61 protein-coding genes (1 of these 61 only partly in view) are annotated in these 54,969 nt (G+C 69.3%); 40 read left to right on the top strand and 21 right to left on the bottom strand.

The features are described 5' to 3' along the window. Positions 1-305: the beginning of a PAC2 family protein gene (locus tag ACFWMR_RS06185; RefSeq protein ID WP_093934042.1), read on the bottom strand. 595 nt of this gene lie to the left of the window's left edge; only the first 305 of its 900 coding nucleotides appear in the window; it begins with the start codon at positions 303-305; the stop codon falls past the left edge of the window. Positions 306-495: 190 nt separating this feature from the next. On the opposite strand from ACFWMR_RS06185, the gene ACFWMR_RS06180 reads away from it, so the two are divergent. From ACFWMR_RS06180 to hisG, 5 genes are all read left to right on the top strand, one after another. After that, complete coding sequence (locus tag ACFWMR_RS06180) at positions 496-1,176, top strand: HAD family hydrolase (protein WP_378377401.1); 681 nt, start codon at positions 496-498, stop codon at positions 1,174-1,176. Between the two features lie 55 nt (positions 1,177-1,231). Next, positions 1,232-2,695, top strand: coding sequence for a DNA-3-methyladenine glycosylase 2 family protein (locus tag ACFWMR_RS06175; RefSeq protein ID WP_378377399.1), 1,464 nt, complete (start codon positions 1,232-1,234; stop codon positions 2,693-2,695). Positions 2,696-2,710: 15 nt separating this feature from the next. Beyond that, positions 2,711-3,202 carry a methylated-DNA--[protein]-cysteine S-methyltransferase gene (locus ACFWMR_RS06170; protein WP_378377397.1) on the top strand — a complete coding sequence of 164 codons (492 nt, stop codon included), beginning with the start codon at positions 2,711-2,713 and terminating at the stop codon, positions 3,200-3,202. Between the two features lie 72 nt (positions 3,203-3,274). Next, positions 3,275-3,538: a phosphoribosyl-ATP diphosphatase gene (locus tag ACFWMR_RS06165; protein WP_020635144.1), complete on the top strand. Its 264-nt coding sequence runs from the start codon at positions 3,275-3,277 to the stop codon at positions 3,536-3,538. 32 nt (positions 3,539-3,570) lie between these two features. Continuing rightward, positions 3,571-4,416 carry an ATP phosphoribosyltransferase gene (gene hisG / locus ACFWMR_RS06160; protein ID WP_378277947.1) on the top strand — a complete coding sequence of 282 codons (846 nt, stop codon included), beginning with the start codon at positions 3,571-3,573 and terminating at the stop codon, positions 4,414-4,416. 71 nt (positions 4,417-4,487) lie between these two features. Here hisG and ACFWMR_RS06155 read toward each other — a convergent pair whose 3' ends face one another. The 3 genes from ACFWMR_RS06155 to ACFWMR_RS06145 all read right to left on the bottom strand — a co-directional run bounded on the left by ACFWMR_RS06155 (position 4,488) and on the right by ACFWMR_RS06145 (position 7,180). Further along, positions 4,488-5,423: a ParA family protein gene (locus ACFWMR_RS06155; protein ID WP_093934037.1), complete on the bottom strand. Its 936-nt coding sequence runs from the start codon at positions 5,421-5,423 to the stop codon at positions 4,488-4,490. Positions 5,424-5,490: 67 nt separating this feature from the next. After that, a complete protein-coding gene (locus tag ACFWMR_RS06150) occupies positions 5,491-6,276 on the bottom strand; it encodes a thioesterase family protein (RefSeq protein ID WP_378377395.1) in 786 nt (261 codons plus the stop codon). A 10-nt stretch (positions 6,277-6,286) separates the two neighbouring features. After that, the gene (locus tag ACFWMR_RS06145; protein ID WP_093934035.1) at positions 6,287-7,180 is read right to left on the bottom strand and encodes a RecB family exonuclease; all 894 of its coding nucleotides are present in this window, start codon (positions 7,178-7,180) and stop codon (positions 6,287-6,289) included. Positions 7,181-7,308: 128 nt separating this feature from the next. On the opposite strand from ACFWMR_RS06145, the gene ACFWMR_RS06140 reads away from it, so the two are divergent. Then, positions 7,309-8,460: a M50 family metallopeptidase gene (locus ACFWMR_RS06140; protein ID WP_378377393.1), complete on the top strand. Its 1,152-nt coding sequence runs from the start codon at positions 7,309-7,311 to the stop codon at positions 8,458-8,460. Between the two features lie 58 nt (positions 8,461-8,518). Next, complete coding sequence (locus ACFWMR_RS06135; RefSeq protein WP_007035384.1) at positions 8,519-9,343, top strand: tRNA (adenine-N1)-methyltransferase; 825 nt, start codon at positions 8,519-8,521, stop codon at positions 9,341-9,343. 273 nt (positions 9,344-9,616) lie between these two features. Here ACFWMR_RS06135 and ACFWMR_RS06130 read toward each other — a convergent pair whose 3' ends face one another. Beyond that, the gene (locus ACFWMR_RS06130; protein WP_093934033.1) at positions 9,617-10,066 is read right to left on the bottom strand and encodes a hypothetical protein; all 450 of its coding nucleotides are present in this window, start codon (positions 10,064-10,066) and stop codon (positions 9,617-9,619) included. 10 nt (positions 10,067-10,076) lie between these two features. Continuing rightward, positions 10,077-10,931 carry a hypothetical protein gene (locus ACFWMR_RS06125; protein ID WP_093934032.1) on the bottom strand — a complete coding sequence of 285 codons (855 nt, stop codon included), beginning with the start codon at positions 10,929-10,931 and terminating at the stop codon, positions 10,077-10,079. Between the two features lie 363 nt (positions 10,932-11,294). Between ACFWMR_RS06125 and arc the strand changes: the two genes are divergently transcribed. Next, positions 11,295-13,097 (top strand): proteasome ATPase, encoded by a 1,803-nt coding sequence (arc, locus tag ACFWMR_RS06120; RefSeq protein ID WP_005150834.1) that lies wholly within the window; start codon positions 11,295-11,297, stop codon positions 13,095-13,097. 59 nt (positions 13,098-13,156) lie between these two features. Here the strand turns inward: arc and ACFWMR_RS06115 are convergent, their stop codons facing one another. Further along, on the bottom strand, positions 13,157-14,068 hold the full coding sequence (locus ACFWMR_RS06115) for a DMT family transporter (protein ID WP_378377391.1): 912 nt from the start codon (positions 14,066-14,068) through the stop codon (positions 13,157-13,159). A 107-nt stretch (positions 14,069-14,175) separates the two neighbouring features. Between ACFWMR_RS06115 and ACFWMR_RS06110 the strand changes: the two genes are divergently transcribed. From ACFWMR_RS06110 to ACFWMR_RS06095, 4 genes are read left to right on the top strand one after another with little or no spacing between them, the layout of a single operon-like run. Continuing rightward, positions 14,176-14,997 (top strand): hypothetical protein, encoded by an 822-nt coding sequence (locus ACFWMR_RS06110; protein ID WP_378377389.1) that lies wholly within the window; start codon positions 14,176-14,178, stop codon positions 14,995-14,997. Then, positions 14,994-15,338 (top strand): hypothetical protein, encoded by a 345-nt coding sequence (locus ACFWMR_RS06105; protein ID WP_093934029.1) that lies wholly within the window; start codon positions 14,994-14,996, stop codon positions 15,336-15,338. Before ACFWMR_RS06110 ends, ACFWMR_RS06105 begins: the two co-directional genes overlap by 4 nt. Further along, positions 15,335-16,282 carry an aldo/keto reductase gene (locus ACFWMR_RS06100; protein WP_378377387.1) on the top strand — a complete coding sequence of 316 codons (948 nt, stop codon included), beginning with the start codon at positions 15,335-15,337 and terminating at the stop codon, positions 16,280-16,282. The genes ACFWMR_RS06105 and ACFWMR_RS06100 overlap by 4 nt, the downstream gene beginning before the upstream one ends. Before the next feature lie 57 nt (positions 16,283-16,339). Beyond that, the gene (locus ACFWMR_RS06095; RefSeq protein ID WP_378276466.1) at positions 16,340-16,945 is read left to right on the top strand and encodes a hypothetical protein; all 606 of its coding nucleotides are present in this window, start codon (positions 16,340-16,342) and stop codon (positions 16,943-16,945) included. Here the strand turns inward: ACFWMR_RS06095 and ACFWMR_RS06090 are convergent. Beyond that, positions 16,942-17,469: an NUDIX domain-containing protein gene (locus ACFWMR_RS06090; protein WP_093934026.1), complete on the bottom strand. Its 528-nt coding sequence runs from the start codon at positions 17,467-17,469 to the stop codon at positions 16,942-16,944. The genes ACFWMR_RS06095 and ACFWMR_RS06090 overlap by 4 nt on opposite strands. Before the next feature lie 43 nt (positions 17,470-17,512). Here ACFWMR_RS06090 and dop point away from each other — a divergent pair, with 43 nt between their 5' ends. The 4 genes from dop (at position 17,513) to prcA (ending at position 21,015) form a co-directional block, all read left to right on the top strand. Next, positions 17,513-19,015, top strand: a complete 1,503-nt coding sequence (dop, locus tag ACFWMR_RS06085; protein WP_093934025.1) for a depupylase/deamidase Dop — start codon at positions 17,513-17,515, stop codon at positions 19,013-19,015. Between the two features lie 97 nt (positions 19,016-19,112). Beyond that, positions 19,113-19,307, top strand: coding sequence for a ubiquitin-like protein Pup (locus ACFWMR_RS06080; RefSeq protein WP_005150863.1), 195 nt, complete (start codon positions 19,113-19,115; stop codon positions 19,305-19,307). Positions 19,308-19,380: 73 nt separating this feature from the next. Beyond that, positions 19,381-20,217: a proteasome subunit beta gene (gene prcB, locus ACFWMR_RS06075; protein ID WP_093934024.1), complete on the top strand. Its 837-nt coding sequence runs from the start codon at positions 19,381-19,383 to the stop codon at positions 20,215-20,217. 51 nt (positions 20,218-20,268) lie between these two features. After that, a complete protein-coding gene (prcA, locus tag ACFWMR_RS06070) occupies positions 20,269-21,015 on the top strand; it encodes a proteasome subunit alpha (protein ID WP_378377385.1) in 747 nt (248 codons plus the stop codon). Positions 21,016-21,175: 160 nt separating this feature from the next. Here prcA and ACFWMR_RS06065 read toward each other — a convergent pair whose 3' ends face one another. Next, complete coding sequence (locus tag ACFWMR_RS06065) at positions 21,176-22,654, bottom strand: bifunctional phosphatase PAP2/diacylglycerol kinase family protein (RefSeq protein WP_093936092.1); 1,479 nt, start codon at positions 22,652-22,654, stop codon at positions 21,176-21,178. Between the two features lie 147 nt (positions 22,655-22,801). Between ACFWMR_RS06065 and pafA the strand changes: the two genes are divergently transcribed. The 4 genes from pafA (at position 22,802) to ACFWMR_RS06045 (ending at position 26,600) form a co-directional block, all read left to right on the top strand. Continuing rightward, a complete protein-coding gene (pafA, locus tag ACFWMR_RS06060; protein ID WP_005150872.1) occupies positions 22,802-24,160 on the top strand; it encodes a Pup--protein ligase in 1,359 nt (452 codons plus the stop codon). A gap of 80 nt (positions 24,161-24,240) precedes the next feature. Next, entirely contained in the window at positions 24,241-25,284 is a 1,044-nt protein-coding gene (locus tag ACFWMR_RS06055; RefSeq protein ID WP_378377383.1) for a WD40/YVTN/BNR-like repeat-containing protein, read from the top strand. Positions 25,285-25,326: 42 nt separating this feature from the next. Further along, positions 25,327-25,668 (top strand): ArsR/SmtB family transcription factor, encoded by a 342-nt coding sequence (locus ACFWMR_RS06050; protein WP_093936090.1) that lies wholly within the window; start codon positions 25,327-25,329, stop codon positions 25,666-25,668. 71 nt (positions 25,669-25,739) lie between these two features. Beyond that, positions 25,740-26,600, top strand: coding sequence for a TIGR03620 family F420-dependent LLM class oxidoreductase (locus ACFWMR_RS06045; RefSeq protein WP_378377381.1), 861 nt, complete (start codon positions 25,740-25,742; stop codon positions 26,598-26,600). A 4-nt stretch (positions 26,601-26,604) separates the two neighbouring features. Here the strand turns inward: ACFWMR_RS06045 and ACFWMR_RS06040 are convergent, their stop codons facing one another. The 3 genes from ACFWMR_RS06040 to ACFWMR_RS06030 are packed head-to-tail and all read right to left on the bottom strand — an operon-like array spanning position 26,605 to position 28,728. After that, positions 26,605-27,303: an SDR family oxidoreductase gene (locus ACFWMR_RS06040; protein ID WP_378377379.1), complete on the bottom strand. Its 699-nt coding sequence runs from the start codon at positions 27,301-27,303 to the stop codon at positions 26,605-26,607. After that, positions 27,300-27,752 (bottom strand): SRPBCC family protein, encoded by a 453-nt coding sequence (locus tag ACFWMR_RS06035; protein WP_378377377.1) that lies wholly within the window; start codon positions 27,750-27,752, stop codon positions 27,300-27,302. Before ACFWMR_RS06035 ends, ACFWMR_RS06040 begins: the two co-directional genes overlap by 4 nt. 37 nt (positions 27,753-27,789) lie before the next feature. Next, positions 27,790-28,728: an NADP-dependent oxidoreductase gene (locus tag ACFWMR_RS06030; protein WP_378377375.1), complete on the bottom strand. Its 939-nt coding sequence runs from the start codon at positions 28,726-28,728 to the stop codon at positions 27,790-27,792. Between the two features lie 104 nt (positions 28,729-28,832). Between ACFWMR_RS06030 and ACFWMR_RS06025 the strand changes: the two genes are divergently transcribed. The 7 genes from ACFWMR_RS06025 to ACFWMR_RS05995 all read left to right on the top strand — a co-directional run bounded on the left by ACFWMR_RS06025 (position 28,833) and on the right by ACFWMR_RS05995 (position 33,801). Beyond that, positions 28,833-29,264 (top strand): winged helix-turn-helix transcriptional regulator, encoded by a 432-nt coding sequence (locus ACFWMR_RS06025; protein ID WP_093936085.1) that lies wholly within the window; start codon positions 28,833-28,835, stop codon positions 29,262-29,264. Positions 29,265-29,273: 9 nt separating this feature from the next. Then, positions 29,274-30,254: a helix-turn-helix transcriptional regulator gene (locus ACFWMR_RS06020; RefSeq protein WP_093936084.1), complete on the top strand. Its 981-nt coding sequence runs from the start codon at positions 29,274-29,276 to the stop codon at positions 30,252-30,254. Further along, positions 30,251-31,228 (top strand): helix-turn-helix transcriptional regulator, encoded by a 978-nt coding sequence (locus ACFWMR_RS06015; RefSeq protein ID WP_378377372.1) that lies wholly within the window; start codon positions 30,251-30,253, stop codon positions 31,226-31,228. Before ACFWMR_RS06020 ends, ACFWMR_RS06015 begins: the two co-directional genes overlap by 4 nt. Before the next feature lie 9 nt (positions 31,229-31,237). Next, entirely contained in the window at positions 31,238-31,447 is a 210-nt protein-coding gene (locus tag ACFWMR_RS06010; protein ID WP_093936082.1) for a bacteriophage holin, read from the top strand. 37 nt (positions 31,448-31,484) lie between these two features. Further along, positions 31,485-31,838 (top strand): Sec-independent protein translocase subunit TatA, encoded by a 354-nt coding sequence (gene tatA, locus ACFWMR_RS06005; RefSeq protein ID WP_093936081.1) that lies wholly within the window; start codon positions 31,485-31,487, stop codon positions 31,836-31,838. A 108-nt stretch (positions 31,839-31,946) separates the two neighbouring features. After that, positions 31,947-32,918: a twin-arginine translocase subunit TatC gene (gene tatC, locus ACFWMR_RS06000; protein WP_093936080.1), complete on the top strand. Its 972-nt coding sequence runs from the start codon at positions 31,947-31,949 to the stop codon at positions 32,916-32,918. 7 nt (positions 32,919-32,925) lie between these two features. Then, complete coding sequence (locus tag ACFWMR_RS05995) at positions 32,926-33,801, top strand: diacylglycerol/lipid kinase family protein (RefSeq protein ID WP_378377370.1); 876 nt, start codon at positions 32,926-32,928, stop codon at positions 33,799-33,801. On the opposite strand, the gene ACFWMR_RS05990 is transcribed toward ACFWMR_RS05995, so the two are convergent. Further along, entirely contained in the window at positions 33,785-34,324 is a 540-nt protein-coding gene (locus tag ACFWMR_RS05990; protein WP_378275154.1) for a hypothetical protein, read from the bottom strand. The genes ACFWMR_RS05995 and ACFWMR_RS05990 overlap by 17 nt on opposite strands. Positions 34,325-34,484: 160 nt before the next feature. Between ACFWMR_RS05990 and ACFWMR_RS05985 the strand changes: the two genes are divergently transcribed. From ACFWMR_RS05985 to ACFWMR_RS05965, 5 genes are all read left to right on the top strand, one after another. Then, positions 34,485-37,262, top strand: a complete 2,778-nt coding sequence (locus ACFWMR_RS05985) for a DEAD/DEAH box helicase (protein ID WP_093936077.1) — start codon at positions 34,485-34,487, stop codon at positions 37,260-37,262. A gap of 274 nt (positions 37,263-37,536) precedes the next feature. Continuing rightward, the gene (locus ACFWMR_RS05980; protein ID WP_378377368.1) at positions 37,537-38,295 is read left to right on the top strand and encodes a DUF4333 domain-containing protein; all 759 of its coding nucleotides are present in this window, start codon (positions 37,537-37,539) and stop codon (positions 38,293-38,295) included. A 41-nt stretch (positions 38,296-38,336) separates the two neighbouring features. Next, positions 38,337-39,536 (top strand): GNAT family N-acetyltransferase, encoded by a 1,200-nt coding sequence (locus ACFWMR_RS05975; RefSeq protein WP_378377366.1) that lies wholly within the window; start codon positions 38,337-38,339, stop codon positions 39,534-39,536. A 37-nt stretch (positions 39,537-39,573) separates the two neighbouring features. Next, on the top strand, positions 39,574-39,969 hold the full coding sequence (locus tag ACFWMR_RS05970; RefSeq protein WP_093936074.1) for a DUF4333 domain-containing protein: 396 nt from the start codon (positions 39,574-39,576) through the stop codon (positions 39,967-39,969). 44 nt (positions 39,970-40,013) lie between these two features. Continuing rightward, positions 40,014-41,234 carry a GNAT family N-acetyltransferase gene (locus ACFWMR_RS05965; protein WP_378377363.1) on the top strand — a complete coding sequence of 407 codons (1,221 nt, stop codon included), beginning with the start codon at positions 40,014-40,016 and terminating at the stop codon, positions 41,232-41,234. Between the two features lie 109 nt (positions 41,235-41,343). Here ACFWMR_RS05965 and ACFWMR_RS05960 read toward each other — a convergent pair whose 3' ends face one another. The 3 genes from ACFWMR_RS05960 to ACFWMR_RS05950 form a co-directional block, all read right to left on the bottom strand. Beyond that, positions 41,344-42,321 (bottom strand): pirin family protein, encoded by a 978-nt coding sequence (locus ACFWMR_RS05960; RefSeq protein ID WP_378377361.1) that lies wholly within the window; start codon positions 42,319-42,321, stop codon positions 41,344-41,346. Next, a complete protein-coding gene (locus ACFWMR_RS05955; protein WP_093936071.1) occupies positions 42,318-43,262 on the bottom strand; it encodes a 5'-3' exonuclease in 945 nt (314 codons plus the stop codon). The genes ACFWMR_RS05960 and ACFWMR_RS05955 overlap by 4 nt, the downstream gene beginning before the upstream one ends. 77 nt (positions 43,263-43,339) lie before the next feature. Beyond that, on the bottom strand, positions 43,340-43,876 hold the full coding sequence (locus ACFWMR_RS05950) for an NADPH-dependent FMN reductase (RefSeq protein WP_378275148.1): 537 nt from the start codon (positions 43,874-43,876) through the stop codon (positions 43,340-43,342). A gap of 104 nt (positions 43,877-43,980) precedes the next feature. Between ACFWMR_RS05950 and ACFWMR_RS05945 the strand changes: the two genes are divergently transcribed. Genes ACFWMR_RS05945 through ACFWMR_RS05920 form a run of 6 tightly spaced genes read left to right on the top strand, consistent with a single transcriptional unit; the run spans position 43,981 to position 47,967 of the window. Next, the gene (locus ACFWMR_RS05945) at positions 43,981-44,559 is read left to right on the top strand and encodes an ArsR/SmtB family transcription factor (RefSeq protein ID WP_378377359.1); all 579 of its coding nucleotides are present in this window, start codon (positions 43,981-43,983) and stop codon (positions 44,557-44,559) included. Continuing rightward, a complete protein-coding gene (locus ACFWMR_RS05940; RefSeq protein WP_378377357.1) occupies positions 44,556-45,806 on the top strand; it encodes an MFS transporter in 1,251 nt (416 codons plus the stop codon). Before ACFWMR_RS05945 ends, ACFWMR_RS05940 begins: the two co-directional genes overlap by 4 nt. Positions 45,807-45,816: 10 nt before the next feature. Continuing rightward, positions 45,817-46,959, top strand: coding sequence for a M24 family metallopeptidase (locus tag ACFWMR_RS05935; protein ID WP_093936067.1), 1,143 nt, complete (start codon positions 45,817-45,819; stop codon positions 46,957-46,959). Continuing rightward, the gene (locus ACFWMR_RS05930; protein ID WP_093936066.1) at positions 46,956-47,408 is read left to right on the top strand and encodes an Lrp/AsnC family transcriptional regulator; all 453 of its coding nucleotides are present in this window, start codon (positions 46,956-46,958) and stop codon (positions 47,406-47,408) included. The genes ACFWMR_RS05935 and ACFWMR_RS05930 overlap by 4 nt, the downstream gene beginning before the upstream one ends. Positions 47,409-47,453: 45 nt before the next feature. After that, a complete protein-coding gene (locus ACFWMR_RS05925) occupies positions 47,454-47,681 on the top strand; it encodes a hypothetical protein (protein ID WP_076166772.1) in 228 nt (75 codons plus the stop codon). After that, entirely contained in the window at positions 47,668-47,967 is a 300-nt protein-coding gene (locus ACFWMR_RS05920; RefSeq protein WP_005150941.1) for a hypothetical protein, read from the top strand. The genes ACFWMR_RS05925 and ACFWMR_RS05920 overlap by 14 nt, the downstream gene beginning before the upstream one ends. Positions 47,968-47,981: 14 nt before the next feature. On the opposite strand, the gene ACFWMR_RS05915 is transcribed toward ACFWMR_RS05920, so the two are convergent. After that, the gene (locus tag ACFWMR_RS05915) at positions 47,982-49,055 is read right to left on the bottom strand and encodes a GDSL-type esterase/lipase family protein (protein ID WP_093936095.1); all 1,074 of its coding nucleotides are present in this window, start codon (positions 49,053-49,055) and stop codon (positions 47,982-47,984) included. A 70-nt stretch (positions 49,056-49,125) separates the two neighbouring features. Beyond that, positions 49,126-50,028 (bottom strand): LysR family transcriptional regulator, encoded by a 903-nt coding sequence (locus ACFWMR_RS05910; RefSeq protein ID WP_378377356.1) that lies wholly within the window; start codon positions 50,026-50,028, stop codon positions 49,126-49,128. A gap of 96 nt (positions 50,029-50,124) precedes the next feature. Here ACFWMR_RS05910 and ACFWMR_RS05905 point away from each other — a divergent pair, with 96 nt between their 5' ends. Then, a complete protein-coding gene (locus tag ACFWMR_RS05905) occupies positions 50,125-50,964 on the top strand; it encodes an oxidoreductase (protein ID WP_378377354.1) in 840 nt (279 codons plus the stop codon). Positions 50,965-50,969: 5 nt separating this feature from the next. Here ACFWMR_RS05905 and ACFWMR_RS05900 read toward each other — a convergent pair whose 3' ends face one another. After that, the gene (locus tag ACFWMR_RS05900; RefSeq protein ID WP_378377352.1) at positions 50,970-52,562 is read right to left on the bottom strand and encodes an FAD-dependent oxidoreductase; all 1,593 of its coding nucleotides are present in this window, start codon (positions 52,560-52,562) and stop codon (positions 50,970-50,972) included. Between the two features lie 66 nt (positions 52,563-52,628). On the opposite strand from ACFWMR_RS05900, the gene ACFWMR_RS05895 reads away from it, so the two are divergent. Continuing rightward, positions 52,629-53,237, top strand: coding sequence for a TetR/AcrR family transcriptional regulator (locus ACFWMR_RS05895; RefSeq protein ID WP_378377350.1), 609 nt, complete (start codon positions 52,629-52,631; stop codon positions 53,235-53,237). Between the two features lie 7 nt (positions 53,238-53,244). On the opposite strand, the gene ACFWMR_RS05890 is transcribed toward ACFWMR_RS05895, so the two are convergent. Both ACFWMR_RS05890 and ACFWMR_RS05885 read right to left on the bottom strand, forming a co-directional pair. Further along, on the bottom strand, positions 53,245-53,871 hold the full coding sequence (locus tag ACFWMR_RS05890) for a maleylpyruvate isomerase family mycothiol-dependent enzyme (protein ID WP_378377348.1): 627 nt from the start codon (positions 53,869-53,871) through the stop codon (positions 53,245-53,247). A 16-nt stretch (positions 53,872-53,887) separates the two neighbouring features. After that, positions 53,888-54,418 (bottom strand): hypothetical protein, encoded by a 531-nt coding sequence (locus ACFWMR_RS05885; RefSeq protein WP_378377346.1) that lies wholly within the window; start codon positions 54,416-54,418, stop codon positions 53,888-53,890. Positions 54,419-54,969: the final 551 nt, after the last annotated feature.

Raw genomic sequence — 54,969 nt, 5'->3', positions numbered from 1 at the left:
AGCACGATGTCGCGGCTGAGGCCCTCGGGGCGGCACACCGAGAGCCGCGTGGTCGGCCAGTCGACCCTTCGGGTGACGCCGTCGACCATGCGTACGGTCGGTCTGCTCACCTGGAAGTCGTAGTACTCGTCCGGACTCAGCTCGCTCAGCGGTGTCGCATCCCAGTTGAGCTGAAGATGCTCGACCGCCCGGCTGGCCGCGTCACCTGCGTCGTTCCATCCTTCGAAGGCGACGATCAAGATCGGCTTGGTGTCATCCGGGTGGTCGCGGCCGGGCCGCTGGGTCTCGTCGACGGGCTCACTCACCGGACCAGCCTACGACCAGGCGGGTGTTCACCGTTGAGCATGTCCGATCGTCTTCGCTGAGGGCGAACCACGCAGACGCGCCGTAACGCGACATTCAGGGCAAGACGCCTCGACGTCGGCGTGATCCCCTCTCGGCTACCGTGGGGTACGGAACGCCGAATCGCGCAAGACCTGATCTCGAGGGGGAGCCGTGACCGAACCGTCCACACTGGACGGACTCGCCGCCGTGCTGTGGGATATGGACGGCACGCTGGTCGACTCGGAGAAGTTGTGGGACGTCGCCCTCTACGAGGCCGTCGAAACCCTCGGCGGCACGCTGACCGAGGAGCAGCGCCTGAGTCTCGTCGGATCCAATATGGACGACACGGCCGCGTTCCTGCTGGAAGTGTGCGGCAAACCCGTCACCCCCGAGTCGATCGCGGAGATGGGGGAGTGGATCCGCAAGCGGACGGCCAACCTCTTCGACGGCCCGCTCCCGTGGCGTCCCGGCGCGCAGGAGCTGCTTGAACTGTTGCGCGCCAAGGGTGTCCCGATGGCACTGGTCACCTCCACCGAACGGTCGCTGACCGAACTCGCGCTCAACACCATCGGCCGCGAGTACTTCGCCGCCACCGTCTGCGGCGACGAGGTCGATGGTCTGAACAAGCCGGACGCCAGGCCGTACCGGCTGGCGACGGAGTTGCTGGGGGTCCAGGCTTCCCGGTGCGTCGCGATCGAGGATTCCCCGCCGGGCGCGGCTTCCGCGGCGGCGGCGGGCTGCACGGTCGTGGTGATCCCGAACGACGTCGACGTCGAACCGGGAGAGCGGCGCGTGTTCCGTTCGTCGCTGGTCGGGCTCGACGTGCCCACGCTGACCGCGTTGCTGCCCTGACAGCCATGTCGCATTTCCGCTAGACCTGGGTGTCGGAGTCGGTGATGCTTGCCGGGTGCATGAGGATTTCGAGCGCTGCGTCAGGGCGGTCCAGGCGAAGGACGCCCGGTTCGACGGCTGGTTCTTCACCGCCGTCCTGACGACGCGGATCTACTGCCGGGCGAGCTGCCCCGTCGTCCCGCCCAAACCGGAGAACATGTCGTTCTACCCGAGCGCGGCGGCCGCTCAGGAGGCTGGCTTCCGTGCCTGCAAGCGGTGCCGTCCGGACGCGAGTCCCGGTTCGCCGCAGTGGAACGAGCGCGCGGACGTCGTGGCCAGGGCGATGCGGCTGATCGCCGACGGCGTCGTCGACACCGACGGCGTGAGCGGGCTGGCCGCCCGGCTTGGCTACAGCGTCCGGCAGGTGGAGCGGCACGTGCGCGCCGAACTCGGCGCGGGCCCGCTCAGTCTCGCCCGCGCGCAGCGCGCGCAGACGGCCCGGCTGCTGATCGAGACCACCGGCCTGTCGATGATCGACGTCGCCCTCGCCGCGGGGTTCGGCAGCGTCCGGACCTTCAACGACACCGTGCGCGAGGTCTTCGCGTTGTCCCCGACCGAACTGCGTGCCCGCGTCCGCACCGCGCCGGCGACAGCGCCCGGGACGCTGAACCTGCGCTTGCCATATCGCAAGCCGCTGTTCCCGGACAACCTCTTCGGCCATCTGGTCGCGACCGGCGTCCCGGGCGTCGAGGAGTGGCACGACGGCGCGTACCGCCGGACGCTGCGGTTGCCGCACGGCCCGGCCGTCGTCGCGCTCAAACCCGAAGACGGCCACATCGGCTGCCGGCTCACCCTCTCGGACCTACGGGACCTCTCCACCGCGATCAGCCGCTGTCGGCGCCTGCTCGACCTCGACGCCGACCCGGTCGCGGTCGACGACGCCCTGGCCGCGGACCGCCTGCTCGGGCCGCTCGTGACCGCCGCACCGGGCAGGCGGGTGCCGAGGACGGTCGACGGCGAGGAGTTCGCCGTCCGCGCCGTCCTGGGACAGCAGGTGTCCACCGCCGCCGCCCGGACCCACGCCGCCCGCCTGGTCCTCGCGCACGGCGAGCCCGTCGACGACCCGGAGGGCGGTCTCACCCACGTCTTCCCGGACGCCGCCGCGCTCGCGGAGATCGACCCGGAAAGCCTCGCGATGCCGCAGAGCCGCAAACGGACCCTGCTGGGTCTCGTCGCCGAACTGAACGACGGCGAACTGGACCTCGGCGCGGGCAGTGACTGGCAGCGGGCCCGGGAGCGGCTGCACGCGTTACCCGGTTTCGGCCCGTGGACCGTCGAGAGCATCGCGATGCGCTCGCTCGGCGACCCGGACGCCTTCCTGCCGACCGACCTCGGCGTCAAAGTCGCGGCGAAAGGGCTCGGGCTCACCCCGGCGGCCTTCGCCGCGCATGCCGAGCGCTGGCGCCCGTGGCGCGCCTACGCCGTCCAGCACCTTTGGGCGACCGGTGATCACCCGATCAACCGGCTGCCCGCCGCCTGAGTCCCGAGGAGCGCCATGCGCACGCACACCGTCATCGACAGCCCGTACGACCGGCTGACCCTGGTCGCGGACGGCGAAAGCCTCTGCGGTCTGTACATGGTCCAGCAGCGGCACCGGCCGGTCGAGGAGACCTTCGGTCACCCGGATCCGGGCGCGCCGATCTTCGTGGAGACCGAGAAGCAGCTGAAGGAGTACTTCGCCGGTCAGCGGCAGGACTTCGATCTCTCGCTGAGCTTCGGCGGCACCGACTTCCAGCGGATGGTCTGGGCAGGCCTGCTCGGGATCCCGTATGGCGAGACGGTCTCCTACGGCGAACTCGCCGACCGGCTCGGCAGGCCCACCGCGTCGCGCGCCGTCGGGCTCGCGAACGGGAAGAACCCGATCAGCATCATCGTGCCGTGCCATCGGGTGATCGGCTCCAACGGTGATCTGACCGGTTACGGCGGTGGTGTCGAACGGAAGCGGCACCTGCTCGACTTCGAGCGGGGCGGGGTGGCGCTGTTCTGAGGTGTGACGCGAGCGGCAACACACCGGCCCGGGGCAGCGGGACGCGAGCGCGGATGGAAGGATCTCCAGACTGTGAAGACCTTCGATGAGCTGTTCGCCGAGCTTGCCGAGCGCGCCCGTACGCGCCCCGACGGTTCCGGCACCGTCGCCGCGCTGGACGCGGGAGTGCACGCACAGGGCAAGAAGGTGCTCGAAGAGGCGGGCGAGGTGTGGATCGCCGCCGAGCACGAATCCGACGACAGGCTCGCGGAGGAGATTTCACAGCTGCTGTACCGGTTGCAGGTGCTCATGATCGGCCGTGGCCTGTCGAAAGAGGACGTGTACCGGTACCTGTGACGCGTCCGCGTCCGGAGAACCAAGGAGAAGCAATGCTGCGTGTCGCCGTGCCGAACAAGGGAGCCCTCGCCGCCGCCGCGTCGGAGATGCTCGGAGAGGCCGGCTACCGCAAGCGACATGAGGCCCGCGATCTGACCGTGCTGGACACGGTCAACGAGGTCGAGTTCTTCTTCTTGCGCCCCAAGGACATCGCGATCTACGTCGGGTCCGGTGAGCTGGACCTCGGCATCACCGGCCGCGACCTCGCGCTCGACTCAGGCGCGCCGGTGGAGGAGATCCTCGGCCTCGGCTTCGGCGGGTCCACCTTCCGGTACGCCGCGCCCGCGGGCCGGGACTGGAAGATCGAGGATCTGCAGGGCAAGCGGCTCGCGACCTCGTATCCGCGGCTCGTGCGGGAGAACCTCAAGCAGCACGGGGTGGAGGCCGAGGTCATCCGCCTCGACGGCGCCGTCGAGATCTCGATCCAGCTCGGCGTGGCCGACGCCATCGCCGACGTCGTCGAGTCCGGACGGTCGCTGCGCCAGCACAACCTCGTGGCCTTCGGGGATCCGATCTGTGTCTCGGAGGCCGTGCTGCTCCAGCGCGCGGGCACCGAGCACACCCGGCCCAAGGACCAGCTGAAGGCGCGGCTTCAGGGCGTCGTGTTCGCCCAGCACTACATGATGCTGGACTACGACTGCCCGCGTTCGCTGCTCGAAGCGGCCATCGCGATCACGCCGGGTCTCGAGTCACCGACCGTCGCGCCGCTGGCGGACGACGACTGGGTGGCCGTGCGGGCGATGGTGCCGCGCAAGGAGGTCAACCGGATCATGGACGAGCTCGCCGAGACCGGCGCCAAGGCTGTCCTGGCCTCGGACATCCGGGCCTGCCGCCTCTGACCCCGCTCCAGACGCCATGAAAGGTCCTTTCCTTGCGAAATTTGCAAGGAAAGGACCTTTCATGGCGTTGGCTACCGGGGCCGGTTCGGTTTCTTGGGCATGAGGTCGTAGAGCCGCTTCCGGGCGCCGTTGTCGTTGGCGCTGCGGGTCACCGAGACCTCGGTGATGAAGTCCTCGAAGACGAACTCCTCGTCCGCCGGCACGATCGCCGGGGCCGGATGGTTCCTCGCGTACCCGTCCAGCGTTTCCGCGATCTCCCGGAACGACAGTGCTTGCAGCGTCTCCGGGGCGTACGTCGTCACCGGCACACCGTGCGCGGCCGCCTCGTTCATCACCACGCCGAGCGGGACGTGCGACAACATCGGGATCCCGAACGAGTACAGCTCCTGCAACGCCGCCGCCGCGTAATGCGAGACCGGGCGGCGGTACAGCCCCGGAACGAGACCGTAGTAGGCGATCGGCGGACGGCCGACGGTCTGTTCGACGTAGCGCACCTGGTCCGAAAGCAGGCGCAGCGCCCGGATGCTCGTCCGGTCCGGCTGCACCGGCACGAGGATCCCGTGCGAAGCGGCCAGCGCGTTGTTGGTCAGCACGTCGAGTGCGGGCGGGCAGTCGATGATGATGTGGTCGTAGTTGGCGAACTGGATCACTCTGGCCAGCTGCCAGCCGGGGACACGGAACTGGTCCAGCCGCCGGATCAGGTCGAACATTCCCGGCGACGTCGGGATGACGTCGAACGCGCCACCCCGCCCGAGGTTGCTGCGCGGATGCCGCACGGCCAGTTCCTCGATCGGCCCCTTCCACACCTTGGTCAGGGCTTTTGCCAGGCTGGGCATATCGGGGGCCACTTCGTCCAGCCCGAGTAGTTCGGTCGTCGCGTGGCCCTGTGGGTCGAGGTCGATCAGCAGCACCCGGCGACCGCGTTCGGCCAGTGCGGCCGCCGCGCCCACGCTGAGTGAGGTCTTGCCGACCCCGCCTTTCTGGTTGACCACCGAGGTGATCTGCATGCCGAAGCGCTCCCTGCGTCTGTTGTTCCGGGAAGGCTATTGGAAACACGCCGAGAAAGCGCGTGTTTCAGCCCGCCTGTCGCGGTCGCACCAGGAGAGCCTGCGCTCCGGTGGCGATCGAGCCGGAGCCGTCGTGCAGTGTGGTGGTCGCCGTTCCGATGCCGTTCGGGCCGACCAGGGTGGTCGCGTCGACGCCGATCCAGTCGCCCAGCGGCGGGCGGCGGAGGTGCACGGTCAGCTCGGAGTTGATGAACCACCACTCGCGCGGGTCGAGAAAGTTCGAAATCCCGTTGCCGGAGTCCGCCAGGACGAACAGCCGCTGCAACGGGCTCGGCTTCTCCCCGTCCACGAGGGCGACGCGCTGACGGCCCCAGACCGTCGCCGGCCCGGGTTCGTCCAGCGCGCCCTTGACCCGCCGCCACTCGACGGCGTCGAGGTACCCGCCGTGCCAGCCTTCGGGCCAGCTCGACGTCGGGAGGCCGTCCGGCGGCGGCAGCGCGGGCCCTTCCGCCGTCGCCACCGCGGTGGTGTCCGACGTCGCGATGCGCCAGGCCGAGGCGCGGCCGACGACCCGCTCCCCGTGGGAGAGTTCGGCTTCCAGCCACTCGACCGACCGGCCCGGTCGTTCCACCCAGGCCCGCACCGAAAGTTCCTTCAGCGGGGCGGGCCCGAGGATCTCGATCGTCACCCGCGCCAGCTGGCTCGCGTGCGGCGCTTCGACCCCTTCGAGCGCGCGGACCAGCAACGCCGAGGGCGGCCCGAAGTGCTGCGCGTCCGGGGTCCACGGGCCTGCGGTGTGCTGGGTCGGGAGGAAGAGGCCCTCGCCAGTCGGTTCGTAGAAGGCTTCCGTCACGAAAGGCACCCTAGTCCGCGCGATCCAATACGGACTCCTCACCGGGATCCGGCTCCGGCCAGCCGGGGTACGGCGGGGGAGTGCCGCCGTACTGCGGGCAGAGCGCCTGGTGGTCGCACCACGCGCAGAGTTTGCTCGGGTTGGGCCGGAAATCGCCGGTCTTGCCCGCTTTGAGGATCGCCTGCCAGATCGCCTCCAGCGTGCGCTCGAAGCGGATCAGCTCGCCCTCGTCGGGCGTGTACGCGAGGGACTGTCCGTCGGTGAGGTACATCAGTTTCAGCTGGCGCGGTACGACACCGCGAAGCCGCCAGAGGACCACGGCGTAGAACTTCATCTGGAACATCGCCTTGGCCTCGCCGATTTCGCGCGGCGCGGCGCCGGTCTTGTAGTCGACGACGCGGATCTCGCCCGTCGGCGCCACGTCCAGCCTGTCGACGTAGCCGCGCAGGAGCACCCCGGAGCCCAGTTCGATCTCGACGTGCAGCTCGCACGCCTCGGGCTCCAGCCGACGCGGGTCCTCGAGACCGAAGTAGGTGTCGACGAGCTGCTCGGCCGAGGAGAGCCACGAGGTGACGGCCTCGGGGTCCTCCTGATCGAACAGCTCGATCCACTCCGGACGTTCCGCGGACAGGTCCTCCCACGCCGGCGCGAGCAGCTCCTTGGCCTGCGGCGGCGTGCGATCGGCTTGCGGAAGGGAGAACAGGCGCTCCAGCACGGAATGCACCAGCGTGCCGCGCAGCTGGGCCTTCGTCGGGGTCTCGGGCAGTCTGTCCACCGCACGGAAGCGGTAGAGCAGCGGGCACTGCTTGAAGTCGCTGGCACGCGACGGGGACAGGGCCGGCCGACGGCGCGGGGTTTCGGCGCCGGGCGGCGGATCGGCGGTGACCGTGTCGGTGTCGGGCATGCGAGGAGGGTATCGCCGGGCACCGACAGTTTCGGGACCGCAACGCACCGGAGCGGCATGACCGACACCACCCGGACGGGCGGGGCGGGTTACCGGTACCCCACACCTGGGCATCTACGCTCTGACACATGGCGGTGACGGGTGAGCACGGCCCGCCTCGACGAGGCGTGGCACCGGAGGGTGGTCTCCTGCTGTTCCGCGTCTCCGGGATCCCCGTGCTGCTCGCCCCTTCGTGGTGGATCGGCTCCCTGATCATCGTGGTGCTCTACACGCCACTGGTCGGACGGCTCCTGCCCGGGGCGACGACGCTGACCTCGTGGCTGCTGGCGGCCGCGTTCGCGGTCCTTCTCGGACTTTCGGTACTCGCGCACGAACTCGGGCACTGCCTGGTCGCGCTCCGGCTCGGGATCCCGGTCCGGAGGTTGCGCCTCTTCCTGCTCGGTGGGCTTTCGGAGGTCGCGAGGACGCCCCGCCAGCCGCGTCAGGAAGGCCTCGTCGCCGCCGCGGGACCGGTCGTTTCGTTGCTGCTCGGCGGTTTCTGCGGGCTGCTCATGTTCGCCGTCCCGGCGGAGAGCGCGGCATGGCTGCTCATCGCCGAATGCGCCGTCGCGAACTTCGCGGTCGGCCTCTTCAATCTCCTGCCCGGACTCCCGCTCGACGGCGGCCGCCTGGTCCGAGCCGGGGTCTGGGCCGCCACGGGTCACCGGGAGAAGGGCACCCGCGCGGCGGTCGTCGGTGGCGGCGCCGTCGCGGCGGGGCTGCTCGTCTGGGCGTTGTGGGGTCTGGCGGCGGGCAGCGAGGACCGCTGGCTGCGGCTCGGTGTCTGTGTCGTGACGGCGTGGTTCGTGATCCTCGGCGCGCGAAGCGAACTCGCCGCCGAAACACGCCGAGGCTGGCCCGAAGGTTTGCTTCTGAGCGAGCTCGTCCGGCCCGTTCTCCAGCTCCCCGCGGAAAGCCCCGTCTCGGACGCGCTGGCGGCTTCGGCGGGCCGTGGGGTGGTCCTGGTGCGTGCCGACGGTGTCGCGGCCGGACTGCTCGACGAGACGGCCGCCGCGCACCTGGCCGGAACTTCGCCGCACGCTCCAGCGGAGATGGCCGCGGAGCCGATCCGCGCCGACACCGTGCTGCTTTCCTCGGAGTCGGGGGAGGAGATCGCCGAGCGCGTCCGGGAAACCGCCGCTTGGCAGTTCCTCGTCGTGGACGACGAAGGCAGGCCCGCGGGGGTGCTCCGGCGCGAGGACCTGCGCGCCGCGATGACCCGGAGCCGACCCCCGGCGTAGCGCGGCACGGCCACCTGCGAGGATCGGTTGTCGATCAGTACGCGGGTATGGAGGTTCAGTGTCGGTCCGAGGGCCGTTTCGTGTAGGTGACCGGGTTCAGCTGACCGACTCCAAGGGGCGGCACTACACCATGGTGCTCGCCGAGGGACAGCAATATCACACCCATCGCGGCGCGTTGGCGCACGACGACGTCATCGGGGCGCAGGAGGGTTCGGTCGTCACGTCGGCAGGCGGCAGCCACTATCTGGCGCTGCGCCCGCTGCTGCCGGACTACGTGCTGTCGATGCCGCGCGGCGCGCAGGTGATCTACCCGAAGGACGCCGCGCAGATCGTGATGTGGGGCGACATCTTCCCGGGCGCGCGGGTGCTCGAAGCGGGGGCCGGTTCCGGCGCGCTGACCTGTTCGCTGCTGCGGGCGGTCGGTTCGGAAGGGACCGTGCAGTCCTACGAGATCCGAGACGACCACGCGGAGCACGCCGAACGGAACGTGGAGAAGTTCTTCGGCCACAAACCGGACAACTGGTCGCTGACGGTCGCGGACCTGTCGACGCACACCGGAGAGGTCGACCGCGTCGTCCTCGACATGCTGGCACCCTGGGATCAGCTGGAGACGGTCGCCGCGCATCTGGTGCCCGGCGGCGTGCTCACTGTCTATGTGGCGACGGTCACACAGCTTTCGCGGATCACCGAAGCCTTGCGGGACCAGCAGTGCTGGACCGAGCCGGAGTCGTGGGAAACGCTGATGCGGCCCTGGCACGTCGTGAGCCTCGCGGTGCGGCCGGATCACCGGATGGTCGCGCACACCGCTTTCCTGCTGACGGCGCGCCGTCTGGCGGACGGGACCGTGTCGCCGCGGGTGCACCGCCGCTCCGGCAAGGGCTGACCCGGCCACGTGGCCATTGCCAAGTCCGTGAAGGCCTCCTTGCCTACCCTCAAGGTAGTGAAGGAGGCCTTCACTACCTTGGCCGGACAAGGACGCCACCTGCCGACCTCGGAAGTGCCCCGTGGGTCCCAAGGCCTGAGGCGAAGGGGACTTTCCGCTCGTGCGATGCGGGGAAAGTCCCCTTCATCTCGCTGACCGCCGCCGTGTGCCGACAGGGCACCGAGGCGCCTGTACCGAACGGTCTCCCCAAGGGCGCTCAGCGCTCGACGGAAATCACGGCACACACCACTTGCCGTCGCGCTTCTTGAGCGGGAAGGGCGTGTCCTTCTGACCGCCCGCGCCCTCGACGTGCACGGTCACGGTCGCGGAGTCGCCGCCGACCGTCGGCGGATCCGGGATGGTGGCGGACACCTTGCCCGCCGCCTCCCACTTCCGCTTGAGCGCGGCCAGGTCGGCCGACGACTGCTGGACGCAGGTGAGCTTGCCGAACGCCGTAGCGTCGTGATTGACGATGGCCGCGGCGATCGCCTTGCCGACGACCTCGACCGCCGCCACGTCCGGGTCCACCGGGACCGGACGGGACGAACTCGGCCATGACGTGGGCGTCACCGAGTCCGGCGCGGCCGGTTCGGAGCCGGACGGGGCCACCAGGAGCAGCCCCACCACGACACCGACCACGACCGCGCCGCATCCGGCGAGAACGGCGATCAGCCTGCTGGACACCGGTTCCGGGTCAGCTCTTGCCGCCGGTGAAGCACCAGAGGTCGGACTCCTTCTTGAAGTTCAAGTTGCCGGAGTCGGTCTTGCTGCCCTGGGTGACCTTCGCGGGCTGCTTGGCGGAGTCCCCGGTGACCTGCATTTCGCCGGTCGCCTCCATCTTGATGTCCTTGGCGATGGGGACTTCGTCCTTCGTGTTCACGCTGCGGCAAGCCGACTGCGCGACGGTCTTCCCGTCGCCGGCGTTGTAGGCGGCGATGACCACCTGCGCCACTTCCTGCGGCGTCGCCTTGCCGAGCGGGGCGGGCCCCGAGCCCTTGGGGGTCGACGAGGTGCTCGGCGAGCTGGACTTGCTCCGGGTCGAGGAAGTGGACGGCTTCGACGACGAAGAAGCGGAGCCCGTCGGAGCGGCGCTGCTCGAGCTGGCGGGCGGTGCCGCGGTCGGGTTGTCGTCGCCCGAGTTCAGCGCGATGACCAGCGCGGTGACACCGCCACCGACCAGCACGACCGCGCCGATCGCGATCCCGACGATCAGGCCGGTCTTCTTTTTCTTGGGCGGCTCGCCTCCGTAACCGCCGCCTTCCGGCGGGTAGGCGTTGTAACCGCCCTGCTGCTGCCCGTACGGATCCGCCTGGCCGAACTGCTGCGTGGCACCGGGGTATCCCTGCTGGGGCTGGGGGCCGCTCTGCGGGTAGCCACCCTGCTGCTGGCCGTACGGGTCTTGTCCGTACTGACCGGGCTGCTGCTGGCCGTACTGGCCGCCACCGGGGTATCCCTGCTGCGGCTGGGGGCCGCTCTGCGGGTACCCGCCCTGCTGCTGGCCGTACGGATCCTGTCCGTAGCCGCCGGGCTGTTGCGGCGGGTAAGTCATGGCTGTTGCCCCCTAGCTGTTCTGCGAAAATGCTCAACACGACCTGCCGGTCCGCCTCCCCGGCGAACGTCGGCCCGATGCTAGCCACCGAGCCGGATCGCCGCTCGATTAGGGCCGAACTGATACCGGAATCCCGTTTGCACCCGGACGGAGCCGGGTATTCCGCCGCAGGTCAGGACAGGTGGACGGAATGTGACCAGCAGAGTGCCGGACCCGGCACCGGGATGGCCCCTTGCGCGGCGCGAAGGTACGTGCTGTCAGGTCGTCCGGAACGCGACGCGCCGATCTTGTGATGCGGAAAGGCCTTTTATTGTCGGTGATCGCCGGTACCGTGGAATGAAAAGCACTCCGAGGAGGTGCCCAATGCATCATGACCTTCCCGGAGGTCGGCGCGAGGAGGCCGACCCTTCAGAAACGACCGGAGCTGGAACCACGTCCGACGAGCAGGCACGTCAAATTCGCTTCCTCGAGGAGGAAGTCGCCCTGCTGCGCCGGAAGCTCACCGATTCGCCACGTCAGAACCGAGTCCTGGAGCAGCGACTCGCCGAGGCGTCGGAACGAGTGAGCCAACTCACGGAACGCAACACGAAACTGGTCGAGACGCTCCGCGAGGCGCGTGGCCAGTTGCTCGCGTTGCGAGAGGAGGTCGACAGGCTGGCTCAGCCTCCGAGCGGTTACGGCGTGTTCGTCACCGCGTACGAGGACAACACGGTGGACGTGTTCACCGCGGGCCGCAAGATGCGGGTTTCGGTCTCACCCGCGGTCGAGGTCTCGTCACTGCAGCGCGGACAGGCGTTGCGGCTCAACGAGGCGCTCACCGTCGTCGAAGGCGGTGACTTCGAGCGGATCGGCGAGGTCTGCGCACTGCGCGAGGTGCTGGCACCGGACGTCGAGGGCGGCAGCCCCCGTGCGCTGGTGGTCGGGCACGCGGACGAGGAGCGGGTCGTCCTGCTCTCCGATCCGCTGGCCGAACAGCCCCTCAAGCCGGGCGATTCCCTGCTGGTGGACTCGAAGGCCGGTTACGCCTACGAGCGCGTGCCGAAGGCGGAGGTCGAGGATCTCGTGCTGGAGGAGGTGCCCGACGTCCGCTACGAGGACATCGGTGGCCTCACCCGGCAGATCGAGCAGATCCGCGACGCCGTCGAGCTTCCGTTCCTGCACGCGGATCTCTACCAGGAGTACCAGCTGCGCCCGCCCAAGGGCGTGCTGCTCTACGGGCCTCCTGGCTGCGGTAAGACCCTCATCGCGAAGGCGGTGGCCAACTCGCTCGCCAAGAAGGTCGCGGAAGCACGCGGCGACGCGGCGGACGGGAAGTCCTACTTCCTGAACATCAAGGGTCCGGAGCTGCTGAACAAGTTCGTCGGGGAGACCGAGCGGCATATCCGCCTGATCTTCCAGCGGGCTCGGGAAAAGGCCTCCGAAGGCACCCCGGTGATCGTGTTCTTCGACGAGATGGACTCGATCTTCCGCACCCGCGGTTCGGGCGTGTCCTCCGACGTGGAGACCACGATCGTCCCGCAGCTGCTTTCGGAGATCGACGGTGTCGAGGGCCTGGAGAACGTCATCGTCATCGGCGCCTCCAACCGCGAGGACATGATCGACCCGGCGATCCTGCGGCCGGGCCGGCTCGACGTCAAGATCAAGATCGAGCGTCCGGACGCCGAAGGCGCGAAGGACATCTTCTCCAAGTACCTGTCCGACGGTCTGCCGATCCATTCGGACGACCTCGCCGAGTTCGGCGGCGATGTGCGGGCGACGTTCGACGCGATGATCCAGCACACGGTCGAGCGGATGTACGAGGAGACGGACGAGAACAGGTTCCTCGAGGTCACCTACGCCAACGGTGACAAGGAAGTCCTGTACTTCCGTGACTTCAACTCGGGCGCGATGATCCAGAACATCGTGGACCGGGCGAAGAAGTCGGCCATCAAGTCCGTGCTGGAGACCAAGCAGCCCGGCCTGCGCGTGCAGCACCTGCTGGACGCGATCGTCGACGAGTTCGCGGAGAACGAGGACCTGCCCAACACCACCAACCCGGACGACTGGGCCCGGATCTCCGGCAAGAAGGGCGAGCGGATCGTCTACATCCGCACGCTCGTCACCGGCAAGAACCAGGATTCGGGGCGGGCGATAGACACCGCCACGAACACCGGTCAGTACCTGTAACGCGGTCCGAAGGGGCCCTTCACCACATCCCATGTGGTGAAGGGCCCCTTCGTCACGTCTTATGCGGGTACGGCGTCCTTCAGCTTCTTGCGCGGGCTCAGCCGCCCGTGCGCGGCCAGGATCCCGAAGACCACGAGCAGCGCGCCGACAGGCTGGTTCCACGCCAGCGGTTCGTCGAGGACCAGCACGCCGAGCAGCACGCCGACCACGGGTGTGAGGTAGGTCACCGCCGACGCGTTCGACGCGCCCCACGCCGCGATAATCGACGCGTTCCAGGCGTACGCGAGCCCAGTGCCCAGCGCTCCGAGCGCGATCATGCTGAGGACGATCGATGTGTCGAGGTGGACCGGCGTCGTCGCGATGAACGGCGCGAGCACCAGCATCACGACGGCGCCGCAGCAGACCTGCCCGAGCGCGATGGTCGGCGGGTCGAGGTCGCGCCAGGAGATGAACCGTCGCACGTACACGAACGAGATCCCGTAGCAGGTCGTCGCCCCGAGGCAGGCCAGCTGCGCGGTCAGCTCGTGGGAGACGTCGATCCCTTGCCAGACCCCGACGATGGTCAGCACGCCGAGGAATCCGAGGATCAGGCCGGTCGTGCGGGCCTTCGTGAACCGCTCGGACGGCAGGGCGGCCGCGGCGATGAGCATCGTGATGAGCGGGGTCGTCGCGTTGAAGATGCTGGCGAGCCCGGAGGAGATGTACTGCTCTGCCCAGGAGAAGAGCAGGAACGGGATGACGCACAGCAGAACGGAAACGACCGCGAGATGGCCCCAGACGGCCGGGTCGCGGGGAAGTGGCTTGCGACGCCAGGCAGCGATGGCGATCAGCGCCACGGCGCCGAGGACGACCCGGGAAAGCGCGACCTGGGCCGGTGACAAACCGGTGAGGCCGATTTTGATGAACAGAAAACTCGCGCCCCATACGACCGCGAGTGCCGCGAATCGGATCGCGATACCGAAACGTCCCAATTGTCCTTCTCCTGAGTTCTCAACTTCAGGCCCAGTGAATCTGGAATCCACCTTGCGCTCCAGCGGTTTTCGGACGATGTGTCCGACGCCTCCAGTAGGTTCCGTGCATGGGGACAGGAATCGAGCGGCGCACGGCGGCTGTGCCGGTGGCGCCGCTGTCCGCGCTGGGCCGGATGGGAAGCGCTCAGTGGGAGGTCGAACTGGACCGTGGCGGGGCGCTCGCGGTCACGGGTGCGACCGGCGCATGGGCCGACGAACTCGCCGTGTCGTCCGATCCGGCGGCCTGGCTGCTCGGACAGGGCGGACTGCGGAGCCTGACGGAAGGCATGATCTTCGCCGCCGGGGCCGTCCCCGGGGTCGGGGACAAGCCCGAGCTCCTGCCCGCGCGAGGACCCGAGATCCCGGACGGGCCGGTGCATCCCGCGCTTCCCGCTCGCCTCAAGCCCGCTCCGGGCCGGGAGTTGCGGATGTCGGGACACGAAAGGGCCAGTGAGCGCTGGGTACTGCGTGTCCTGGCGGAAGGGACGCTCGCGAACGGAGCCGGGGACTTCGACCCCCTCGATCCCGGAGTCCTGAAGGACACCGACGATCCCGCTGCCGTCTGGCGCGCGTGCTTCCACGACGAAGATCCCGACATGTGGATCGAAACCGTTGAAATCGTCCGCTCGACCATCGCCGCCATCCCGCGCCCACTCGTGGCCGCGTGCGGCTGGCTCGGTTCGGTGGAGATCTCGGTCAAGGGCGAAGTCGTCGCGTCGGGGCGGCATGGTGGAACGCTGCTCGGACTGCTCGAAGACGCCGGCTTGAAGCGGGACCCGTACGGCGCGATGCGGCGGCTGGCGGGACGGTTGCCGGAAATCGGTGAACCCACGCCCGGCGTGGTGATCACGGTCGGCGACCGTATAACGCCCTATACTTCGAGGCTGTGAGCGAATCCTCCGGGCGCCCGCGCGCGCCGATCACCGAAGCCGATGTCCTGGCGTGGCTGGAAACGACGGCCGCCGCCGTCCGGGCGGGGGAGGTGAGCGCTCCCGAGCTCATCGAGTTGCTGGGCGAGTTGCGGCGCGCCTCCGCGGCCTGCGCCGACGCGTCCGACTGGGCGCTGCTCGCAGCCAGGGAGGAGGGTGCCAGCCTCCGTCAGATCGCGCCGATGTTCGGCAAGGGTTACGTTCGTGCCCCGGCGGCCCGGCTGGAGAAGCTCCACCGGCAGGCGCAGAACTCGAGTCAGTGGCTCGCGATCCTCCGCCACAAGAACGAAGGAGCCCGGTGACGGACACGGAGATCGGCGAGCGGATCGCCGTCGGACTGGCGGCGCTCGGCAGGCCCGCGTACATCAACCTCGGCCGGGTCGACGCGCTTCCGCCCGGACGCGAGTTCGAGGCGATGCGTGAGGCCACCTATGACGTGCTGGACGACGCGTACCGCGCGGGCGTCCGGTGGATCGACGTCGCCCGTTCGTATGGTTCTTCGGAGGAGTTCCTCGCCGGCTGGCTCGCCGATCGCGCCCACCGCGACGTGACGGTGTCGAGTAAATGGGGCTACCGCTACGTCGGCGAGTGGAAACTCGACGCGGAGGTCCACGAGGTCAAGGAACACACGGCGGCGCGCTTCGCCGAGCAGTGGGCGGAAACCGTTGGTCTGCTGGGGAAAGCCGTATCGCTCTACCAGGTCCACTCGCTCACTGTGGACAGTCCGCTGTTCACCGACGAGCGGCTGATCGGGGCGCTGGCCGAACTCGCCGCCGACGGTGTCCCCGTCGGCTTCTCCACGTCCGGTCCGGCACAGGCCGACGCCGTCCGCCGCGCGTTCGAGCTGGAAGTGGCCGGAACGCCGGTCTTCAGCGCCGTTCAGTCGACGTGGAACCTGCTGGAACCCTCCGTCGGCCCGGCGCTCGCGGAGGCGCGTGCCGCCGGGAAACAGGTACTGGTCAAGGAAACCGTCGCGAACGGGCGGCTGGTGGTCGAGCCACCGCCGGTGCTCGCGCGGATCGCGCGGGAGCACGAGGCCGGCCCGGACGCGGTGGCGATCGCGGCCGTCCTGGCCCAGGACTGGCGGCCGGTCGTGGTCATCGGCCCGTCGAGCACGGCCCAGCTCGCGGAGAATCTCGTTGCCGCCAAGGCGAAGCCGACCGCCGACGAACTCTCGGAACTGGCCGCGCTCGCCGAAGAACCGGTCGCCTACTGGCGGCACAGGTCCTGCCTCGGCTGGCACTGAGGGGCTGGACTAGTCTCGCGGCAAACATCAGGCGGGACATCCGGGGGAGGCTCGAGGGTGCGTCATCGGCAGGTGCTCGCGGTGGCGACGGTCGCGCTGTTCGGTCTGTCGGGCTGTGCCGACCGGCCCAACGACCTCGACACCTACTACGACGACCCGACACCGACGCCCACGGTCGAACCCGTGCAGCCGTCGGTGAAGCCGCAGGCCGCCCCGGTCCCGCCGCCGTCGACCCGGGCTCCGGTCCCCGCCGCCGTTTCCGCCGCGCTGCTGACCGACGAGGACGTCGCCGAGGAAGAGGTCGTCCCGGGCGAGAGCAAGGTGTCCGGCTGTCTGACCGGTCTGACGCGCGGAGCGAGCCGTTCGACGGCGTGGTCGTATCCGAGCGGTTCGACGCTGGAGCATCAGGTCACGGAGTACCCTGATCGCGACGCCTCGGACGTCGTCGCCCAGGCGGACTGCGAAGGCAAGAAGCTCACGCTGACGAAGCAGGCAGGCATCGAAGTCCAGCGCGCCTGGTGTGAAGGCACCACGTGCACGGTGTTGCTCGCCAAGGGGAAACTCGTCTCCGCCCTCAGCGTGACCGCCGGAACCGAGGCACGGGCGACGGACGCGGCGAAGCGGCTGCTGCCGATCGTCGCGCAGCGCCTCCGTTCGGCCTAGGCGCTGTCCTGTAAGTCTTCCCGCCGGAACCACTCCAGCGCGCCGAGACGTCCGTCCGGGATGAACCGGCTTTCCGGATCGTCGAGCCACGAACGCAACTCGGGCAACGTCAGCCACCGTCCTTCGACCACTTCGGACGGCTGATGGACGAAAGGGCCGTCCCATCGCGTTTCGTAGGCGAAGTTGTGGCAGCGGATCAGATCGTCGTCGGTGACGTGGACGAACAGCGGCCGCAGTTCCACCCCGTGAACACCCAGTTCTTCAGCCAGTTCGCGGCGGGCGCACTCCTCCGGTGTCTCGCCCGCGGCGACGATCCCGCCCGCCCAGCAGTCCCATGTGGAGGGATAGACGTCCTTGGTGGCGGTACGGAGATGCACGTAGACGCGGTTTCCGTCACCCGAACGGACCAACACCACGCCCGCCGCGTGCCAGAGGCCTTCGGCGCGGACCCGGGAGCGAGTGGCCTCTCCCGCCACGGTTCCGTCGAGGTCATAGAGCGCAACGAGTTCGTCACTGCCTGACATGGGGGGCATCGTCGCACGCCTCCGACCCCGTAGGGTGGTGGGTATGCGGCGGATCATGGGAACCGAAGTCGAGTACGGCATCGCGGTGCCGGGCGACGCGACGGCGAACCCGGTACTTACCTCGACCCAGGTCGTGCTGGCCTACGCGGCCGCGGCGGACATCCCGCGAGCGAGGCGGGCACGGTGGGACTACGAGGTGGAATCGCCCTTGCGCGACGCCCGTGGGTTCGACCTGACCGGCCCGAGCGGCCCGGGCCACGACCCGGACGTCGAGGACCTCGGCGCGGCGAACGTGATCTTGACCAACGGGGCGCGGCTGTACGTCGACCACGCTCACCCGGAGTACTCGGCGCCCGAGGTGACGAACGCGCGCGACGCGGTCATCTGGGACAAGGCGGGGGAGCGGGTGATGGAGGAGGCGGCGCGCAAGGCCGCCACCGTTCCCGGCCAGCCGCCGTTGCAGCTGTACAAGAACAATGTCGACGGCAAGGGCGCGAGCTACGGCACGCACGAGAACTACCTGATGCAGCGGTCGACGCCGTTCACCGCGGTGATCGCGGGGCTGACGCCGTTCTTCGCCTCCCGCCAGGTGGTCACCGGTTCGGGCCGCGTCGGCGTCGGGCAGCAGAGCGAGGAAGCGGGCTTCCAGCTCTCGCAGCGCTCCGACTACATCGAGGTCGAGGTCGGCCTGGAGACGACACTCAAGCGCGGCATCATCAACACGCGCGACGAGCCGCACGCCGACGCGGACAAGTACCGGCGGCTGCACGTCATCATCGGTGACGCCAACCTCGCGGAGTACTCGACGTATCTCAAGGTCGGGACGACGGCGCTGGTGCTGGACCTGATCGAGGCGGGCATCCGGTTCGACGACCTGAAGCTGGACGAGCCGGTGCGCGCGGTGCACCAGATCAGCCACGATCCCACGCTGAAGGCGAAGGTGTCGCTGGCCAACGGGCGGAAGTACACCGGGCTGGACCTCCAGTTCGCCTATCACGAGATCGCGTCGGCGAACCTGGAGCGCACCGGCGCGGACGAGGCCTCCAAGGAGGTCCTGCGGGTCTGGGGCGAGATCCTGGACGCGCTGGCACGGGACCCCCAGGAATGCGCGGACAGGCTGGACTGGCCGGCGAAGCTGCGGTTGCTCGAGGGCTACCGCGCTCGGGACCAGCTGGCCTGGGGCGCGCCGCGGTTGCGGCTGGTCGACCTGCAGTACTCGGATGTCCGGCTGGACAAGGGCCTGTACAACAGGCTCGTCACCAGGGGCTCGATGAAGCGCCTGGTGTCCGAGGAGGAGGTGCTGGAGGCGGTCACCACCCCGCCTTCCGACACCAGGGCCTACTTCCGGGGCCGCACGCTGGAGAAGTACGCCAACTCCATCGCCGCGGCGTCCTGGGATTCGGTCATCTTCGACGTCGGCAGGGAATCGCTGGTGCGGATTCCGACGTTGGAGCCGTTGCGGGGCACGAAGGCCCACGTGGGGAAGTTGCTGGACGACTCCGCGACCGCCGAGGAGCTGGTGGAGGCGCTCACCGGTTCGGACTAGCGGTATTTCCTTTCATCGGGGTTAAGCGATCACGGATCCCACGGAATGTCGGGACCGCTGGGTAGGCTAGGAAACATCGGCCACACCGGGAGGCGAGATGGCTCAGGAAAAGATCGAAAAGCACGGCGGAGGCGACTCGGACGAAGAGTTCGAGGGCGGCGGTCCGGCGGGCCAGGAGCGGCGCGAGAAGCTCGGTGAGGACGTCGACACGATCCTCGACGAGATCGACGACGTACTCGAAGAGAACGCCGAGGACTTCGTGCGCGCGTACGTGCAAAAGGGCGGCGAGTAACCGTCTTCCGGCGGCCCTCCGTGGCCGTCTGTGCGGAGCCGGCGGATCACACAGATTGGAACTTTGAGCACGTATGGAACACACCTCGGGTAAGTCGGCGCTGCCCGCCGCGTACTTCTCGTCGGCGACCTCGTCGTTCTCGGACTTCCTTCGGGCGCAGGCGCCCGAACTGCTCCCGGAGCGGCGGGTCGCCGCGGGCGCGGGCGGGCTGGACGCGCCGCACGGGACGACGATCGTCGCGGTCAAGTTCGCGGGCGGGGTGCTGATCGCCGGTGACCGGCGGGCGACGTCGGGCAACCTGATCGCCTCGCGGGACATGGAGAAGGTTCACGTCACCGACGAGTACTCGGCGGTGGGCATCGCGGGCTCGGCCGGGCTGGCGATCGAGATGGTGCGGCTGTACGCGGTCGAACTGGCGCACTACGAGAAGATCGAGGGTGTTTCGCTCTCGCTCGACGGCAAGACGAACAAACTCGCCGGACTGGTGAAGTCCAACCTCGAGATGGCGATGGCCGGCCTCGCCGTGCTGCCGCTGTTCGTCGGGTACGACCTCGACGCGGAGGACGCGAAGCACGCGGGCCGGATCGTCTCGTACGACGCGACGGGCGGGCGCTACGAGGAGAGCGCCGGCTACCACGCCATCGGCTCGGGTTCGCTGTTCGCGAAGGGCTCGCTGAAGAAGCTGCACGACCCGGACGCGGACGCCGAAGCCGCGATCCGGGTGGCGGTGGAGGCGTTGTACGACGCGGCGGACGATGACACCGCGACCGGCGGACCGGATCTGGTGCGCCGGATCTTCCCGACGATCGTGACGGTCACCGCGGAGCAGGGTGCGGTGGCGTTGCCGCTCGAGCAGACGACCGCGGTGGCCGAAGCGGTCGTCGCCGCCCGAGCCGAGCGCGGGCGCTAGTCCTCCTCCCTGTCCCTTTCCGATGAGAGCCAGAAAGAGCGGAGCACCACAGTGACGATGCCGTTGTACGCCTCTCCCGAGCAGTTGATGCGGGAGCGTTCCGAGATCGCGCGCAAGGGCATCGCGCGTGGCCGGAGCGTGGTCGTGCTCAAGTACCGCGGTGGCGTGCTGTTCGTGGCCGAGAACCCTTCGGCGACGTTGCACAAGGTGTCTGAGATCTACGACCGGATCGGTTTCGCGGCCGTCGGCCGCTACAGCGAGTTCGAAAACCTCCGTGTCGCCGGCATCCGGCACGCGGACCTGAAGGGCTACCAGTACGACCGGCGGGACGTCAGCGCGCGTGCGCTGGCGAACGCGTACGCCGCGACGCTCGGCAGCATCTTCACCGAGCAGCTGAAGCCGTTCGAGGTCGAGGTCTGCGTCGCCGAGGTCGGCGCGACCGCGGCCGAGGATCAGCTGTACCGGTTGACCTACGACGGTTCGATCTTCGACGAGCCGAAGTTCGTCGTGATGGGCGGTCAGGCCGACACGCTCACCACGAAGCTGAAGGAGAGCTTCGAGGCGGACATGGACCTGGGCGTCGCGCTCGGGGTCGCGGTGAAGGCGTTGCGCGACAACACCCCGGCGCCCGCCAACGGCGACTCGGACCCGGTGAAGCTCGAGGTCGCCGTCCTGGAGCGCGAGCGCCGTGGCCGCAAGTTCCGTCGGGTCGCCGGCGCGGCGCTCGACGCGCTGCTGCCCGCCGAGCCGGAAGAGCCGAAGGAAGACGACGCCGAAGGTGAGTCCAAGAAGGACTGAGTCTCGTCAGTACGTGAAGGCCCCCTTCCTTACGCCAGGCGCAAGGAAGGGGGCCTTCACGTACTCAGCCACTGAGCGTCCCCAATGTGGCATTGGGGGCACTGAGCGTCCCCAATGCCACATTGGGGACGTCACGGAGCAGGGACGGCTGAGCCGTGTCCTAGAGCCGGTAGATGGTGAGCGCGCTGGGCCGTGACCGGAACAGGAAGTCGTTCCCGAGCGGTCCGACCTCACCGTCGGTGGCGACGCGACGGTTGCCGTTGAGCAGCCGGACGTGCAGCTCCGGGACGTCGAGTTCCTGGTAGACGTGACTGGCGTTGAGGCTGTTCGTGATCGTCGCGAGGATGAACCGCGCTCGTGAGTAGGGCATGTCGGCCCGCAGGTAGCGGACGTCGAGCAGACCGGTGTCGAGCGCCGGTCGGTGCGAGGGCGCGAACCCCTTGGGCGAGTAGGTGCCGTTGCCGACGAACAGCAGCCAGATGCTGGTGTGCTTGCCGTTGAGGGTCACTTCCAGCGGTTTCGCGCGCCGGAGGGTACGGGCGAGCGCGATCGCCGCGGACGGCCACTTCGGATGCCGCTTTTGCAGCTTTTCCCTTATCCGCACCATTTCCGGGTAGCCGCCGAGGCTGGCGGTGTTGACGAAGTAGCGGTGGTCATCGTCGTCGTTGATCTCGACCTCGCCGAGGTCGACGCCGACGGCGTTGCCCGCTTCGGTGGCGGCGTCCGCGTCGGGCATCGAGCGCATGCCGACGTCGCGGGCGAAGTGATTGAGGGTGCCGGCCGGGATGAGCGCGAGCGGCAGGTCGTGGTCGGCCGCGACGGCGGCCACCGCGGCGACCGTCCCGTCCCCGCCGGCCACACCGAGCGCGCGCACCGTGTTGTCCCGGGCGGCGATCTCGTCGCAGAGCTGTTCGCGCAGGTCCCGCTTCGCGTCCGGGTACAGGATGGTGGCCTTGGGCCAGGCGAAGCGGGCTTCCTCGGTCGGGTCCTGGCCGTCGATCCCCGAATGCGGGTTGACCAGGACGAGCATGTCCTCGCCGTCGCGCATCTCGGGTGCGTCGGCGGTGTGCGCGGTGCGGGCGGGGACGTCGGGGTTCAGCGGCCACCAGTGGCGCGTCAGCAAGCCCGCGCCGACACCGATGCCGATCCCGACGCCGACGTCACTGGGCCAGTGGACGCCGGTGTGGACCCGCGAGTAGGCGACGGCGGCGGCCAGCGGCACGAGGGCCGCGCCCGCCTTGGGTGATTCCATCGCGACGGCCGTGACGAAGGCGGCCGCCGACGCCGAGTGCCCGGACGGGAACGACGACGAGGTCGGACGCCGGACAAGGCGCCGGTGCAGCGGAACCTCCTCGGCCGCGGGACGGCGGCGGGGGAACAGTGGCTTGCCGATCAGGTTCGCCGCGGCGCTCGCCCCGGCGATCGCGGCCACGCCGCGGAGCGCGCCTCGGCGTGTCGGGCCCTTCTTCGCCGCGAGCGCGATCGCGACACACCACCAGAGCTTGGATTTGTCGGCACTTTTGGAGAGCGACGTGATCACGTCGTCGGCCCTGGTCCTCGGCAGCGCCGCGCTCCGTGCCATCAACCGTCTGTCGGTCCGCCCGACCTTGCGGAAAGGGCGCTTGAGCTGCTTTAACACGGGTTCCCCACTTCCGGGCCGGGACGTCATGTGCGTGATACCCGATCGGGACTTCCCGCACACCTTTCACCGAATGCAACGTACCGACCGCGTGTCGACGCCCGAACGGCGCACCTTCAGTGGGTCCTCACCGCCTACTCTGGTGGGATGCAGCGGCGGATCTTTGGCATCGAGACCGAGTTCGGGGTGACGTGCACCTTTCACGGGCAACGCAGGCTCTCCCCGGACGAAGTGGCGCGTTACCTGTTTCGGCGTGTCGTGTCCTGGGGGCGTTCCTCGAACGTCTTCCTGTCGAACGGCTCGCGGCTCTACCTTGACGTGGGCTCTCACCCGGAGTACGCGACGGCCGAGTGCGACGACCTCGTCCAGCTCGTCACGCATGACAAGGCTGGGGAACGGATCCTCGAGGACCTCCTGGTCGACGCGGAGCGGCGGCTGGCGGACGAGGGCATCGGCGGCGACATCTTCCTGTTCAAGAACAACACCGACTCGGCGGGCAACTCCTACGGCTGCCACGAGAACTACCTCGTGACCCGTGCCGGGGAGTTCTCCCGGATCGCCGACGTGCTACTGCCGTTCCTGGTCACCCGGCAGCTGATCTGCGGCGCGGGCAAGGTGCTGCAGACGCCGCGTGGCGCGGTGTACTGCCTGTCCCAACGAGCGGAACACATCTGGGAAGGCGTCTCCAGCGCCACCACGCGCTCGCGGCCGATCATCAACACCCGCGACGAGCCGCACGCCGATGCTGAGCGTTACCGGCGGCTGCACGTGATCGTCGGTGACTCGAACATGGCCGAACCGACCACGATGCTCAAGGTCGGGTCGGCGAACCTGGTGCTGGAGATGATCGAGGCGGGCGTCCAGTTCCGCGACTTCACGCTGGACAACCCGATAAGGGCCATCCGCGAGATCAGCCACGACCTCACCGGCCGTCGCCAGGTGCGGCTCGCCGGCGGCCGCGAGGCGTCCGCGCTGGACATCCAGCGCGAGTACCACGCCCGGGCCGTCCAGCACGTCAAGGAGACCGGTTCGTCGCCGCAGTCCGAGCGCGTCGTCGAGCTCTGGGGCCGGGCGCTGGAGGCGGTGGAGCAGCAGGACTTCAGCAAGATCGACACCGAGATCGACTGGGCGATCAAGCACCGACTGGTCGAGCGCTACCGCGCCAAGCACGACCTCGACCTGTCGAGCCCGCGGATCGCCCAGCTCGACCTGGCCTATCACGACATCCGGCGTGGCCGCGGCATCTTCGACCTGCTGCAGCGCAAGGGCCTCGTGCGCCGGGTGACCGACGACGGTGAGATCGAACTGGCCAAGGACACCCCGCCGCAGACCACGCGGGCGAAGCTGCGCGGTGACTTCATCGCCGCCGCGCAGGCCGCCGGACGTGACTTCACCGTGGACTGGGTGCACCTCAAGCTGAACGACCAGGCGCAGCGGACCGTGCTGTGCAAGGACCCGTTCCGTTCGGTGGACGAACGGGTCGAAAGGCTCATCTCCTCGCTCTGAATTACTCCGTGAAGGCCATCTTGGAAGGCACTGAGCCCTCTAAGGTGGCCTTCACGGATCTTCGAGGGAGAGGTACGCCGATGCGCCGTGCGTTGCTGGTCGTGCTGGGAGCGGTTGTCCCGCTGGCGTTCACCGGCGTCGCGCACGCCGCACCGGACTGTCCTGAACCCGCGTGGACCGAGACCCCGACGGGCACGGACGCGCAGTTGCGCGGGCTCTCCGCGGTGGATTCCCGCACGGCGTGGGTCAGCGGCAGCAAGGGCACCATCCTGCGCACCACCGACCGGGGGCGCACCTGGAAGCCGGTCGCCCCGGCAGGCACCGAGGCGCTCGACTTCCGGGACATCGAGGCGTTCGACGCCGATCACGCGGTCGCCCTGTCGATCGGTCCCGGCGACGCGTCCCGGATCTACCGCACCGACAACGGTGGCAAAAGCTGGCGACTGTCCTTCCAGAACAGTGACCCGGCCGCGTTCTACGACTGTGTCGCGTTCTTCGACCACCGGCGCGGTCTCGCGATGAGCGATCCGGTGGACGGCAAGTTCCGGTTGCAGTCCACTTCGGACGGCGGCCGTACCTGGACGGCCGTGCCCGCCGAGGGCATGGTCCCCGCGCTCGAAGGTGAGTTCGGATTCGCCGCCAGTGGCCAGTGCATCACCACGGCGGGGCCGCGCGACGCCTGGATCGCCACCGGCGGCGGGTCCCGCGCGCGTGTCCTGCACTCCGGCGACGGCGGGAAGACGTGGGAAGCCGCCGACACTCCGCTGCCCAGCGGCGCGTCCGCCGGGGTCTTCTCGGTGACGTTCCGGGATCCGCGGCACGGCGTGGCCATCGGCGGCGATTACGCGGCGCCGAACGCTCCCGGACCGGCTGTCGCGCTGAGCGCGGACAAGGGGCGCACCTGGCGGACGCCGACGGAGGCCCCGGTCGGCTACCGGTCGGGCCTGGCGTGGCTGGGGAACACGGTCATCGCCGTCGGCCCCGGCGGGAGTGACCTGAGCCCGGACGGCGGACGGCACTGGAAGTCGTTCGACACCGGGTCACTGGACTCGGTCGACTGCGCTCACGGCGCGTGCTGGGCGAGCGGGGCGAAGGGCAGGGCGGCCCGCCTCTCCGGCGTGTAGGCGCTGTCCGGTAAATCCGACAGCGCCTAAGCTCGAAGGACCATGACCGCACACGCAGAACCCGTTCCGGAGACCACCGAGCACCTGGTCGAGGTGCTGAAGGCACTTGCCAACCCGATCCGGCTCCAGGTGCTCGGCTGGCTGCGCGAACCGGACCGGCATTTCCCGCCGGAGAAGGCGATCGCCGACCAGAACGAGGTCGGCGTCTGCGTCAGCCATCTCCAGGAGAAGCTGGGGCTCGCGCAGTCCACGGTGTCCGCGTACATGGCCTTGCTGCAGCGCGCCGGGCTCGTCCAGTCCACCCGGGTGGGGAAGTGGACGCACTATCGGCGTGACGAACAGCGGATCGCGCAGCTCGTCGACCTGCTGGGACGCTCCATCTGAGCTCGGCCGGGAATAACATATCGAGAATCTGCGATACTTCGATATGTAAGACTCGACCTGAGGAGAGACAGATGGAACTGGGGCGTTTCGGGATCTGGACGTTCGACTTCGAGGACCAGCCCGCGAGCATGCTGCGGGATTCGGTGCGGGAGCTGGAAGAACTCGGCTGGCCCGCGATCTGGATCCCGGAGCGGGACGGCCGTGAAGCGCTGACTCACGCCGGATTCCTGCTCGCGTCCACCGAGCGGATCGCCGTGGTCAACGGGATCGCGCGGATCGGATCGCGTGGCGCGCGCTGGACCCGCGGCGCGGCGCTGTTGCTGGCCGACGCCTATCCGGACCGGCATGTCCTCGGACTCGGCTTCGGCGGTGCTCAGGCCGGAGTCAAGCCGCTGGACGCGATGAACGACTACCTCGACGAACTCGACGCGGTCACCAGCGCGAACCCGCTGCCCGCCGCGCCGATGCGGCGGCTGCTGGCCGCGTACGGACCGAAGATGCTCGAACTGGCCCGAGACCGCTCCGAGGGCGCGCATACCTATCACGTGACGGTGTCGCACACCGCCCAGGCGAGGGAAGTGCTGGGGGAGAAGGCCTTCCTCGGTGTCGAGCACGCCGTGCTGTTCGAGACCGACCCGGGCAAGGCGCGAGAGATCGCGCGCGAACACCTGCACGGATATCTGACTTCGAAGTACAACGTCGCCAAGTACCTCCGTCTCGGCTACACCGAAGCCGACATCGACGGTGGCCGCGGAAGCGACCGGCTCGTCGACGATCTCGTGTTCTGGGGCGATCTCGACACCGTCACCGCGAAACTGCACGGGCATCTCGACGCCGGCGCCGACCACGTCGGAGTCCAGGTCATCGGAGTCGAGCCCGGCGACACGGCCATGCCGCACTGGCGGCGGCTGGCCGAGTCGCTGCTGCCCTGACCCGCTAGCGGATCTGGCCGGTCGGGCGGACCACGATCTCGTTGACGTCGACCGAGGGCGGCTGCTCCAGCGCGTAGAGCACCGCCCTCGCGATGTCGTCGGGTTCGAGTTTCGGCTTCGACTCCGAACCCTCGGGGATCATCGAGGTTTCGACGAGACCCGGCTGCACGACGGTGACCCGGACGCCGGTGCCGACGGCCTCCTCGCGGATGGATCCGGCCAGTCCGGTCACCGCCCATTTCGTCGCCGAGTAGAGGTTCCCCGGCCGGTGGTAACGCCCGGCGACAGAACCGGTGAGCACGAGGTGCCCCTTCGATTCCGCCAGTGACGGCAGGGTCGCCCGCGCGGTGAGGGCGGTGCCGTAGACGTTCGTCAGTACCATGTCCCGCCACTGCTCGGGGTCCGCGCCGCCGTCGCCGAAGAACGACACGACGACGCTTTGCCCCGCGTTGGCGAACACCGCGTCCAAGCCGCCGAAGGTCTTCTTCGTCGTCTCGACGGCGGCGGACAGCGACTCCCAGTCGGTGACGTCCACCGCGAGCGCGAGGGCGCGATCCTCGCCGAACTCGGCGACGAGGGGGAGCAGTGCCTCGCGGTCGCGGGAGAGCAACGCCAGCCGGAACCCGGCGGCCGCGGCCCGGCGTGCGGTGGCTTCGCCGAGGCCGCGGGAGGTGCCGGTGATCAGCAGTACTCGATCGTTCATGCCTCCAAAGTAGGCGGCGTGTAGCCGTCCCACTCGGGCACCGGTTCGCCGACCAGGGAGGCGCTGAGCCGGTCGAGGTAGAAGTGCCAGCCCTTGAGGATGTCCGAGGTGTCCCAGTCGGTCTTGGGCATCAGGTGCACGAAGTCGAGCACCGTGCCTTCGCCCCGCGGGGTCAGGGTCAGTTCCACTCGCCAGGTCGGTTCCTCTTTGTTCTGCAGGTCCATGACCAGGCGTTTCGGCGGATCGCATTCGCGGATGACGGCATGGCTCGGTTCGGAGCCTTCCTCGGCGGTCATCGAAAGCGCGATCGTGTTGCCGACTCCGGCTTCCCCGGTCCACGGGCCGATCCAGCGTGCCGTGCGGTCGGATTCGGTGAGTGCCGACCAGACGTCTTCGATGGGGTCCGGGTACTCGCGCCGGAGTTCGAGCCGGGTCACGTCGTTGTCCATGAGGTGAAGATAACCGTAGGCTTAATTAAGCGTCAACTTATTCGTTGGTCAAGACCAGTCGCCCGCGCAGTCCGCCCGCCGCCAGACGTTCGTGTGCTTTCACCGCCTCGCTCAGTGGCAAGGTGTCCGCGATCCGGAGCGCGAGCACGCCGTCGTCGACGAGGGTCGCCAGCCCGGCCAGCGCGGTGCCGTCCGCGCGGATCCAGACGTGCTCGACCCTGATGCCGCGCAGGGGAATCGGGGCCGCTCCGGCCGCGAACACCACGAACCGGCCGCGGTTCGCGACGGCGTCCAAGGCTTCGAGTCCGAGCAACGCCGTGTCGAGCGCCGCGTCCGCCCCGCCGGGGACCGCCGCCCGCACACGATCGCCCAGAAAGTCGCCGCGGGGCAGGAAAACCTCCGCGCCGAAACCCCGGACCAAGGCTTCGTCGGCGGAACCGGCGACAGCCACCACGCGAAAACCGTGTGCCTTGGCCAACGCGACCGCGTAGCCGCCGACGGCGCCCGCCGCACCGGTCACCAGGACGGTCGCTCCCGGCGGGAGGTCGAGCAGATCGATCGCCTGCGCCGCGGTGAGACCGTTCAGCGGCAGGGTCGCGGCCTCGGCGAGGGACGCCGTCCGTGGCGCGGCGGCGATCGCGGACGCGTCGAGGACGACGAACTCGGCGTAGGTGCCGAGCGCGGCCGATGGCCTGTCCCGCAAGCCGATGACGGCGTCGCCCACGGTGAAACCCGTGACGCCGTCACCCACCGCGTCCACGGTCCCGGCCACGTCCCAGCCGATCCCGAGCACGTCCCTTGGCGGGATGATCCCCGCCTCGGTCAGGAAACCCGACCTGGTCGCGACGTCGACCGGGTTGACCGCGGCCGCCGCCACCCGCACCCGGACCCGGCCGATACCCGGCACGGGCGTCGGGTGCTCCGCGAACTCCAGGACCTCCGGGCCGCCGAACCGGCGGACCACCACTGCGCGCATCGTTCTCCTCCAAGGTGTCGTTCTCCGGCGAACGTATGGGGAGTTACTCTCCATCGGGAAGTACGCACCTCGAGGTGCCCAACCCACGCGGAGGTACGCGCATCGTGGTCACGCGCACGGCACAGGAACGGCGGGACGAGGAGAAGCGGGCTTACGACGCCTATCTCGCGGCCTGCCCGGCAAGGAAGCTGCTCGACGAGGTGTCGGGCAAGTGGGTCAGCCTCGTCCTCGTCGCCCTCGGCGACGGGCCCCAGCGCTACAGCGACCTCTCGCGCCGGATCGCCGGCGTCAGCCAGAAGATGCTCACGCAGACCCTGCGGACCTTGGAACGGGACGGCCTGCTGACCCGCACCGTCACCGCGTGCGTACCGGTCCGCGTCGACTACGAACTGACCGATCTCGGCCGGAGCCTCCGGCAACTGGTGGCCGGGATCAAGGACTGGGCCGAGGCCAGGTTCGAGGAGGTCGAGTCCGCCAGGGATCGTTACGACGCGCGATCGGCGGCTCTCACCATCGGGTCCGACGGCGCGGGCTAGGGTAACCGGGTGTCCACCGCACGCGCCGAACGATTGGTCAACCTGGTCCTGGCCCTCCTGTCCACGCGGCAGTACCTCACCGCCGAGCGGATCCGGGGCATCGTGCCCGGGTACGCCGACGCGGCCAGCGACGAGGCCTACTTCCGCATGTTCGAGCGCGACAAGACCGAACTGCGCGAACTCGGGATCCCGCTGGAGACCGGTCGCAACTCCGCCTTCGACGCAATCGACGGCTACCGCATCGCGCGCCGCGACTACGAACTCGGCGAAATCGACCTCGCGCCGGACGAGGCGACCGCGGTCGGTCTGGCCGTCCGGCTCTGGGATTCGCCGGAGCTGACGGGAGAAGCCCAAGGCGCGCTGGTGAAGCTCCGCGCCGCCGGGGTCGAGGTCGACGACCACGCCCCGACCGTCGTCGAACCGCGCGTCCGCGCCGAACCGGCGTTCGGCCCGCTGCTGGCCGCCGTCCAAGCCGGCCAGGCGGTGCGCTTCGAGTACCGCCGCAGTGGCTCGGCCGAGCGCAAGATCCGCACCCTCGAACCTTGGGGCGTGGTGTCGTGGCGAGGCCGCTGGTACGTCGTCGGGCATGACAGGGACCGTGGCGCGTCACGGTGTTTCCGCCTCTCGCGGGTGACAGGGAAGGTCGACGCCTTCGGCGCTCTCGGCGTCGTCGAGCGCCCGGACGGGATCAACCTGCTGAAGATGGTCTCCGCCAGCAGCAGTGAGGACCCGTCCGCGCCGACCACCGCCAGCGTCTGGGTCGCCGACGGCCGGGCCGCCGGGGTCCGTCGCCGGGGCCGCGTGGTCGGCCGCAGTGACGCCGGGGGAGAAGAAGGCGACCTCGTGGAGATCGAGCTGTACTACCCCGAATCCGCCGCCGACTGGCTCACCGCGCACGGCCCTGACGTCCTCGTCCTGGAACCCGAAGTCCTCGCGAAGTCGGTCCTCAGCCGTCTCGAAGCCGTCGCGCACGCGGGCGGTGCCCGATGAGCGCCACCGGACGGATGCCGCGCCTGCTCGCGCTCGTTCCGTACCTGCTCGCCCGGCCCGGTATCAAGATCACCGACGCCGCCCACGACTTCGACGTCACGCCCAAGCAGCTGCGCAAGGACCTCGAACTGCTGTGGATGTGCGGACTGCCCGGCTACGGTCCCGGTGACCTGATCGACCTCTCCTTCGAGGGCGACACGATCGTCGTCACGCACGACGCCGGCATGAACCGCCCGCTGCGGCTCACCGGCGGAGAGGCGACGGCCATGCTCGTCGCGCTCCGGGCCTTGGCCGAGACACCCGGCGTGGTCGACGCCGACGCGGTCCGTCGCGCCATCGCGAAGATCGAGGCCGCCGCGGGACAGGCCCAGCCGTCGGGGATCGTCGTCGACAGGGGAGTGCGGGAGGGCAAGAAGACCGCCAGTACCCGCGAAGCCGTCCGGGCCGCTCTCACCGCGAGGCGCGCGTTGCGGATCCGGTACTACACCGCCTCGAAGGACGAGATCACCGAGCGCACCGTCGACCCCATGCGCCTGCTCATCGTCCAGGCTGTCGGCTACCTCGAAGCGTGGTGCCGCCGCGCCGAGGACGTCCGGCTGTTCCGGCTCGACCGCATCGACGAGCTCACCGCGCTCGACGAACCCGCGATGCCGCCCGCGCACGCCCGGCCCACTGACATTTCCGATGGTGTTTTCCGGCCGCGTCCCGATCAGCAGGAAGCCGTTCTCGCCCTCGACCCGGACGCACGCTGGGTAGCCGAGTACTACCCCTGCGAGGAGCTCGACGAGCTCGACGGCGGGCGGCTGCGGATCCGGATGCGCTACGCCGACGAATCGTGGATGGTCCGGCTCATCCTCGGTCTGGGCGGGGACGCGCAGGTGGAGAGCCCCGCCACACTCGGTGAGGCGGTTCGTCGACGAGCCGCCGACGCGCTGGCCCGGGCTCGTCACCTAACGTCAACCTACGAGCAGTAGGGTGACGCCGTGTCGTACCTGCCGAGCATCGTGCTGGCCGTCGCCGGGCTGATCCTGCTCTTCGTTCTGCTAATCAAATTACGCAGAGTCTTGCGCGTGCTCACCCATACGATGAGCATGGTGGCTACGAACACCCGAAAACGGACAGGGCTCCTTCGTGCCCGGTCGGCCGCGCTCCGCGTGGCGATCGCGCAACGACGTGGGCTCGAAGACCGGTAACATCTCACCCAGAGACTCGAGAAGGAGGCCGCAAACGATGAACGCGCTGCAGCCGTGGCACATCATCATCCTGGTGCTCGTCGTTGTTCTGCTGTTCGGCGCCAAGAGGCTTCCGGACGCCGCGCGGTCCATCGGCAAGTCCATGAAGATCTTCAAGGCCGAGACCAAGGACATGGCCGGCGGAGACAAGGACAAGGCCGCCGAGACCGAAGAGGTCGAGACCAAGCAGCTGCCGCAGGCCACCACGCCCGCGCCCGCCGCGCCGGCCGCGTCCGCGCAGGACAAGCAGGTCGCCGACCTCCAGCGCCAGCTCGACGAGCTCAAGAAGCAGCAGGCCGCCACGCCTGCCACGCCCGCTCCGGCCGAGCAGGCGCAGAAGAACGCCAGCTGAGCGGTCTCGGCAAGCAGCTTCTAGCCAGCCCAGCGGAGCCTGTCCGCGGATGAGCGCGCCGTAGCCACGGCGCGCTCATGGTGGACTCTGACGAGAACGGACTGTTCAGTGGCGGATTCCGCCTCAGGTGAGGAACGCCGCGGGTCGAAGCGGCGCAAGCGCAGCCGTCGGACCAATCCCGACGGCACGATGACGCTCATCGAGCACATCTACGAGTTCCGGCGCCGCCTGGGCTTCGCGCTGCTCGCCCTCGTCGCGGGCGGGATCATCGGCTTCATCTGGTTCCAGACCAGGGTGGGTCCGATCCCGTCGCTCGGCGACATCATGACCGGCCCGTACTGCGGCATTCCGTACCAGCGCAGGCTCGGCGGCACTCCGGACGGTCACTGTCAGCTGCTCCAGACGGTCCCGTTCGAAGCCTTCATGATCCAGCTGAAGGTCGGCCTCGCCGCGGGCGCGGTGCTGTTCGCTCCACTGTGGCTGTACCAGTTCTGGGCGTTCATCGCGCCCGGCCTTTACTCGAAGGAGCGCAAGTACGCGCTCACCTTCGTCTTCTTCGCGTCGCTGCTCTTCGCCGCCGGTGCGGTTCTCGCGTACCTGCTCATCCCGCACGCTCTCGAGCTGCTGATGAACTTCGGTGGGGACCAGTTCATCACCGCCCTCACCGGTGACAAGTACATCTCGTTCATCCTGTCGCTGCTGCTGATCTTCGGCGTCAGTTTCGAGCTCCCGCTGCTCGTGGTGATGCTGAACCGCGTCGGCGTCCTGAAGTACCAGACGCTGAAGAAGTGGCGCCGCGGCCTGATCATGGTGGTGTTCGTCTTCGCCGCCTTCGCGACGCCCGGTTCGGATCCGTTCTCGATGCTCGGCCTGTCCGCCGCGCTGATCGTGTTGCTGGAGCTGTCCATCCAGATCGCTCGCTTCCACGACCGCAAGCTGGACAAGGACCGTGGCACCGAGGGCTGGGATCAGCTCGCCGACGACGAGGCCGCGCCGTTCGACTACACGCCGACCACGATCGACGACGAACCCTCGACCACCGCCGGTGGCAAGCGGACCAACACCGACGACGTCACCTGATCCCGGGATGCACGCGGCACTGGCCGTCCACCCCGCCTCGGGTGACGGGGCGGCGGCACGGCTGATGGAGTCGGTCGCGGCGCGGCTGCGGCCCGTCGTGGACCGGCTCGACGTCCTCGTGGCCGACACGGTCGAGGAATCACGCGCGCTGATGACCGATTCGCGCGCGGCGGGCCTGGACGTCCTCGTCGTCCTCGGCGGTGACGGCGCGGCCCACCAAGGCGTCCAGTTCTGCGCCGAATCCGGTGTCGCGCTCGGGCTCGTCCCCGCGGGCACCGGGAATGACTTCGCCAGGGCGCTCGGGATCCCCGGGAATCCGCACGCGGCCGTCGATCTCGCCGCGAGGCGGATCGCGGAGGGCCGGCGGCGGCGGATCGACCTGGGCAGGGCCGGTGGCGAATGGTTCGCCACCGTGCTGTGCTCGGGCTTCGACGCCCTGGTCACCGAACGCGCCAACCGGCTGACCTGGCCCCGGGGCCCACGCCGCTACGACTTCGCGATCCTGGCCGAACTCGCCGCGTTCCGGCCCCGCCCGGTCGTTCTCCGCACCGACGTCGAGACGCTCGAACTCGACGCCACCATGATCGCCGTCGGCAACACCCCTTTCTATGGCGGCGGCATGCGGATCTGCCCCGGAGCCGATCCGGAAGACGGCCGATTCGAGGTCACTGTCGTGGGCGACGCGAACCGGCTCGACCTGCTGCGCATGCTGCCGGGTGTCCGCTCAGGACGGCACGTAGGGCATCCGGCTGTCCGGACCCTGAAGGCCAGCCGGCTTCACCTGGCGGGCAGCGATCTGCCGGTCTACGCCGATGGCGAGCCGCTGGGCGGACTGCCGATCGACATCACCTGCGTCCCCGGCGCGCTCACCGTCCTCGACTGATCCCGGCGTAGTCGCCCGCGCGCCACACCTGTCCGCGGAACGTCGCGGCCGACATCAGCTCGCCGCGCGGGAAGAACACCCCGCCGCAACGATGGCAGAACCACGCCTGCCGCCAGTACGCCAGCGCGTCGGGGATGCCCCTCCGGATCCGCGCGTTGCGCCTGAGCCGGAGCACGAACAGGACCGCGAAGAGCGCGACCAGCGCGAACGCGCCGAACGGGAAGATCCAGGCTCCGATGGCCTGTCCGGCGCGGCCGCCCGCGGTCGGCGCGGGGTCTTCGGCGAGCACGTCGGTGGCGAACGAGACGAACACGAACGCCGGGATCAGCAGGAACAGTGCGAGCGCCAGGAAACACCCGCCGCCGCGGAGCACCGGGTACGGGTTGAGCGCCGCGGCGGTCGCGGTGACCGACACGCCGGTGTGCGTGGTCGCGGTGTAGACCACGCCGTCTCCGGCGGGGACGGCCGTCATGCCCCCTCGCACCCGGTACGTGGTCTGCCCGCCCTGGAACACGGCCGGCACGCTTTGCACCTGGTCGACCTGCGCGCACCGTGGGCAAGCGATCTCCATGGCGTCCCCTCTCGATCCCGGATCCGTCCCTTGGATGACAGAGGCGTGCCGGACGTTCCCGAGATCGTCACACCGAGTGCGAACTGTCGGTGGGGTATGGAACCCTGACGAAGTGGTCAATAGCCCTTCCCAGACCCCGGCCGAGGCCTACGCGGCCTCCCAGCGCCGCGCTCGGTATCCCCAGCTGACCCGCTTCGCGGCGGAGTCGTCGTTCGAATTCGACGACTTCCAGGTCCGCGGCTGCGAGGCCCTCGAAGACGGGCACGGCGTGCTCGTCTGCGCGCCCACCGGCGCCGGGAAGACCGTGGTCGGCGAGTTCGCGGTGCACCTCGCCCTCGCCGAGGGCCGCAAATGCTTCTACACGACACCCATCAAGGCGTTGTCGAACCAGAAGTACGCGGATCTGGTCGGCCGGTACGGCGCCGACGCCGTCGGCCTGCTGACCGGTGACACCTCGATCAACGGCAACGCGCAGGTCGTGGTGATGACCACCGAGGTCCTGCGCAACATGCTCTACGCCGGGTCGTCGACCATCGGCGAGCTCGCGTACGTGGTGATGGACGAGGTCCACTACCTCGCGGACAGGTTCCGCGGCGCGGTCTGGGAAGAGGTCATCCTCCACCTGCCCGAGCACGTCCGGGTCGTCGGCCTGTCGGCCACGGTGAGCAACGCCGAGGAGTTCGGCGAATGGCTCGTCGAGGTCCGCGGCGACACCACCGTCGTCGTCGACGAGCATCGCCCCGTGCCGCTGTGGCAGCACATGCTGGTCGGGAACCGCCTGATGGACCTGTTCGCGGGCCAGGAGGAACACGCCCCCGGCACCGAGCTGCGGATCAACCCCAGCCTGCTGCGCCGTACCGAGGAGGTCGGCCGCGGGTTCGCCCCGGCCGGGATGCGCGGGCCGAGGGGGCGTCGCGGGGCACCGTCCCGGATGCCGCGGTTCCGGCCGCCGTCCCGCACCGACACGGTGGAGCGTCTGGACAACGCCGGGCTGCTCCCCGCCATCGTGTTCATCTTCTCCCGCGCCGGTTGCGATGCCGCGGTCGGTCAGTGCGTGCGGTCCGGTCTGCGGCTCAACGGTCCCGAAGAGGTCGAGAAGGTCCGCCGCATCGTCGCCGAGCGCACCAAGGACCTGCCCGAAGGCGACCTCGGCGTCCTCGGCTACTGGGAGTGGCGCGAGGCGCTCGAACGCGGCATCGCCGGGCACCACGCCGGGCTGCTCCCGGCGTTCAAGGAGACCGTCGAGGAACTGTTCGTCCAGGGCCTGGTGAAGGTCGTCTTCGCCACGGAGACGCTCGCGCTCGGCATCAACATGCCCGCGCGCACCGTCGTGCTGGAACGGCTGGTGAAGTACAACGGCGAGGCGCACGTCGACCTGACGCCGGGGGAGTACACCCAGCTCACCGGGCGCGCGGGCCGGCGAGGGATCGACGTCGAAGGCCACGCCGTCGTCGCCTGGCAGCCGGGCATCGACCCGAAGCAGGTCGGCGGCCTCGCCTCGACCCGGACGTATCCGCTGCGGTCGTCCTTCCGGCCCGGTTACAACATGGCGGTGAACCTGGTCGCCCAGGTCGGCGCCGAAGCCGCTCGTGACCTGCTGGAACAGTCGTTCGCGCAGTTCCAGGCCGACCGGTCGGTGGTCGGGACGGCGCGGCGGATCGAGCGGAACAAGGAAGCCCTGCGGGGCTACACCTCCGCCATCACCGGCGACTTCGAGGAGATGCTGGAGTACGTCGAGCTGCGGGCGAAGATCTCCGCCAGGGAGAAGGCGCTTTCGCGGCAGAACACCTCCGCTCGCCGGGCCGGTACGGCCGAGTCGCTGGAGAAGCTCCGCAAGGGCGACGTCATCGCCGTGCCCGCCGGCCGTCGCGCTGGGCTCGCGGTCGTCGTCGACCCGGGGCTCGACCCGATCCGCGAACCGCGGCCCGTCGTGGTCACCGAGGACCGCTGGTCCGGACCGCTCTCGGTGTCCGACTTCCCTTCGCCGGTGGAGGCGCTGGGGAACATCAAGCTGCCGAAACACATCGAGCTGCGTTCACCGAAGACCCGTCGCGACATCGCGTCGAGTCTTCGCAACGCGGGGATCTCCCTGCCCGGCAGGCAGAAGCGCCGCGCCGGGGCCAATGAGGACGGTGAGCTGGCCGCGCTGCGACGGGCGCTGCGGTCGCATCCGTGCCACGGTCTGGCCGAACGCGAGGCGAATCTGCGCTGGGTCGAGCGGTATCAGCGGCTCTCGGCGGAGACAGAGCAGCTGGAACGCAAGGTCGCCGCGACGACGCACTCGCTCGCCCGCGCCTTCGACCGGATCCTGCGGCTGCTCGGCGAGCGCGGCTACCTCGGCCCGGAATCCAAGGGTGACGGCGAGGACCGCGTCACCGAACACGGCAAGCGGCTGACCCGCCTCTACAGCGAGTCCGACCTGCTCGCCGCCGAATGCATCCGGCACGGCGTCTGGAAGGGCCTGGCGCCCGCCGAACTCGCGGCCGTCGTCTCGACGCTGGTCTTCGAGGCCCGCCGCGACACCGCGGGAGAGCCTCGTCTGCCCGCGGGGAAGGTGCTCGACGCCTGGCAGGCGACCGGGCGCCTGTGGATGGAGCTCACCGAAGACGAGCGGCGGCACAAGCTGGACCGCACCCGTGAGCCCGATGCCGGGTTCGCCTGGCCCGTCTACCGCTGGGCGCGCGGCGAGTCGCTGGAGAAGGTCCTCACCGCCGCCGAGGCGAACGGACAGGAGCTTTCCGCCGGTGACTTCGTGCGCTGGTCGCGGCAGGTCATCGACCTGCTGGACCAGATCCGCGACGTCCTCGGGAAGGCGGATCCGGTCGGCGCGGCGGCCTCGGACGCGGTCAAGGCCCTGCGCCGGGGAGTCGTGGCGGCGGGCGGCGCCTGATCCGCGTTCGTTCCACTCAAGCGCTATGAAAGGTCCTTTCCTTGCAAATTTTGCAAGGAAAGGACCTTTCATAGCGCGAGGTCCTCGGGCCGATGCCACGAGGTATTGGGCTGACTGGCGGACCGGATGCCGCCACCGGTGTGAGCACGGTCGCGGCTAGTTGCTCCGACACCACCCGGGAACAGTGGGCAGGGGCCCGGACCTGTGGTTGGATCGCCCACGACGGCCAAGGTCGGTGGGCCGGTGACGATCGCGGAACAGGCGGAGGCGAACGATGAGCACGCCGTATGGCGGCAACGACCCGCAGCAGCAGCCCCAGTGGGGGCAGCAGCCGGGCTACGGGCAACAGCCGGGCGGCGCTCAACCGCCGAGCGGCCCGCAGCAGCAACCGCAATGGGGGCAGCAGCCGCAGCAAGACCCGTCGCAGACGCAGCAGCAACAGCCCCAATGGGGCCAGCAGCCCGCACCTTACGACCCGTCGCAGCAGCAGCCGGGATATCCGCAGCAGCCTGGCTATGACCCCTCCCAGACGCAGCAACAGCAGCCTCAGTGGGGCCAGCAGCCGCAGTACGGGCAGCAGCCGGGTTATCCGCAGAGCGGCCCCCAGCAGCAGCCGCAGTACGGGCAGCCGCAGCAGCAGCCGGGCCAGTACGACTACGGCCAGGGCCAGTTCCCCGGCACCCAGGGCGAGACGCAGGACAAGCCGAAGTCCAAGAAGGGCCTGTTCATCGGGATCGGCGCGCTCGTGGTGATCATCGCCGCGGTCGGCATCCTCGGATTCGTCACGCCGGGCTGGTTCAACACCCAGGTGTTCAACAACACCCAGATGCAGACCGACGTGCAGAAGCTGCTCACCGAGACCTACGGGATCAAGGAGATCAGCGCGGTCACCTGCCCCTCGGGCCAGGAGGTCAAGGACGGGGTGAAGTTCACCTGCACCGCGACGATCGAGGGCAAGCCGCAGGAGGTGCCGATCACCGTGAAGGGTGACTCCGGCAACTACGAGGTCTCGCCGCCCGCCGTCACCAAGTAAACGGCGGGCGCCGGGGGCGGTCGATCCTGCATGATCGTCCCATGAGCGACTTCTCAGTGCGGCTGCTGCGGTCCGACGAGGAACGGGCCGCGACCGATGTGTTCAGGCGTGCCTTGCACGCCAAGGAGATGACCGACGAGGAATGGTCGGCCATCGCCGCGTCGATGCAGCCGGATCGCGGGTTCGCCGCGTTCGACCCGGAGCTGATCGGCACCGCCCGGTCCTTCGATTCGGAAATGACGCTGCCCGGCGGCGCGACCACGCCGCTGGCCGCGGTCAGCCTGGTCGGTGTCCGCGCCGATCGCACCCGTCGCGGCGTGCTGACCGGCCTGATGCGCGCCCAGTTCGAGGATTTCGCCGCTCGCGGCGTGCCGGCGGCGATGCTGCACGCCTCCGAGGGCGCCATCTACGGCAGGTTCGGTTACGGCGTCGGTGCGCGGGCCAAGTCGATCGAGGTCGACAGGCACCGTGCCCGGTTCCGTCCCGAGGTGCCGGTGGGCGGGCAGATCTCCGTGCTGGGCCTGGAAAGCACCATCGAGCAGTGGCCGTCGCTCTTCGACGCGCTTCCGCGCACCAGGCCCGGCATGATCGCGCGGAGCCCGCATCTGTGGCCGGGTTACGAGCGGGAGGTGCGCCGGGCCACCACTCCGGTCTCGACAGCCGTGCATCGAGGCCCGGACGGCGTCGACGGCTATGTGACCTACACCGTCGAGAGGGCCAGATTCGATGCCCCGTCGCTCCTGAAGGTCCAGTCCTTCCACTACTCGGGCTCCGAGGCGTTCGCGGGACTGTGGCGGTATCTGCTTTCGGTGGACCTTGTCGACCGCATCACCGCCGAGAAACGGCCGCTCGACGAACCGGTGGAGTTGCTGTTCACCGACCCTCGGCACGTGACCGTGGAGAAGCTCCAGGACGAGGGCTGGCTCCGGCTGGTCGACGTCGCCACGATGCTCGACGCTCGCACCTACCGGGGCGAACCTGTCGTCATCGAAGTCACCGATCCCTTCCTGGAGCACAACTCCGGCCGCTACCGGCTTTCCGCGGACGGCGCGGCACGCACCACCGACCCGGCGGATCTCGAAATGAACGTCGACACCTTGTCGATGATGTATCTCGGCGCCTGGCGCGCGTCGGAGCTCGCGGTCGCCGGCCGCGTCCGGGCCACCGGCGAGACCGCGTTGGAGCGAGCGGACCTGCTGTTCGGCACGCGAGTGAACCCCTGGTGCGGTACCTTCTTCTGACGTTGGATGATCACATTCGGTGTGGGGGTGGAGAAGCTTGAGCAGGCGAGCCGTCGCGACGGTCGTTCTGTGCTGTGCCGCTTTCGCGGGGCTGGCGGCGTGTTCGGACGCCCCGGCACCCGCGCCGGCGACGAAGACCGTCACGGCCACACCGACGACGAGCGCCTCGTCGAGTTCGTCGGCCAGCGGCGGTTCGCCCTCCAGCGCGCCCGGCAGAGTCTTCGACCCCCGGACCATGCAAGCGGACGTGCGGAAGATCCTCACCGAGACCTACCAGCTCGGCGAAGTCGGCGACGTGCTCTGCCCGGCGAACCAGACGGTCAAGGACGGCAGCACGTTCACCTGCACCGTCCAGGTCGGCGGGGAGGGCAAGACCGTCACGATCACCGTCACCGGTGAAGACGGCCGGTACGAGGTCGGCGCGCCGGCCTGAAAACCGGTTGGGTTCGCCGGGGCCGGACGGCAGGATCTCCTGGCATGAGCGAATTCCACGTACGCGCCGTGTCCGAAGGCGAGCAACGGGCTTGCCTCGACCTCCTGTCGGAGGCCTTGCACGGCAAGCCTGCCTCGGACGAGGCCTGGGCCAAGATGGCGCCGACGTGGCCCGCGGCCGGGAAGTTCGCCGCGTTCGACGACCACGACACCCCGGTGGGGATCGCCAGTTCCTTCGACACCGAGCTCACCGTCCCAGGTGGACAGAAGCTTGTCACCGCGGCTGTCGACGGCGTCGCCGTCCGCGCGGACTGGACCCGCCGCGGCATTCTCACCGCGATGATGGCCGTTCAGCTGGAAGACTTCGCCGCGCGCGGCGTCCCGCTGGCCGCGCTGCACGCGTCGGAAGGCGTGATCTACGGCCGCTTCGGTTACGGCGCGGCCACCTTCTGCAAGGGCGTTTCCGTCGAACGCCCTCGCGCCCAGGTTCGTGACGGCATCGGCAGGGACGGCGTGGTCAGGCTCGTCACCCCTGCCGAGGCCGTCGAGCGCGTCCCCGCGCTGTACGACCGTTTCGAGGGAACGCGGCCGGGATTCCTCGCCCGACCGGCACAGTGGTGGCCGGGCTTCTTCGACCGGCTGGTCACGGGGAACGACGGCTATCGCGTCGCCGTCCACAGTGGACCGGACGGCGATGACGGTTACGTCGTCTACCAGACCATCGACGCGCGCGACCGGCAGGCGCCGGAACGGGGAGCGATCCTGGACATCCGCGAACTCGATGCCGCGACACCGCGGGCCTGGGCGGGACTGTGGCGGTTCCTGCTGTCGGTCGACCTGGTCTCCGCCGTCACCGGCCGAGCCCGCCCGGTGGACGAGCCGATCGCCGAACTGCTCACCGACCCGCGTGCGGTGAACACCGTCGAAGTCATGGACGACCTGTGGCTGCGGCTCGTCGACGTGCTCGCCGCGCTGCGGGCGCGCACCTACGGCACCGCCGAACCCGTGGTGCTGGAGGTGCTCGACAAGCAGCTACCCGACAACCGCGGCCGTTACGTCGTCGGCTCCGGCGGTGTGGAACGCACGACCGCCGGGGCGGATCTGCGACTGGACGTCGCCACCTTGTCGTCGCTGTACCTCGGCCACGGACTCTTCGCCGACTTGGCGTTGTCAGGCCGGGTCGAGGTGTTGGACGAGTCGGCGGTCGATCGTGCCGACACGCTGTTCCACACCGCGCGTGCCCCGTGGTGCGGGACGTTCTTCTAGGCCGTGAAGGCCTCCTTCGCTACCTTCAAGGTAGGCAAGGAGGCCTTCACGGACCGGCGTTCGGCGGTGGCTGGTAAACGTCGAGAAGGCGAGCGATCAGGACAGGGGACTACGACGGATTGCGACGCGGTTTGATCCGCACCTGCGGCAACGTCGGTGCGGGCAACCACGTCGTGCTGCCCCGATAGCCCTCCACGGAGCCGAATCGGTCCGCCTGGGCTTGCCACGCCTCCCGATACTCGGCGATCTCTTCGTGGCTGCGGCCCACGAAGTTCCACCACATGACGAGTTCTTCGGTGAACGGCGTCCCACCGAGCAGGAGCACCCGGGCCGGTTCGGCGCCGCCGTTCGTCAGCTCCAGCCGTCCGGCGCCGGGCGCGAGGTACGCGAGTTCCCCGGTGCCCAGCGCGGTTCCGGCGACGGTGACGGAGCCGACGTCCTGGAGGACACCGTGTTCGAAGGTGGGGTCGACGTCGAGGGCCAAGGTCGCCCCGGGCTCGACGGTGAGCTCGGCCCCCAGCAAGGGAGTGAACGCGGGGACCGGTGATGTGGTCCCCGCGAGGCTGCCGAGGAACACCCGCGCCGTGGCTCCGGACAACCGGAGCAAAGGCGGCGCGTAGTGCCGGAAGTCCCGTGCGGTGTCGCGGTGTTCGTCCGGCAGCGCGATCCAGAGCTGGACGCCGTGCAGCGTCGCGGTGTCCGGTGTGGACACTGTGGATACTTCGGAGTGCGCGATGCCGTGCCCGGCGGTCATCAGGTTGAGTTCGCCGGGCCGGACCACGGCGTGGGTGCCGATGCTGTCGCGGTGCTCGATTTCGCCGCTGAACAGCCAGCTCGCGGTCTGCAACCCGGTGTGCGGATGCGGGGCGACGTCCATCCCGCCCGACTCCGACACGTCCTGCGGTCCGTAGTGGTCGGCGAAACACCACGCGCCGATCAAGGACCGCTGCCGCTGCGGAAGTGTCCGGCGGACCCGGATCGCGCGCGGCCCGCCGAGCGGGACGTCGCGCGGGGTCAGCACGGTGACACCGTCGCCGGGCCGGTCCCGGCACAGCAGCTCGGCCGGGTCCGCCTCGGTGTTGCTCACGACTTGGGGAGCGCGGCCAGCAGGCGCTCCACGGAACGGCCGAGATTCCAGCGCTCCGCCAGTTCCGCGACCTTGTCCGGGTCGGCGGGTTCGGACGGGACGGTGTCCGGGCGGGACTGCTCGACCGGAGCGTCGGCCGCCACCCGCACGACGGTCGGCGCGACCGCGAGGTAGTCGGCGGCGTCGGTCAGCCGCAGGCGGGTCTTGAGCGGCACCCGCGAATCGCCCGCGTTGGACGCCTCGATCAGCTCTTGAAGCGAGCCGAACTGCGTGATCAGCTTCGCCGCGGTCTTCTCGCCGATCCCGGCGACGCCGGGCAGCCCGTCCGACGGGTCTCCGCGCAGCGCGGCCATGTCGGCATAGCCGGGACCTGCGTTCCCGGCCGGGATCCCGTACTTTTCGGCGAGCTCGTCCGGGCCGAGGATCTCGGCCTTGTTCCAGCCCTTGCCGACGTAGATGACCACCGTCGGCGTCGGCTCGTGGCGGACGAGCTGGAACAGGTCGCGGTCACCGGTGATGACCTCGACCGGTGACTTCTCTTCGCGGATCGCGAGCGCGCCGATGACGTCGTCGGCCTCGTACCCGGCCGCTTCGGCCGTCGCGAGCCCGAAGGCCTCCAGCAGTTCGAGGATGATCGGCACCTGCGGGGTCAGGGTGTCCGGCACCTCTTCGACGTCGCCACCCTCGGGGACCTCTTCGGCCACCCGGTGCGCCTTGTAGCTGGGCAACAGGTCGGTGCGGAACTTCGGCCGCCAGTCCGCGTCCAGGCAAGCCACGAGCCGGGAAGGCCGGCGGTCGACGAGGATCCGCGCGACGGTGTCGGTGAACCCGCGTACGGCGTTGACCGGCGTCCCGTCCGGGGCGGTCATCGACTCGGGCAGTGCGTAGAACGAGCGGAAGTAGAGGCTCGCGGAATCGAGGAGAGCGAGTGGTCCGGTCACGCGGACAGCCTGCCATGTCCCGGCCCGAATGTCCGTGAAGGACCCGACCCCCAGCCGGGTCCTCCACGAACATCGGGTCAGGCGGCGTAGGGCCGCACCCGTCGTGCGTCGCGCAGGGCGTTGGCCCACCAGGCCAACTGGTTCAGCAGAGTGGTGGCCGCGACGGTCGCGCCTTCGGTGTCGTCGTGCTCGCCGCCGGGGCCGAAGTGGTTCCAGGCGTAGGGGAAACTCACGGTTTCGCGGATCGTCGCGGCGTGGAGTTCGGCGAAGACCGGGCGCAGGTGCTCGACCGCGCGCAGGCCGCCGGAGATCCCGCCGTAGGAAACGAAAGCGACCGGCTTGCCGTGCCACTCGGGGCCGGTGGCGTCGAGCGCGGTCTTGAGCGGGCCGGGGTAGCTGTGGTTGTACTCGGGGACGATCACGACGACGGCGTCCGCGGCGGAGACGCCGGGGGAGAGGCTGTCGGGGGCTTCGGCGAGGTCGATGACGGACAGGGTGACGTCTTCGCGCTGTTTCGCACGTTCGAGGAACCAGTTCGCGACGACGGGGGCGAAGCGGCCCTCGCGGACGCTGCTGATCACGACGGCAAGCTGGTAAGGCGTGTCGGTTGTCATGGCACAGACCGTAGAACCTGAACTTAAGTAGAGGTCAAACTCCAGAATCGTTTCTTTGACTCGGATCGATTGCAGAGAACTCTTTGCAATGTAGGATCGGTGCCATGGGGAAGAGCGAGAGGTATCTCGCGCGGATCGACGGACGCCTTTTGCGGGCCTTGTCGCATCCACTGCGGGTCAGGATCCTTGAACTGCTGCGGGAGGACGGCCCGGCGACGGCGTCCGGACTGGGGAAGCGGCTGGGGGAGAGCTCCGGGACCACCAGCTGGCATCTGCGCCAGCTGGCCGAGTACGGCCTGGTCATCGAAGACTCCGAGCGCGGCAACCGGCGGGACCGGTGGTGGAAGGCCGTGCACGACGGGGACCAGCTCCAGGGCCAGGACTTCATCCGGGATCCCGATCTCGCGGGGCCGTTCAGGACGTACGCCCACACGATGGTCGAGCAGCGCTACGCGGCCGAGGCGCAGTTCGTCGCCGAGATGAGCGAGTGGTCGGACGAGTGGATCGACAAAGTCTCGTTCCACGACTCGCCCCTGTCGCTGACACCGGATGAGGCCGCCGCGCTGAGTGACGAGATCCTCGAAGTGATCAAGCGCTATCGCCGTCCGGTCGAGGAAGGCGATACCTCCGTCCGGGTGCACTGGGCGGCCTTCCCGAGGAAATCGCGGCCGGAGACGCCATGAGCCGGATGCCACTGGGGGCTCTGGTCGTGGCTTCGGGGATCTCCTCGGCCGGGGTGATGATGACTCTGCTCGCGATTCCCTGGTTCGTCCTGCAGAGCACCGGCAGCGGGACGAAGACCGGCCTCGTGACGGCGGCCGAAGTGCTCGGCCTGATGGTCGCCGCCTTGCTGGGCGGGCCGATCGTGGACCGCGTCGGTACCCGCCGGGCCAGCGTCGGCGCGGACCTGCTGACCACCGTCACGGTCCTGCTGATCCCGCTCGCGATGAACACGACGGGGCTCAGCCTGCCCGGACTGATCGCGCTGTCGTTCGTGATGGGCGTGTCCCGCGGTCCAGCCGACACCGCGAAGCAGGTATTGCTCCCGGGAGTCGCCGAACTCGGCGGGGTTCGCGTGAGCCGGGCGGCCAGTGCCGTCGAAGCGGCGATGAGGACGGGCCGGATGGTCGGCGGACCCGCCGCGGGCGCGCTCATCGCGCTGATCGGACCGATGCAGGTGCTCTACGTCGACGCCGGCGCGTTGCTGCTGTCCGCCGTGCTGGTGTTCACGCTGATCCCGTCCGCGGCCGGTCCGCCGAGGCCGTCGTCTGGCGGCTACCTCAAGGAACTGCGCGAAGGGCTCGGGTACATCAAGCGCGACAGTCTGCTGCGCGCGATGGTGGGCATGCTGATGCTCACCAACAGCCTCGACTTCGGCCTGCTCGGTGTCCTGTACCCGGCGTACGGCGATCAGGTCCTGCACAGCACGGCGCTCATCGGCGCGATGATCACCGCGGTCGCGGCGGGCGCGCTGCTCGGTTCGGCGATCTACGGCTGGGTGGGCCATCGGTTCTCCCGGAGGACGGCGCTCCTCGTCGCCGTCGGCATCGAGGGCGCGCCGCGTTTCGCCTTGCTCGCGCTGGAACCGGCGCCCGCCGTCCTGCTCGCCGGACTCGTGGTCGCCGGGATCGGGGCGGGCGCGCTCAACCCGATCGTGCTCCCGGCGGTCTACGAACGCGTCCCGGAAGCGGTCCGCGGCCGGGTGCTCAGCCTCCTCGTGGGCGGGGTGCTCGCGGCGATGCCGCTCGGCTCGATGGCGGCGGGGCTGCTGCTGGACGGCGTGGGCCTTGTCGGCGCGCTCGCCGTGTTCGGCGGTCTGTATCTGATCGCGGGCGTCTTCCCGGCGATCTTCCGGGTCTGGGGCGGGCTCGACGATCCCGCCCCGATCGGGGGTGACCGGCTGGTGAACGAAGGGGCACGGACCGACTAGGCTCGCCATCATGTCGCGCCGTTCCCTTCACAACCCAGCCCCCGACGCCGCCGGCCTCCGCGCCCGCCTCGACAGGGCCCGCGCCGCCGCGGCCGCCGCCGGCACCGACGCCCTGCTGATCGCTCCCGGCTCGGACCTGCGCTACCTCATCGGCCAGGCCGGGGGTTCCTTCGAACGGCTGACCACGCTGGTGATCCCGGCCGACGGTGTCCCGGCGCTGGTGCTGCCGAAGCTGGAGGCCCCCGGCTACGCCGACGTCCCGGCCGACGAACTCGGCATCGAGATCGTCACCTGGGTCGACGGGGACAACGCCTACGAACTGGTCGCCGACAGGCTGGGCAAGCCGGGCCGGGTCGCGGTCAGCGACTTCACTCCGGCCCTGCACGTCCTCGCCTTCCGCGGCGCGCTCGGCGACGCCGAGCAGACGCTGGCCGGGCCGATCGTGCGCGAACTGCGGATGCGCAAGGACGCCGCCGAGATCCAGGCGCTGCGCGACGCGGGTGCGGCCATCGACCGCGTCCACGCCCGCGTGCACGAATGGCTGCGCCCCGGCCGCACCGAGGCCGAGGTCGGCGCGGACATCACCGCCGCGATCGTCGAAGAGGGCCACACCCACGCCGACTTCGTGATCGTCGGCTCGGGCCCCAACGGCGCCAGCCCGCACCACGACGTCTCCGAGCGCGTCATCGAGCGCGGCGACGTCGTCGTGGTCGACATCGGCGGCCCGATCGCCGAGGGCTACAACTCCGACTCCACCCGCACCTACGCGGTCGGCGAGCCGCGGGACGCCGACGTCGCCGAGACCTACGCCGTCCTGCAGCGCGCCCAGCGTGCCGCCGTGGAGGCCGTGCGTCCCGGTGCCACCGCCGAGTCGATCGACGCCGCCGCGCGCGACATCATCGCCGAGGCGGGTTACGGCGAGTTCTTCATCCACCGCACCGGCCACGGCATCGGCCTGGACGTGCACGAAGAGCCGTACATCATCAAGGGCAACGCGCTCCCGCTGGAGCCGGGCATGGCCTTCAGCGTCGAGCCTGGCATCTACCAGCCGGGTCGCTGGGGCGCCCGCATCGAGGACATCGTCGTGGTCACCGAGGACGGCGTCGAGTCGGTCAACCAGCGTCCGCACGACCTGATCGTGCTCGACGCATGACGGCTTCCCTGGAGCCGCTGGATCAGGCCATCGTGCAGGAGCTGGCCGCGGACGGACGGCGCAGTTTCACCGATCTGGCCGAACGCGTCGGGCTTTCGGTGTCGGCAGTGCACCAGCGGGTGCGTCGGCTGGAGCAGCGCGGGGTGATCCTCGGGTACACCGCGCGGCTCGACGGCGAGCAGATCGGCCTCCCGCTCACGGCGCTGATCTCGCTGACGCCGAACGACCCTGCCGCTCCGGACGACTATCCCCAGCGGCTCGAGCACATCAAGGAGATCGAGTCCTGCTACTCGGTCGCCGGGGACGAGTCGTACATCCTCCTGGTCCGGGTGGCCTCGCCGCTCGGCCTGGAGGACCTGCTCCGCCGCATCCGCGAGTCCGCCAAGGTCTCGACCCGGACCACGGTGGTGCTGTCGACGCCGTTCGAGGGGCGCTCGCCCACACTCTGAAACGGAAAACGGGTGGGCTTGCGCGGCGCTGGTACGATAAAAGGTATGGCAACACGTAAGGTCACTCTCTCACTCGACAGTGGTGCGCTCGAGTTCGCCGAGCGGGCCGCCAAGGCACACGGGATCTCGGTCTCGTCGTGGTTGTCCAAGGCGGCCCGCCGGGAAGCCGTCCGCACCGGATACACCCCGCAGCGCGCTCCGGTCGCACCGTCCGCCGAATCGGACGAGGCCGAGCTGACCGCCGCGGAGAAGGATCTGCGTGCACAGGGGTGAAGTCTGGACGTACCACCCCCCGACCGAACCGGCACGGCAGCGCACCGTCGTCCTGCTGTCCTCGGACGGGGTGAACGAATCCGAGCGGCCATGGCTGCTCGGCACCGAACTGCTGGACCGTGATCCGCAGGACATCCTCGGCGTCGCCGTCGACGCGCGGTACTGGGTGTCCACGCTGAATCTCACGCGCCTGTACCGGCCGTGGTTCGACGAGAAGATCGCCGAGATCGACCAAGAGGTCCAGGAGCGCATCGACATCGCGTTGCGCGCCGCGCTGGATCTCTAGGGTCTCCAGCGGTTCTAGCGGGCGACGACCTCGGGCGCGGCGTGCAGTTTGCCGTCGGCCCCAGAGAGGCACGACGCATTACCGCCGCGCGCGGCGAGGAACTCGTTGAGGCAGTTCGCGATCTGCGCGTGGCCGTTCGCGTTGGGATGGAACGACTCCTGCAGCGCGTGGCTCGCGCGGTCCACCTGGCCGAGGTCGCTCAGTTGCAGTGTCAGCCTGCTGAACCACTCGTTCGCCGGGTCGCTGCTGCACGCCTCACGGCCGGCGCCCGCCCGTGAGAGGTCGAGGAACCGCGCGCTGGTCGCCCTCGACGCCTGCTTGATCCCGTCCGACAGGACGGAGACGCCGTCGCGGCGCATCCACTCCAGATCCTCGGTGCGGAACGGGCAGCCGTTGAGACTGCGCAGCGCTTCCGGGATCTGGGGCCCGACAGGCGAGGCGTACGACATCAGCACGAGCTGGTAGTCCGCCGGAACGTAACCGGCCTGCGCCAGCACCTTCTTGACGTCGGCGACGGCGTTGGTCACCTTCGGCACCATGGCGTCCACTTTGGACTTCCAGGTCTTGCGGAGTTCCGTGCTGCAGGGCGGGTTCTGCGGGGAGAACCACGCCTTGAAGCACTCGCTGACCTGAGCGGAGAACTTCGGCTCGTCGTTCGCGCCGATCGCGATCACCACCGCGGCGATCCGGTGGTCCTTGATCAGGTTCGCCAGCTGCTGGGCCTGCGAAGGCTCGGTCCACTGCTTCGCCTCGCCGAGGGCGATCTGCTCCGACGGCGCCCCCGAGCACGCGAGGTTCACCCGCGCGGTGACGTCCGGGATCTTGACCTGCTCGACGAAGGCGTTGGGGGAGCGGTGACACCAGTTGCCGCCCTGCCCGTTGGTCGTGGGCAGGTAGTTGCCCGCGCCCTCACCGGAAACCGTGCTGTCGCCGATGGAGACGACCGTCAACGGCCCCGTTCCCGGCGGGCCTTGGCGCGGGGACGGCTGCCCTGGGCGGCTTTCCGACCCGGTAAAGGCAATGAACCCGACGAGAACCACCACGAACGTGAGCGCGAGAGCACCCCACCACCACCGGAAACGTCGCATCGTCACCGGATTCTACGGAAGCCGATGCCCGTCCGGGTGATCATGGTGGTGTGACGGTGGCGATGCCGGTTCAGCCCGCCTCAGTCAGGTCCGTTCCGGCCGCCAGCTCGGACACGATGTCGAGGACGCCGGGCAGCGCGGGCTTGTCGTTCCCCGGTGCCCAGGCGACCACGGTGCGGGCCGTGTCACCCGCCAGCGGCACGAACACCACACCGCTTCGCCGCAGGCTGTGCGAAGAGCGGGCCAGTCTCGTGACGCCGATCCCGGCGGCGACCAGGCCGAGCAGACCTTGCACGGTCGTCGCCCGCTGGACGACGCGTGGCGTGAACCCGGCCACCTCGAATTCGCCGTCGTAGCGGCGATGCCAGGGCTCCCACGAACTCCGTGGCGTGAGCACCCAAGGCTCGTCGGCCAGGTCCGCGAGCTTCAATTCGGCTCTGGTGGCGAGCCGATGTCCCTCCGGGAGGACCGCGCAGACCTCCTCGGTGATCAACGTGCGGGTCTCGAGGCCGTCGACCAGGGGTGGCCGTGTGAAGATCAGGTCGTAGCGCCCGTCGGTGAGCCCGTCGACGAGCGGCGCGATCTGGGTGTCGTCCGTGGTGAGGGTGAGATCGGGGAGACGGTCGCGGACCGCGCGCACCACCGGTGGGAGCAGGTAGTTGGCCGTGGTGGTGAGGAAACCGAGGTGGAGCGTGCCGATCTCGCCGCGCACCGCCCTGTTCAGCACCGAAAGTGCTTCCTCGTTGCGCGCGAGCACCGCGCGGGCTTCCGGCAGGAACAGCGATCCGATTTCGGTGAGCCGTGTCCCCCGGCTGTCGCGCCTTAGCAGGCTCGCGCCGAGAAGCCGTTCCAGGACGGTGATCTGCTGGGAAAGCGACTGCTGCGCGATGTGCAGGCGGCGCGCGGCCTTGGTGAAGCTCGCGTCTTCGGCGACGGCGACGAAGTAGCGCAGCTGCCGCAGCTCGGGGGTCACAGGCTCTGACTGTAGCCGCACCAGGAAGCCGGTGTTGGCGGGCAAAGCGAGATCTCCGCAGGATGGGTCGCAGGAACTTCACTGGAGGGAACAGGAATGACGAAGGAAACCGAGGGCCGCGTCTGGCTGATCACCGGCTGCTCGTCCGGGTTCGGCAGGCACCTCGTCCTGGCCGCGCTCGACGCCGGTGACCGCGTGATGGCCACGGCGCGCCGTCCGGAAACCCTGGCCGAACTGGTCGAGCTCGGCCAGGGCCGGGTGCGCGCCGCGGCGCTCGACGTCACCGACCCCGCTCAGGTCGAGGCCGCCGTCCAGGCCACCCTCGCCGAGTTCGGCCGGATCGACGTCGTGGTCAACAACGCCGGCCATGGCTCGGTCGGCGCCGTCGAGGAACTGACCATGCCCGACCTGCGGAAGCTGATGGACGTGATGTTCTTCGGTGCCGTCGAGGTGACGAAGGCCGTCCTGCCGCATCTCCGGGAGCAGGGAAGCGGGGCGATCGTGCAGATGAGTTCGATGGGCGGACAGCAGAGCCCACCCGGATTCGGGGCTTACTGTTCGGCGAAGTTCGCCCTGGAAGCGATGTCGGAAGCCCTCGCCGCCGAGGTCGCGCCTTTCGGTGTGAAGGTGCTGATCGTGGAGCCCGGCGCTTTCCGGACCGGGTTCGGCGGCAGCCGGTTGCAGCGCTCGCGGGTGATCGACGCCTATCGCGAATCCACGGGCACCATCCGGGATTTCGTCGAAGGGATGGACGGTTCCCAGCCCGGCGACCCGGCGAAGGCCGCTGCCGCGATCTTGAAGGTGCTCGACAGCGACAACCCGCCGCTTCGGCTCGCCCTCGGCGATGACGCCGTCGACGGTCTCCGGGCCTCGCAGGAGGCCCGGGCGGCGGAGCTGGCCGCTTGGGAGTCCGTGAGCCGCTCCACCGCCCTCTGAGAGATTCAGGCGCCGACCCAGCGTCCGATGGCGATGTCGAGCAGCTTCCGCACGTCGACTGTGTCGTTTCCGGAGTCCTCGGAGACGTCCGCCCAGGCGATGATCCCGTCCGGGCGCACGAGCAGGCTCGGCTGGTAGGCGTCGGAGATCGGGTCGGCCGTGTACGCGACGCTGTCCGCCAACCCGCGGACAGCGTCGGCGTACCGGCCGTCGGGTGACCGGTCGACGAGCACGAAGCGGCCGTCGTGAGCGTGGTCGGCGAGTCGTGAGCCGGACGCGAGTTCGACGTCTCCGGCGATCGAGCCGACCGGAGCGGTGGCGTCCTCGGCGACGTCGTAGCGCTGCATGATCCCGGACGAGAGCGCGATCACGTGATTGGTCGTGCCGGGCACGGCGAACAGTTCGTCGCCCACGACCTTCCGCAACCGGGCGGTCCGTTCGTCGCCCCGCATGAGCGCCACCTGGGCGCGCGTCCAGTCGAGGACCCACGCCCCGATCGGATGCCGTTCGGTCTGATAGGTGTCGAGCAGTCCGGTGGGGGCTTGGCCGTTGATGGTCGCGGCGAGTTTCCAGCCGAGGTTGACGGCGTCGCCGAGGCCGAGGTTGAGCCCTTGGGCGCTGAACGGTGAGTGCACGTGAGCGGCGTCGCCTGCCAGGAAAACCCTGCCGTGACGGTAGTTCCGGGCCTGGCGCGCGTTGTCCGACCATCGGGTCGCCCGCCCTCGTAGCGCGGTGATCGTCACCGGGACGCCGGTGACGTCGCGGACCGCGCTCTGGAGTTCTTCGACGGTCACGGGAGCGTTCTTGTCCGCTGGCTGCGGCGCGAACCGGGCGACGAGGATGCGGCCCGGCACGGGGCCGTAGGTGTAGATGCCGCGCGGCGTCCAATTCCACCCGCGCCGCAGTTCGCTCGGGTCGTCGATTTCCGCGATGGCCTGGTAGCCCACCATTTCCGGATCCGTGCCCTCGAACTCGACGCCGAGCCGCTTGCGGACGACGCTTCGCCCGCCGTCGGCCGCGACGACCCATCCCGCGGTGAAGTCGCCCGCGCTGGTCTCGACGACCACGTCGGCATCGTCGTCGAGGCCCTCGCCGGTGCTGCGCAGATCCGTGACCTCCACGCCGCGGCGGATCTCGACGCCCAGCCGGGCGCAGTGTTCGCCGAGCAACAGTTCGAGGTCGTGCTGCGGCACCAGGATCCCGTTCGCCACCGCCGCGTGCGCGGCCAGCGCCGGATCGGACTGGTCGACCATGTCCTGCCGGAACATGAGCCCCGCGAAATGCCCGATGACCGCGAACCGGCGTGACTTCCGGCCCGCCGCGGCCGTCAGTTCGCGCACCGTCCGGTTCGACCGGCCGGCGGTGAAGGCGTTGGCCTCGGCCAAACGACGGCGTTGAACCTCTTCCGCGGCGGGCAGCAGGCCGCGCCGGTCCAGGATCTCGGCGCTGGCGACGTTGAGGGAACCGGACTTGATCGTCGGATCCGGCTCCGCGAGCCGCTCCAGCACGGTCACCCGCACTCCTCGCAAGGCAAGCTCGCCGGCGGCGAGGAGGCCGGTGGGCCCCGCTCCGACCACGATCACATCGGCACTCGTCATGACAACTCCAAAGCTTACTCGGTAAGTTTACTTGGTAAGCTTAACGAGTAAAGGTAAGGTTGTCACATGGCGAAGCGAGGAGACCGAGGCGGCGCGAAGACGCGGGCGCATATCGCCACGGTCGCGACGAAGATGTTCGTGGAGCGCGGTTTCGACGACGTCACCGTCGCCGAGGTGGCCGCCGCGGCCGGCGTTTCGAAGGTGACCGTGTTCTCGCACTTCGATCGCAAGGAGGACATCGCGCTCGACCGGCTTCCGGACGCCGTCGGCATGGTGCGGGCGGCGATCCGTGAGCGGGCGGACGATGTCGGTGCCGTCGAGGCGCTGCGCACCATGGCCGTCGGGCTGGTGGAGGAGCGGCATCCGCTGTCCGGATTGACCGAGGGGGCCCTGCCGTTCATCCGCACGATCGCCGGGTCTCGCGCGCTCGTCTCGCGGCTTCGCGAATTCGAGCACGAGATCGACGCGGAGCTGGCGGGCGAACTCGACGGCGACGCCCGGTTCTCGGGTGACGGCGAGCTGGTCGCCGCCCTCGTCGTCGCCGCGTACCGCACTGTCGCCGTGGCGACGGTCCGGCGTGGTCTCGCCGGAGAGGAACTCGCGGATCTCGTCGCGGGCCATCGTCAGCGGCTGGACTCGGCTTTCGCTGTGCTGGCGAAGGCTTTTCCGGGCTGACCCGGGATCAGTCGTCCAGCCTGGACGCGAGGATCGCCGCGCCGGGTCCCGAAAGTTCGTCCAATGCCACGGCGCGTCCGGCGATCGCCATCAGGAGCGCCTCGCCCGGGCCGCGGACTTCCGGTCCGGATCCGGCCGACCAGTCGAGATCCGTCGCGACGACCAGTAGCCCGCGGGCACGCTTTTCCGCCCCGATCACCCGGGCGTGGCGTGCGAAGGCCAAGGCGTGACGCAGCCGCTCCGGCGGCACCTCGCGGGGAAGTCCCAGTGGTCGGCGGATGTCCTGCTGATGGACGAGGCTGTCGAGCAGCCCTACCCGTCCGCCGAACACGGCCGTCAGGCCACGAGGATCGAGGTTGCCCTCGATCCTCGCGATCAGCTCGTCCGGAGTCCGCTCGGGTGCCTTCGCGAGACTGAGCGCGTTCATCCGGTCCAGCCGCAGCCCGCCGCGGACAGCCTGGACGATCAGACCGCGGAAGCGCAGGGCGTCGTAGTCGACCACGTGGGAGACCACCTCCCGGACCGTCCACTCCGGACACAACGTTCGCGCGTCCCAGTGCTCCGGGGCCAGTGTCCGCAGGAACGCGGCGAAGTCCGTCCGTTCTTCCCTGACGAGTCGCGCGACCGATTCCACCGGTGGCCTCCTGGAGTCACTTGTAGTCGAGCCAGCCGCAAACGTAGTAGTTCGTGTCCTCGTTCCGCTCGACATACCAGGAATAGACGACGTCGCCCGCGAGCTTCCCGGTCCGCGCGTTGCGCTGGGTGACCGTGGCCTGCACGGTGACGAACTCGTACCCGGGCGGGACGGAGTACGGCAGCATCTGCCAGCGCTCGACGTAATGCCCGTGGAGTTCGAACCCGAGCAGGGTCTCCCGCAAGCGCGGGCACGTCCCGCTGCGCAGCGCGGTCATGTCGTGATTGGCGAGCCCGTTCATGTAGACCTGGAAGACCCGGTCGATCGCGGCGGGTTCGAGGCTTCGCGCGGACGTCGAGGCCGGCGCCGGAGGTGTCACGGTCAGGGTGTGGGTCTGGACCGGGGGAGCGGAGTCCGAGGTCGTTGTCGACGTCGTGAGAGGAGAGTCGGCAGACAGAGCCGGAAGCCCGCCTCGGCATGCCGAGAGCATCGTGCCGAGGCCGATCAGGAGCGCGCCCGCCCGGACGCGCGGAGTCAGAGGTCTCACTCCGCCGAAGCTAGGCGGCGTTCATGAAATTCGGATGAAACCTCTTGCCGCCGGGCCCGGCCGGCGCCAGGCTCGGGCGAACCGGGGGTTGGGGCTCGGTTTCTGACCTGCAGGGCGTTCCGGCCCGAGACGCCCGTCCGGACAGATAGGCGTAATAGAACCGCGTGCCGGACTGGTACCCGAAGACCGGGATCGCGTCCCGGTCGGTGATTTCGACCGAGCCGGTTCGCCAGCGAACCTCGGCAACCCTCCTCTCGAGTGTCCATAAGGGACGATTTTCGAGATTGATGTGCCCGATTTCGGCGATTAGCACTATTTCGCCGAGAGTCGTGAGCGGCAAAGAGGGTTATTGGGCGGCAAGTCGAATATTGCCTGGTCGATCCTGTCGAGCAGGCGTTCTTTGCTGCTTGGGGGCAGGGTTCGGACTGGTCGGCGGGATGGTCGCGGTCCGAGTGTCCACATGGGACGGTTGGTGGCGATTTAGTGTCCGATTTATGTGCGTATGGCCTGTTCTGCATGGGGGTCGTGAGTGGTAAAGAGGGTTAGAACCC

This window comes from Amycolatopsis thailandensis, assembly GCF_042723255.1.
Taxonomy (GTDB): Bacteria; Actinomycetota; Actinomycetes; order Mycobacteriales; family Pseudonocardiaceae; genus Amycolatopsis; species Amycolatopsis thailandensis.
This window is presented reverse-complemented; position numbering and strand designations above follow the sequence as displayed.

What these genes read in the sequence shown, in the direction of transcription:
- ACFWMR_RS06110 (WP_378377389.1), top strand. Translation starts at nt 14,176, where the DNA reads ATGGGGACAGGAATCGAGCGGCGCACGGCGGCTGTGCCGGTGGCGCCG.
- ACFWMR_RS05965 (WP_378377363.1), top strand. Translation starts at nt 40,014, where the DNA reads ATGAGCGAATTCCACGTACGCGCCGTGTCCGAAGGCGAGCAACGGGCT.
- ACFWMR_RS06140 (WP_378377393.1), top strand. Translation starts at nt 7,309, where the DNA reads ATGGCGGTGACGGGTGAGCACGGCCCGCCTCGACGAGGCGTGGCACCG.
- ACFWMR_RS05895 (WP_378377350.1), top strand. Translation starts at nt 52,629, where the DNA reads ATGGCGAAGCGAGGAGACCGAGGCGGCGCGAAGACGCGGGCGCATATC.
- ACFWMR_RS05980 (WP_378377368.1), top strand. Translation starts at nt 37,537, where the DNA reads ATGAGCACGCCGTATGGCGGCAACGACCCGCAGCAGCAGCCCCAGTGG.
- ACFWMR_RS05995 (WP_378377370.1), top strand. Translation starts at nt 32,926, where the DNA reads ATGCACGCGGCACTGGCCGTCCACCCCGCCTCGGGTGACGGGGCGGCG.
- ACFWMR_RS06030 (WP_378377375.1), bottom strand. Translation starts at nt 28,728, where the DNA reads ATGCGCGCAGTGGTGGTCCGCCGGTTCGGCGGCCCGGAGGTCCTGGAG.
- ACFWMR_RS05930 (WP_093936066.1), top strand. Translation starts at nt 46,956, where the DNA reads ATGACGGCTTCCCTGGAGCCGCTGGATCAGGCCATCGTGCAGGAGCTG.
- ACFWMR_RS06035 (WP_378377377.1), bottom strand. Translation starts at nt 27,752, where the DNA reads ATGGACAACGACGTGACCCGGCTCGAACTCCGGCGCGAGTACCCGGAC.
- arc (WP_005150834.1), top strand. Translation starts at nt 11,295, where the DNA reads ATGCATCATGACCTTCCCGGAGGTCGGCGCGAGGAGGCCGACCCTTCA.
- ACFWMR_RS06045 (WP_378377381.1), top strand. Translation starts at nt 25,740, where the DNA reads ATGGAACTGGGGCGTTTCGGGATCTGGACGTTCGACTTCGAGGACCAG.
- hisG (WP_378277947.1), top strand. Translation starts at nt 3,571, where the DNA reads ATGCTGCGTGTCGCCGTGCCGAACAAGGGAGCCCTCGCCGCCGCCGCG.
- prcB (WP_093934024.1), top strand. Translation starts at nt 19,381, where the DNA reads ATGGAACACACCTCGGGTAAGTCGGCGCTGCCCGCCGCGTACTTCTCG.
- ACFWMR_RS06170 (WP_378377397.1), top strand. Translation starts at nt 2,711, where the DNA reads ATGCGCACGCACACCGTCATCGACAGCCCGTACGACCGGCTGACCCTG.
- ACFWMR_RS05975 (WP_378377366.1), top strand. Translation starts at nt 38,337, where the DNA reads ATGAGCGACTTCTCAGTGCGGCTGCTGCGGTCCGACGAGGAACGGGCC.
- ACFWMR_RS06090 (WP_093934026.1), bottom strand. Translation starts at nt 17,469, where the DNA reads ATGTCAGGCAGTGACGAACTCGTTGCGCTCTATGACCTCGACGGAACC.
- ACFWMR_RS05940 (WP_378377357.1), top strand. Translation starts at nt 44,556, where the DNA reads ATGAGCCGGATGCCACTGGGGGCTCTGGTCGTGGCTTCGGGGATCTCC.
- pafA (WP_005150872.1), top strand. Translation starts at nt 22,802, where the DNA reads ATGCAGCGGCGGATCTTTGGCATCGAGACCGAGTTCGGGGTGACGTGC.
- ACFWMR_RS05935 (WP_093936067.1), top strand. Translation starts at nt 45,817, where the DNA reads ATGTCGCGCCGTTCCCTTCACAACCCAGCCCCCGACGCCGCCGGCCTC.
- ACFWMR_RS05915 (WP_093936095.1), bottom strand. Translation starts at nt 49,055, where the DNA reads ATGCGACGTTTCCGGTGGTGGTGGGGTGCTCTCGCGCTCACGTTCGTG.
- ACFWMR_RS06050 (WP_093936090.1), top strand. Translation starts at nt 25,327, where the DNA reads ATGACCGCACACGCAGAACCCGTTCCGGAGACCACCGAGCACCTGGTC.
- ACFWMR_RS06040 (WP_378377379.1), bottom strand. Translation starts at nt 27,303, where the DNA reads ATGAACGATCGAGTACTGCTGATCACCGGCACCTCCCGCGGCCTCGGC.
- ACFWMR_RS05950 (WP_378275148.1), bottom strand. Translation starts at nt 43,876, where the DNA reads ATGACAACCGACACGCCTTACCAGCTTGCCGTCGTGATCAGCAGCGTC.
- ACFWMR_RS05900 (WP_378377352.1), bottom strand. Translation starts at nt 52,562, where the DNA reads ATGACGAGTGCCGATGTGATCGTGGTCGGAGCGGGGCCCACCGGCCTC.
- dop (WP_093934025.1), top strand. Translation starts at nt 17,513, where the DNA reads ATGCGGCGGATCATGGGAACCGAAGTCGAGTACGGCATCGCGGTGCCG.
- ACFWMR_RS06080 (WP_005150863.1), top strand. Translation starts at nt 19,113, where the DNA reads ATGGCTCAGGAAAAGATCGAAAAGCACGGCGGAGGCGACTCGGACGAA.
- ACFWMR_RS06145 (WP_093934035.1), bottom strand. Translation starts at nt 7,180, where the DNA reads ATGCCCGACACCGACACGGTCACCGCCGATCCGCCGCCCGGCGCCGAA.
- ACFWMR_RS06015 (WP_378377372.1), top strand. Translation starts at nt 30,251, where the DNA reads ATGAGCGCCACCGGACGGATGCCGCGCCTGCTCGCGCTCGTTCCGTAC.
- tatA (WP_093936081.1), top strand. Translation starts at nt 31,485, where the DNA reads ATGAACGCGCTGCAGCCGTGGCACATCATCATCCTGGTGCTCGTCGTT.
- ACFWMR_RS06155 (WP_093934037.1), bottom strand. Translation starts at nt 5,423, where the DNA reads ATGCAGATCACCTCGGTGGTCAACCAGAAAGGCGGGGTCGGCAAGACC.
- ACFWMR_RS05945 (WP_378377359.1), top strand. Translation starts at nt 43,981, where the DNA reads ATGGGGAAGAGCGAGAGGTATCTCGCGCGGATCGACGGACGCCTTTTG.
- ACFWMR_RS06055 (WP_378377383.1), top strand. Translation starts at nt 24,241, where the DNA reads ATGCGCCGTGCGTTGCTGGTCGTGCTGGGAGCGGTTGTCCCGCTGGCG.
- ACFWMR_RS06125 (WP_093934032.1), bottom strand. Translation starts at nt 10,931, where the DNA reads ATGACTTACCCGCCGCAACAGCCCGGCGGCTACGGACAGGATCCGTAC.
- ACFWMR_RS05925 (WP_076166772.1), top strand. Translation starts at nt 47,454, where the DNA reads ATGGCAACACGTAAGGTCACTCTCTCACTCGACAGTGGTGCGCTCGAG.
- ACFWMR_RS05905 (WP_378377354.1), top strand. Translation starts at nt 50,125, where the DNA reads ATGACGAAGGAAACCGAGGGCCGCGTCTGGCTGATCACCGGCTGCTCG.